Source organism: Bounagaea algeriensis (assembly GCF_054491375.1).
This window is the reverse complement of record NZ_CM137102.1, coordinates 3,422,133-3,479,803: the sequence shown is the minus strand read 5'-3', so window position 1 is coordinate 3,479,803 and position 57,671 is coordinate 3,422,133. Positions and strand designations below refer to the sequence as shown.

The following is a 57,671-nucleotide window of genomic DNA, read 5'->3' as shown; positions in this document are numbered from 1 at the left end:
AGCGGGCGATCCGCGACTCGCACGGCGCCGCCGACCTCGTCGTCGAGCGCGACGGGCAGCGCGTGCCGCTGCAGGCGAACCTGATGCAGTCCGAGCAGCGGAGCCTCAACGATCCGGACGAGACCGTGCGGGTCGGCTTCCTCGGCGTGCAACCGACGCAGCCCTACGTCCGGCAGGACTTCGGCGAAGTGGTTGGTGCGATCGGCCAGTACGTGTCGATCACCGCCGAGAAGGTCGTCCAGCTGCCGCAGCGCGTGCCGGACCTGGTGCAGGCCATCGGCGGCGGGGAACGCGAGCAGGACTCGCCGGTCGGCATCGTCGGCGCCAGCCGCCTCGGCGGCGAGGTGCTCTCCTCGGAGCAGCTCGACGGCCGGGCGAGCGTGATGCTGCTGTTCAACCTGCTCGCCGGGGTGAACCTCTCGCTGTTCGTGTTCAACCTGCTGCCGCTGCTGCCGCTGGACGGCGGGCACGTGTTCGGCGCGGCGTGGGAGTCGATCCGGCGCCGGTTCAACCAGCTGCTCCGGCGCCCGGACCCCGGTGCGTTCGACACCGCCAAGCTCATGCCGATCGCCTACGGGTTCAGCATGGTGCTCATCGCGTTCTCGCTGCTGCTGGCGGTGGCCGACATCGTGAACCCGGTCCGCCTGTTCTAGGGCGATCGCCCTCCGGCGGGCGGATCACCTCTTCGTGTGGGACATGTCATGGAGGTGCACCTCGGTGTCGCTGCCATCCGTGCGGAGGAGCCGCGGTGGGTACCGTGGGGCGCGGTGGCCAACCTACGAGGTGGAGAGGAATCGATGACGGTCGATCTCGGCATGCCCGCGAACCCCGCTCCGGTGCTGGCGGAGCGGCGCAGGACGCGACAGCTGCACGTCGGCCCTGTCGGAGTGGGCAGTGACTACCCGGTCTCCGTGCAGAGCATGACCACGACGAACACCACGGACATCAACGGCACGCTGCAGCAGATCGCGGAGCTCACCGCGAGCGGTTGCGACATCGTGCGCGTGGCCTGCCCCAGCGCCGACGACGCGGAGGCGCTGCCGATCATCGCGCAGAAGTCGAAGATCCCGGTGATCGCCGACATCCACTTCCAGCCGAAGTACGTCTTCAAGGCCATCGAGGGCGGTTGCGCCGGTGTGCGGGTGAACCCGGGCAACATCCGCAAGTTCGACGACCAGGTCAAGGAGATCGCGCAGGCCGCCAAGGACCACGGCACGCCGATCCGCATCGGCGTCAACGCCGGCTCCCTCGACCCGCGGCTGCTGTCCAAGCACGGCAAGGCGACCCCGGAGGCGCTGGCCGAGTCGGCGCTGTGGGAGGCGAGCCTGTTCGGCGAGCACGACTTCCACGACATCAAGATCTCGGTCAAGCACCACGATCCCGTGGTGATGATCCGCGCCTACGAGCTGCTCGCCGAGCAGAGCGACTACCCGCTGCACCTCGGCGTGACCGAGGCCGGACCGGCGTTCCAGGGCACGATCAAGTCGTCCGTCGCCTTCGGCGCCCTGCTGCGGCAGGGCATCGGCGACACCATCCGCGTGTCCCTGTCCGCACCTCCGGTGGAGGAGGTCAAGGTCGGCCAGCAGATCCTCGAATCCCTCGACCTCCGGCCGCGCAAGCTGGAGATCGTCTCCTGCCCGTCCTGCGGCCGCGCGCAGGTCGACGTCTACAAGCTCGCCGACGAGGTCACCGCGGGCCTGGAGGGCATGGAGGTGCCGCTGCGCGTGGCCGTCATGGGTTGCGTCGTGAACGGTCCCGGTGAGGCCAAGGAGGCCGACCTCGGCGTGGCCTCGGGCAACGGCAAGGGGCAGATCTTCGTCAAGGGCGAGGTGATCAAGACCGTCCCGGAGGACAAGATCGTCGAGACGCTGATCGAAGAGGCCAACCGCATCGCCGAGGACATGCAACCGCAGGAGGGCGCCCAGCCCGACGTCACCGTGGGCGGCTGACCAGGTCCTCCGCAGCGGGTTCTCGTGCAGGCCCGCTCGCGCGGACGCCCGCCGGAAGCGCACCCGGCGGGCGGCGGACCCGTCCGCGGGCATCGGGGGAGCCGAGCACGGACGGTTTCTGGCACCCTTGGCGCGTGCTCAAGCTAGCCGGCGCCAGGCTCCTCGACGACCGCGACGCGGTCGAGGTGGAAGCAGTCCTGTCGTCCATGCCCCTGGCCGCCTGCATGGTGGCTTCCCGGGTGGAGCACGTCGGCCTGCACCCGGTGCGGCTCGGTGGTGAGATGTGGGGCTACGGGGGCGGTCTGGACGGCCTGTGCTTCTCCGGCGCCAACCTCGTCCCGCTGCGCGGCAGCACCCGCGCCTGGGACGCTTTCGCCGACCGCGCGCTGCGGCGCCGCCGGCTGTGCTCCTCGCTCGTCGGGCCCGCCGAGCAGGTGCTGCCGCTGTGGGAGCGCCTCGCCCCCTACTGGGGGCCTGCCCGGGAAGTGCGCGACGACCAGCCGCTGATGGTCTGCTCCGATCTTCCGTCGATCCCGGGTGATCCGCTCGTGCGGCAGGTGCGGCGGGAGGAACTCGACCGGTACCTTCCCGCCGCCGTGGCCATGTTCACCGAAGAAGTCGGTGTCGACCCGAGCAGGGAAGCGGGCGCGGCGGCCTACCGGGCCCGCATCGACGAGCTCATCCGCGCCGGGCGCGCCTTCGCGCGCTTCGAGGGCGGAGAAGTCGTGTTCAAGGCCGAGATCGGGGCGTTGTCCCGCGGTGTCGGCCAGATCCAGGGGGTTTGGGTGCACCCGGATTGCCGCGGCCGCGGTTTCGGCACCCGCGGGATGGTCGCGGTGACCGAGCACCTCGTGCGGGAATTCGGGCGCACGGCGAGCCTGTACGTCAACGACTTCAACGTCGCGGCCCGCCAGGCCTACGAGAAGGTCGGCTACCACCGCGCCGGAACGTTCAGCACCGTGCTGCTGAGCTGAAGCGGCGCCGCAACCGCGGTGGTGGGCGCGGTGGTGGACTCGGTGGTGGTGCGCGCTGGCGCGGGCCACACCGGATCAGGACGGGCCGGGTCAGGTACGGCCGGGTCAGGTACAGGACGGATCAACTACGGGCGGGATCAACTACGGGACGGGTCAACTACGGGACGTAGCCGACGTGCGGGCGCGTGTCGGGATTTCGTGAGGCGCAGGACCCGCGCTCTACACTCGCAGGATGCGTTCGACGGGAACTCGGCTCTGGCGGACCGTTGCCCGCTCCATCGGAGCCGGCGCGGTGCTGCTGTTAGCGATCCCGCTCGCCGGCTGCGGCCCGCTGGGCGGGCCCTCGGAAGAGGACGCCGCGCGCGCTTTCCTCACCGCGATGACCACGGGCGAGGCGGGCGATGCGGCGAACCGGACCACCGACCCGGCGGCGGCCCGCGCGGTGATCGAACAGAGCCGGCAGGGCCTCGGTGCCGAGTCGGCGCGGGCGCAGCTGCACGACGTGACCGAGAACGACCGCGGCCAGACCGTCGCGCACTACGGACTGCACTGGGACTTCGGGCAGGGCGAGGTGTGGCGCTACGACGCCTCGGCGGTACTCGTCCCCGACGAGGAGCAGGGCTGGAAGGTGCGCTGGTCACCGCAGGCGCTGCACCCGCGGTTGGCGCCGGGGCAGTCGCTGTCGTTCAACGAGGAACGCCCGGATCCGGCTCCGGTGTACGACCGCTCCGGTACCGAGCTGATGTCACCGCAGCGGGTCGTCACGGTGCAACTGGCCCCGCAAGCCGCGGGCGACGTGCAGGCCGTGGCCGGTGAGCTCGCCGGGGCGCTGGGCGGGGTCGCCCCCGGCGTCACGCAGCGCTCCATCGTCGAGGGCGCCCGCCAGGCTCCGCAGGGGCAGCCCTACACCGTGGTCTCGCTGCGCGATGCGGACTACCAGCGGGTGCGCGAGAGCATCTACGACCTGCCGGGGGTGCGGTTCCCGGCCAGCACCCAGCTCGTCACGGCCGACCGCAGCATGGGGACGCAGGTGCTGTCCGGGATCACCGACCGCGTCGACGAGCAGGTGAAGGCCAACGCCGGTTGGCAGGTGGCCGCGCAGCAGATGAACTCCGGTGCGCAGGCCGCGACGCTGCACGAGGAGCGGCCGCAGCCGGTGCGACCGGTGCGCACCACGCTCGACATGTCGATGCAGCGTGCGGCCGAAGACGTGCTCGACCAGCACGGCGAGGCGGCGATGCTCGTGGCCATGCGCCCGTCGGACGGCGAACTCGTCACGATCGCGCAGAACGGTGCGGCCGATGCGTCCGGCCCGGTGGCGTTGACCGGCCAGTACCCGCCGGGGTCGACGTTCAAGATGGTGACGGCCACCGCTGCGCTGTCCGGTCAGGGCGGGCTCACCCCCGACACGCCCGTGGCGTGCCCGCCGCGGAAGACGTTCAACGGGCGTGTGCTGCCGAACGAGGACGAGTTCGACCTCGGCCGGGTGCCGCTGCACACGGCGTTCGCGCAGTCCTGCAACACCACGTTCGCGCAGCTGGCTGTCGATCAACCGGCGGATGCGCTGCCGAGGACCGCGCGCAAGCTCGGCTTGGGCGCGGACTTCAAGATGCCGGGCGCTACGACGATCACCGGTTCGCTCGAGCCCTCCGACGGGGTGGTCGGACGCGCGGAGAACGGCATCGGGCAGGGCACGGTGCTGGCCAGCCCGTTCGGCATGGCGCTGGTGACCTCGACGATCGCCAACGGCCAGATGCCGACGCCGAAGCTGGTGCGCGGTGCGCCCACGGAGACGACGAAGCCGGCCGGCGAGGCGCCGTCGCCGGCGGTGCTCGACCAGGTGCGCGGCATGATGCGCGAGGTCGTCACCTCCGGTACGGCGAGCGAACTGTCCGGCTCGGGTGCGGTCCACGGCAAGACCGGCACGGCGCAGTACGGCGACGGTTCGCAGTCCCACGGGTGGTTCACCGGTTACCGGGGCGATCTCGCGTTCGCCGTGCTGCTCACCGATGCGGGCTCCTCCGAGCCCGCCGTGAGCACGGCCGGCGACTTCCTCGGCGCGATCGGATGATCCGTGGCGACTGATCTGTCACCGCCCGCGATCACCGTGCTACGTTCCGACGTTTGAAACGGCTCGACGGCGGTACCGGAGGTGTGGACCCCGCCTCCGGTACCGCGGCGCGGGGGAGTTCCCTCGGCAGTCACGCGGAACGGGAGGAGTGGGCAGCGGTGATGATCTATCTGGATTCCTCCGCGCTGGTGAAGTTGATCGCACCGGAAGCCGAGAGCGCGGCGCTGAGCGACTGGATCCGGGCGCGCTGGGACCATTCCCGGGTCACCAGCGGCCTGTCACGGGTGGACGTGCTGCGCGGGTTCCGCGAAACGGGACCCGCGGCGGAGGACCTGGCCGCGATCGTGCTGGACAAGATCGAGTCGGTGGCCGTCTCGCCGGACGTGGTCGCCGCGGCGGCGGACCTGCCGGTGGGTGTGAGCACCACGGGGGCTGTGCACCTGGCGACCGCGCGCGAGTTCGGCACCGAGCTGCTCGCCTACGTCAGCTATGACGCAGCGCTGCTGGAGGAGGCCGCGCGGAACGGTCTGCCCACGGCCTCGCCGGGACTGGAGCAGTCGACGACCACGCGCGGGTGAAGGATGACGCCGCAGCGTGTGCGCTTCGTCATAACTGCCCTGCGCGGTCCCCTGGGCCGCGACCTCACCGTGACACGACGTTCTAGAGTGAGGGCATGCCCGTTCGAGCCCCGCTAGAGCCAGGTGTGCAGACGCCGCGTCGGCCGGTGCCCTCGCACATCGAGCGCCCCGAGTACGTGGACAAGTCCGCTCCGGCCCGGAACACGGATCCGGACGTACAGCCGCCCGAGATCATCGAGGCGATGCGTGTCGCGGGCAAGCTCGCCGCACAGGCTCGGGTGGAAGCGGGCAAGGCGATCCGCCCCGGGGTGACGACGGACCACGTCGACGCCGTGGTGCACGAGTTCTTCTGCGACCACGGTGTCTACCCCTCCACGCTCGGATACCGCGGGTTTCCGAAGTCGTGCTGCACCTCGTTGAACGAGGTCATCTGCCACGGTATCCCGGACTCGACGGAGATCCAGGACGGCGACATCGTCAACGTCGACGTCACCGGCTACGTCGGCGGCGTGCACGGCGACACCAACGCCACCTTCCTCGCCGGGGAGGCCTCCGAGGACGCGCGGCTGCTCGTCGAACGCACCCACGAGGCGACGATGCGCGGGATCCGCGCGGCCAAACCGGGGCGTCAGCTCAACGTGATCGGCCGCGTCATCGAGTCCTACGCCAAGCGGTTCGGTTACGGCGTCGTCCGCGACTTCACCGGGCACGGGATCGGCCGGTCGTTCCACAGCGGACTCGTCGTGCTGCACTACGACGAACCGTCGGTGCAGACCGCCATCGAGCCCGGGATGACGTTCACCATCGAACCGATGATCACCCTCGGCGGCATCGACTACGACATCTGGGAAGACGGCTGGACGGTCACGACCAAGGACAAGAGCTGGACCGCCCAGTTCGAGCACACGATCCTCATCACCGAGGACGGCAACGAGATCCTCACCGAACCGTGAGGACCGCCTCCGGCGGCCACCGATGGCGGCCGCCGGATCGCGCGGTGCCGGCTGGCCGGGGTTCGCCGGGCACGTGGTGGCGGTGGGACACGGCACATTTCCCCGCACGCGTGCCGCTCGCGGGCGATCGCCTGCGGTAGGAAAGGCACGTGTCCGCACTGTTGGTAGCCGGGACGACCTCCGACGCCGGCAAGAGCGTGCTCACCGCGGGACTGTGCCGCTGGTTGGCCCGCGACGGCGCGCGGGTCGCACCGTTCAAGGCGCAGAACATGTCGAACAACTCCGCCGTCACCCTCGACGGCGGGGAGATCGGGCGTGCGCAGGTGCTGCAGGCCGCCGCGTGCGGGGTCGAGCCATCGGTGCGGTTCAACCCGGTGCTGCTCAAACCCGGCAGCGACCGCAGTTCCCAGGTGGTGGTGCTCGGACGAGTGGCCGGCGAGGTCACGGCGCTGTCCTACCGCGAACGCAAGTCCGCGCTGCTGGACATCGTGGTGCGGGCCCTCACCGAGCTGCGTGCCGAGCACGACCACGTGATCTGCGAGGGTGCGGGTTCGCCGGCGGAGATCAATCTGCGCGAGCACGACATCGCCAACATGGGGTTGGCGCGTGCGGCGCAGCTGCCGGTGCTCGTCGTCGGTGACATCGATCGGGGCGGGGTGTTCGCGCAGTTGTACGGCACGTTGGCCTTGTTGGACCCGGCCGACCAGGCACTGCTGCGCGGATTCGTGGTCAACAAGTTCCGCGGCGACCGGCGGTTGCTCGACCCCGGTTTGGAGCAGCTGCGGCGGTTGACCGAACGACCCACGGTGGGTGTGCTGCCCTGGGCGGAGGATCTGTGGCTCGATGCGGAGGACTCGCTGTCCTATGTGGCCGACGGCGTGATCGGTCGGCCCGGCCCGCCGCGGGGGGAGGAGTGGCTGCGGGTGGCCGTGGTGCGCCTGCCCCGCATTTCCAACGCGACCGATGCGGAAGCCCTGGCGGCGGAACCCGGTGTTTCCGCCCGGTTCGTGACCGAACCGTCGCGCATCGCGGACGCCGACGTCGTCCTGCTGCCCGGATCTAAATCCACTGTGGACGACTTGGCGTGGCTGCGCCGCACCGGACTGGCCGATGCGATCACGCGGCACGCGCGCGCCGGCAAACCGCTCGTGGGAATCTGCGGTGGATTCCAGATGCTCAGCCGGCGCATCGCCGACTCCGTCGAATCCCGGGCGGGCGAGGTCGAGGGGCTCGGACTGCTCGACGCGGAGATCGCGTTCGCCCCGGAGAAGACGCTCGCACGTGCCCGGGGGACGGCCTGGGGCGAGCCGGTCAGCGGCTACGAGATCCACCACGGTCAGGCCCAGCGCGGCGACCTGCGGCCGCTGATCGAGCACTCCGACGGCACGGCCGAAGGCGGCGTGTCCGGCGCTGTGTTCGGCACCCACTGGCACGGGCTGTTCGAGAACGACGGGTTCCGCCGACGGTTCCTCGGCACCGCTGCTGAACGCGCGGGACGCGACGGGTTCCGGCCGGCCACCGACGTGTGCTTCGCCGCGGTGCGCGAACAGCAGCTCGACCTGCTCGGTGATCTCGTTGAACAGCACCTGGACACGGACGCGGTGCGGCGGCTGCTCGGCGAATAGGCCGCTCGGGACCGGGGCACAGGCCCGGGGTGCTCGCCGGCCGCCGCGAGCACCCCGCGGCCTCAGCGGGCCTGCTCGTTCAGCGGCAGGTTCAGCAGCGCGTTCTCCAGCAGTTCCGGCATCGACGGGTGGATCCAGTACTGCCCGCGTGCGAGCTCGCGCGCGTGCTGGCCGAAGACCATCGCCTGGATCAGCGGCTGCACCAGGGTTGCTGCCTGCGGACCGATGATGTGCGCGCCGAGCAGCGCGCCCGTGTTCGGATCGGCCAGCAGCTTGCAGTAGCCGGTGGTGTTCTCCATCGCCCAGCCGTAGGCGATGCCCGCGTAGTCCTGCTGCGAGGTGACGTAGTCGACCTCCCGCTCGCGGGCCTGCCGCTCCGTCAGCCCGACCGAGGCGATCTGCGGGGCGCTGAACACGGCGTGCGGGATCCAGCGGTGGTCGGCCTGCTGCGGATCGTCCGGGTGCAGCAGGTTGTGCTGCACGACGCGGGCTTCGTGGTTGGCGACGTGCTTGAGCTCGTGCTCCGAGCTGATGTCGCCGACAGCCCACACCCCCTCCTGCGAGGTGGCCTGGGTGCTGTCCACCTTCACACGGCCGTCCGGGTGCATTTCGACGCCCCCGGTCGCGGCGTCGATCAGGTCCGTGTTCGGGATGCGCCCGGTCGCGATGAGCAGCTCGTCGGCTTCGACCGCCTCCCAGCCGGCGTCGGGCCCGTCGAGGTACATGCGGATGCACTCGTCGTCCTGCTCGACGCTGCGGATGGAGCGGTTCAACCGCAGGTCCCACTCCTGGGCGGCGATCTCGGTGAACCGTTCGGAGGTCGACTCCTCCTCGGCCCGCAGCATCCGGCCGGACCGGCCGATCACGGTGACCGCGACGCCGAGGGAGTGGAACACGTGCGCCAGTTCGGCGCTGACGAAGCCCGTGCCCAGGATGATCATCCGTTCGGGTAGGACGTCCAACCGCATGATCGTGTCGCTGGTGTGGTACCAGACCCCCTCGAGGCCGGTGATCTCCGGAATGCTCGGCCGGCTGCCCGCGGCGAGCACGATGCGGTCGGCGGTGAGCGTTTCCGGCCCCTCGGCGCCGTAGACGGTCAGTTCCTTCTTGCCGGTGAACCGGCTGTAGCCCTGGTAGAGCGTGACGTTGGCGTTCTCCTCGGCGCGGTAGCGACGGCCGCCCTCCGCGATCGCGTCGATCCGGCCGAAGATGCGGTCGCGAATGTCCTGCCAGCGCACATGCGGTTCGGCGAGGTCGACGCCGAGTTCGCTCGAGTGCCGCGGGGTCGCGGCGACGTCGGCGGCGTGCACGAACATCTTGCTGGGGATGCACCCCACGTTCAGGCACGTTCCGCCGTAGGAGTCCTCCGGACCGATGCCTTTCTCCACGATGGCGACGTTCCAGTCCGCGAACCGTTCGTCCACGATCGTGTTGCCGGATCCGGAACCGAGGATGATGAGGTCGAAGTGTGGCACTGCTCCAGCCTGCCTTACCGCTCGCCGCTTTGGGGTGCTCGTGCGTCGACTACGGACAACAGCGCGTGCTGTGCGGGCATTCCGCGTCGTGGCTCGATTCTCGGGCGTGCCCGCTGCGGCCGCGCCGCCGGGGCGGGGTGTGCCGGTCCGCCGGCTGAACGGGCACGGCCGTGATCGTTACGTGAGGCCGTGCGCAGGCGCAACGGCAGGCCGCAGGCGTGCAGCACGTGCCCGGCCGCCAGTACTGGTGCGTGCCAGGTCGGTGCGACGAGTCCGGCCACGCCCTGGCTGAGTGCCAGCACCCCGACGCCTGTCGCCCAGTGCACCACCGCGCGGGCGTACGGCACCGGACCGCGCAGTCGCAGCAGGGTCGCGCGATGTCCGGGTGTGCCACCGGCGCAGACGGTGTGCACGAGCAGCAGCGCGGCGGGGGCGAACCACAGGGCGGTGGCCTCCGCGATCCGGGGGTCGGTGAGCGGGAACGCACCGGTGCCGCGCAGCAGCGACAGCACCGCGAGCAGGGCGTTGCCCGACCACCACAGCGCGAGGAGGTCGCAGCAGCGTGCGAGCAGTCGCCGCGCAGGTGTGACCGGATGCGGTGCGGTGCGGTCCGCGGCTGCCTCCCCGGCCGGGGCTCCCCGCGGTCGTCTGCCGGCCAGCCGCGTCCCGAGCACCGCGCCGAGGGTGTTCGCCAGCAGGTCGTCGACGTCGAACACGCGGTGCGGACACGGCGCGAGACCCCACAGGCCGGTGAGCTGCGTCGTTTCTATCAGCAGCGAGCAGGCCGCGGCCCACGCGGCCGCGCGCGGCAGGCGGTTTCCGGCCAGTGCGAGGAACACGCCGAACGGGAGGAACAGGCCGATGTTGCAGAGGAACTGCACCACCGCGGGGTCCGTGGCGGACGGGCTCAGGTGGCTGAGCGGGACCCAGCGCGGACTGCGGCAGGCCGCGCCGGGCTCGGGCGGAAGCACGTAGTACGCCACGGCCACGGCGTAGAGCAGCGCCGCCGTGCGCGTCAGGACCGCCCGGGGGCGCAGTCGGCCGTGCAGCCGGTGTTCGGTGGCCACGTACGGGGCGAAGAGGCAGGTCGCGATCACTGCGGTGAGCACTGCGGCGGACACGGCCGGCGCGGTCGCGATCATCGCTGCCTCCTCCCCGCACGCGGCACTCCTGCACGCGGCACTCCTGCACGCGGCACTGGGAAAGAGGGCGGACGCAGCGCTGCGGATGCACCCCGGACGGGTGATCTTCACCCCTGTCGCGCGTCCAGATCAGCACTGCGTCGTACGTGACGTGGTCAGAGCAGTGCGCGGCAGCCGCTGGCTGCTGGCTGCTGGCTGCCAGGCCCCACCGCAGTCCCGACACGCATGAGATCACCCCCGACACGCGGGAAACCTGGGGACAACTGGAGCCCTTGGGGACAACTGGAGCCCTTGGGGACAGCTTGTGCTCTGTCCGTGTGGGGACAGCTCACAATTTTCATGAAAATTGTGTTCTCTGGAACGGGTCCAGAGAGGTGGGCGAGCCCCGGCCGGAATGCAAGAAGCCCCGGTACGCCGCGAGGGCGTACCGGGGCGGAAGCAGCTGGAAGGACCTGCCTCAGAGCTGGTAGGTCGGGGCGATGACCGCGCGGCCCACCGTGTGGAACGCGAGCATGAAGTTCACCACGGCCGGGCTGGCGGTGTCGTCCACGCCCAGCTTCTCGGTGTCCGCGGCGATGACCGCGAAGCAGTACCGGTGCGGGCGGTCGCCTTCCGGCGGGGCGGCGCCACCGAACGCGCGCTCCCCGAAGTCGTTGGCCACGTGGAACGCCTCCGAGGGCACGCCCTGGCCGTTGCGGTTGCCGGCGTCCGCCGGGAGCTCGGTGACCGAGGCGGGGATGTCCACCATGGCCCAGTGCCAGAATCCGCCGGGGATCGGCGCGTCCGGGTCAAAGCAGGTCACCACGAAGCTCTTCGCGGAGTCGGGGAAACCGCTCCAGCTCAACTGCGGCGAGTGGTTCCGGCCGCCCATGCCCATGCCGTCGTAGGCGTGGGCCTGGTCCATGGGTTGCCCGTCGGTCACGTCGGTGGACGTGAGGGTGAACTGTGGCACTTCGGGCAACAGCGAGTACGGGTCCGGGTCAACCGGGCGCTCAAGGCTCATGAGGTCTCCTTTGCCTACGGACGTGGTTCGTTGATCGCCCCGGCCCAGCGTAGAGGTCGACCCCGCCTCCGCGCCGCGCGGATGACTGCAACATGTGCACAGCCGTTGTGAGTCGCGCACTCCGGGTGGTTAGCCTGTTGGCGGTCGGTGCGCCCGCTCGCACCGCCGCGCGAGGAACTGGTCGGCCGCGCCGGTCGAACCGAACACGAAAAGCGAGGGAGTGCCGCGTGTCCGCCGAACCGTCCGGGGCGTTCGAGACGCTGTGCGTGGGCGAGACGATGTCGCTGATCGCGCCGGAACAGCCGGTCGCCCTCGAGAGCGCTGCGCGGTTCACCCTCTCCGCCGGCGGCGCGGAGTCCAATGTGGCGATGCACCTGGCCGGACTGGGACACCGGGCCGGTTGGGCGAGCAAAGTGGGGGACGACCCGCTCGGGCGTCGCCTCGTCAACGACATCGCCGCCGCGGGCGTGGTCACCGACCTCGTCACGACCGAATCACGCGCACCGACCGGGGTCTACTTCAAAGACCCCGGCCCGGACGGCACGCGTGTGCACTACTACCGCTCCGGGTCCGCCGCCTCCACGATGGACGAGGACTTCCTCGCTGACGAGGTGCTCGAGACCACCGAGGTCCTGCACGTCAGCGGTATCACCCCGGCCTTGTCCGCAGCCTGCGACCGGATGGTGCAGCGCCTGCTCACGCGGACTCGCCGCCACCGGCTGTCGTTCGACGTGAACCACCGCCCCGCGATGTGGCCGGCCGGGCGGGCGGCGCCCCGGTTGCGGGAGCTCGCCGACCTCGCCGACATCGTGTTCGTCGGCCTCGACGAAGCCGCCGCGCTGTGGGACGTGCACACCGCTGAGGGCGTGCGGGCGCTGCTGCCGCGTCCCGAGACCATCGTCGTCAAGGACGCGGCGAACGCTGCCTGGGAGCTGGGCGCGCGGACCGTGTCCGTGCCCGCACCGCGCGTCGAAGTCGTGGAACCCGTGGGCGCGGGCGACGCCTTCGCCGCGGGCTACCTCGCGGGCGTTCTCCGCGGTTTCGGCCCGCAGCGACGTCTGCGGTTCGGCCACCTGCTCGCCGCGCACAGCCTGCTCAGCACCACCGACCAGAACGCGATGCCGGAGGAAGCCGCGCTCGCCGACTGGTTGGGCGGCTCCGAGCAGGACTGGCGCGCACTCCGATTCGGGAAGGGCTGAGATGCACACCTTCGACGAGCTGTTCGCCGTCCCGGTCATGGCGATCCTGCGCGGGATGGATCCGCAGCGCACGGTTCACCTCGCCGAACGCGCGTGGGACCTGGGCATCCGCGCGGTGGAAGTGCCGATCGAAACGGAGCAGGCCGAACCGTCCTTGCGGGCCGCCGTTGATGCGGGCGGGCGGCGCGGACGTCCCGTCGGAGCCGGCACCGTGGTCACTCCCGACCAGCTGCGCGCGGCGCAGGCGGCCGGCGCGGCGTTCACCGTCGCTCCTGGGCTGGATTCCGAGGTGGTGCGCGCCAGCGAGGAGTTGCGGTTGCCGCACCTGCCCGGTGTGGCCACACCGGGCGAGGTGCAGTGGGCCCAGCGCTTGGGCGCGACCTGGGTGAAGGTCTTCCCCGCCGCCGAACTGTCCGCCGGGTGGTTCCGCGCGATGCGCGGTCCGTTCCCGAACATGCGGCTGGTCGCCACCGGCGGCGTGCACGCGGGCAACGCGGAGGAGTACCTCGCGGCCGGGGCCTCGGTGGTTGCCGTGGGTTCGGCGTTGGAGGATTCGGAGCAACTGGCCCGGCTGGCCGACCTCGTCGGTGGGGCGGGCGCGCAGGGCTGAGCGGCGCACCGGTGTGGCGCACCGCGTCGCCCGCTGCGTGGTGCGACCGGCCCGACATACCGCGCCGTGTCGGGCAGCATCACCGGACCGGTGTTCGCGGTCCGCATGCCGAGTCTGCCGTGAGCGATCGTTTTTCGGCCCTGTGCCAGCGGATCAATATGTCCACTGTGTCCTGAGGTGTGATGTTCGAGCCGCTCGATTTCACCGGATCGAGTGGTGGGTAACGGGGGTGCTGAAATCTTCTCGCGCTGTGACGCTGCTGAGCGGGCACACTCGCCGAGACCGGTGCGGACGCGGGCGTCCGTGCCGGCGACGGCATCACCAGGGAGGAGAGGAAGTCATGGCGCGAGGCAGTACTTCGCGGAGGAGCAGGCACATCACGGCGGTGTTGTCCGCGGCCGGGATGATGTCGGGATCGATCGCGGCGGCCGGGATCGCGGGCACGGCGTATGCCGCTCCGGAGCAGCCCGCTGCTGAGGCGTCTCCGGCCGCGGCTCAGGCGCCGCCGATCGTGGGCGGCGAACCCGCGCCCATCGCCGAGAGTCCGTGGGTGGTGTACCTGAGTGATGCCCAGGGCAACCAGTTCTGCGGGGGCGCGTTGGTGCGCCCGGGCAAGGTGGTGACCGCAGCGCACTGCGTGGAGGGCGAGCCCGCGGGCTCGGTCGAGGTCGTTTCCGGGCGCGAGGACAAGAACACCGATGCGGGAAAGGTGACGGACGTCACCTCAGTGTGGACACATCCGTCCTATCGGAACCCGCAGGTAGGAGCCGATGTCGCTGTGCTCACGCTCGCCGACGGACTGGCGCAGCCGACGCTGGATCTCGCCACGCCGCAGGACGAGCAGCTGTACCAGCCAGGAACGCCCGCGAAGGTGTACGGCTGGGGTACGACGAGCGAAGGCGGGCAGGCCTCCGACGTGCTGCGCAGCGCTGAGGTGCCGCTGGTCGACGACCAGCGGTGCGGCGAGGCTTACGGCCGCGATTTCGACGCCCGCGCGATGGTGTGCGCGGGTCTGCCCGAAGGGGGAGTGGACAGCTGCCAAGGGGACTCCGGTGGGCCACTGGTGGCCGGTGACCGGCTGATCGGAATCGTGTCCTGGGGCGACGGGTGCGCCCGGCCGGGTTCGCCAGGGGTCTACACCCGCATGGCCAGCTACCAGGAGGACGTGGCCGCCCAGCTGAACGCGTGATCACCTCGGGCACGGGCACGGGCACGGGCACGGGCACGGGCGCGGCAGGCGCGGCGGCGCGGGAACGGTTTCTCGAGCCGCCGCGCAGCGGGTGGGGACGAGCGCGTGCGGAGACGAGCGTGCGGGGCAGCGCCGTGCTTCCGCTGTGCTCGCCGCCTGAGGTCCGCCGCCTCAGCCCGTCACCAGGCCGATCGAGATCGTGACGAAAGCGGTGGCGCTGACCAGGTCGAGGGTTCGGCCGATCCGGGGGCTGCGCAGCCGGTCGGCGATGTGACCAGCGCCGAGGACGATCGTGAGCTCCCAAACGGCGGCCAGGGCGAGGAACAGCACGCCCAGCGTGACGAGCTGCGCCGCGGGCGAGGTGGCGGCGCCGACGAACTGCGGCAGGAAGGCCAGGCTGAACAGCAGCATCTTCGGATTGGTGATGTTGCTGAGGAAGCCGCGGATGAACGGTTTCGCCGTCTCGGTGTGCCGTGCGGGCACTCCGCTGCGGGCTTCCCGCCGCGTCAGCCAGAGCCCGCGCAGGATGCTGGCGGCCAGGTAGAGCAGGTAGGCCGCGCCGATCCACTTCAACGTGGACAGCACCGCGGGTTGCTGCGTGATGAGCGCGCCGAGTCCGGAGATCACCACGGCCATCTGCGTCGCGCTGGCGCTGTGGATGCCGAGCAGGGCGCGCATACCGGCGCCGCGTCCCTGGTGCAACGAGGTGCGCAGCAGGAGGAACGTGTCCACCCCGGGGGTGAGGATCACGACGAGGCTGGCGATCAGGAACGCGGGCACCGTGCTGAGATCCACGAACACGTCTTCCTCCTCACGCGATCAGGTTCGATCTGCCGACGGCTGGCCGGCGCGGGTCGGGGAGAGTCGGTGCCGCCCCGTTCGATGGAAGTCCCCCAGTGCGCACATCCATGTGCTCAACGCGCCAGAAAAGAGGAAAATTTCCGCGCTTGCTCCATCATAACGGGATTTCTTCCGAACATGGTGTGAGTTGTGCCTCGTTCCGGCCGGTTCGTGCGCGGCGCGGGAGCACACCGGGGTGGTGTGGATTCCTGCACCGGCGGTCCCGGTGGGCCCTGCGTGGTCAACGGGCGCGTCTCCTGCGGCCACGGGTGCGGCCGCCAGGGCACGCCCGGCGTGTGCACCCGCACCTCGGATACGTGCCGCTGCTCGCGGGTCAGCTGTGCCGTGTTGCGCGCGGTGAAACGTCCAATCCGCGCCGCAGGGCCGGTGAATCGGGCGGACGCTGTTGTGGTATCCACGAACAGGTGATACTTCAGCCGCTCGCGACTGCTGTCCATCGGGCGTACACCGCCGATCTGGACGCGGCCGATTTCTACCGCATGCTGCGTCTGCGGGTTGACGTGTTCGTCGTGGAGCAGAACTGCCCGTACCGCGAGCTGGACGACCGCGACCTCGAGGAGACCACGCGGCACTTCTGGATCGACTCCGCGGACGGTTTCGTCCTCGGCTACCTCCGACTGCTGGAGGAACCCGACGGCACGTACCGCATCGGCCGGGTGTGCACCAAGGCCGATGCGCGGGGCATGGGGCTGGCGCGCAAACTGATGCTCGCAGCGCTCGCCGAGACGAGGCGCAGTCCGGCCGTGCTGTCCGCGCAAGTGGACAAGGCCGGCTTCTACCGCTCCTTCGGCTTCGCCGAGAGCGGGCCGGTGCACGACGAGGACGGTATTCCGCACGTCGACATGCGTCTGGCCGAGTGAAGCGGACGCCCGAACGGTCCCGTCCACCGTGGGACTTCTCTCCGATCGTTCCCGCTGTGTTGGACCCGTGATCGCCCTCTGCCAGGATGTTGGCGGACCTGCATGGAACGGTTCCACGAGGGTGCGGCCAGGCAAGCCGGTGCGAATCCGGCACGGCCGGCGCCACTGTGACCGGGGAGCGGACCTCCCGCGCGGGCCACCGGGCAGCGGCTGCGAGCCGCCCCGGGAAGGCCGGAGGGACGCGAGGATCCGGGAGTCAGGACACTGCCGCCCCTCGCCCCGAAACCCCGGGCGTCCGAGACCGGAGGAAGGAAGACCTCAACTATGACCGCCTCGCCGCAGGCGTCGCGCACGAGCCCGCGCTTTCCGTTTTCCGCCGTCGTCGGGCACGACGACCTGCGGCTGGCGCTGCTGCTGAACGCGGTGCACCCGCGCATCGGCGGTGTGCTGGTGCGCGGGGAGAAGGGCACGGCGAAGTCGACCGTGGTGCGGGCGCTGGCCTCGCTGCTGCCGACGCTGGACGTGCTGCCCGAATGCCGCTTCGCCTGCTCACCCGCGCAACCCGACGCGCAGTGCCCGGACGGTCCGCACACCTCCGCCGAGTCCGAGCACCGCGCGGCGCGTCTGGTGGAGCTGCCCGTCGGTGCCACCGAGGACCGCCTGCTCGGGTCGCTGGACGTGGAGCGGGCGCTGTCCGAGGGCGTGCGCGCCTACCAGCCCGGCCTGCTGGCCGCGGCGCACCGGGGCGTGCTCTACGTGGACGAGGTCAACCTGCTGCACGACCACCTCGTGGACGTCCTGCTGGACGCGGCGGGCATGGGCCGCGCCCACATCGAGCGGGAGAGCGTGTCCGTCTCGCACGCGGCCTCGTTCGTCCTGGTCGGGACGATGAACCCGGAGGAGGGGGAGCTCCGTCCGCAGCTGCTCGACCGGTTCGGGTTGGCGGTGGAGGTCAGCGCCGACCGCGAGGTCGGGACCCGCTCCGAGGTGATGCGTCGCCGCCTGGCCTTCGAGGAGGACCCGGAGACGTTCGCCGCCCGATGGGCGGCGGAGGAGGCCGAGCTGGCCGAGCGCATCGCGCGGGCGCGCGACCAGGTCGCCAAGGTCGCCCTGCCCGATGCGGAACTGCGCCGCATCGCGGCGTTGTGCGCGTCGTTCGAAGTGGACGGCATGCGCGCTGACCTCGTGCTGGCGCGTACCGCGGTGGCGCACGCGGCGTGGCGCGGAGCGGACGCCGTGGCCGCCGCCGACGTGGAGACGGCGGCCAAACTCGTGCTGCCGCACCGGCGGCGCCGCGATCCGTTCGACGAGCCGGGCGTGGACGACGATCAGCTGCAGCAGGCCCTCGACGACGCCGCGCAGCACGCGGACGATCCCGAGGACGACCAGCACGGCGGTTCGGACGACGACGGCGGTGGTGGTGACGGCGGCGACCCGGGCGGTCCGGGTGGCAGTGGGCCGGAACCGGACGGTCCCGATGACGGCGGTCCTGATGATGGCGGCCCCGATGATGGCGGCCCCGATGATGGCGGGCCCGAGGACGACGGCCCCGGGGGCGGTGCGCCTGCACCGGAGGAACAGCAGACCTCGACGTCCTCGCAGTCGGAGGGGGAGGGGCCCGAGGACTCGGACGGTTCCTCGCCGGCGCCGAAGGAACGCCGCGCGCCGGATCCCGGCTCCGAGTTCCGCGCGCGGCTGCTGGAAGTTCCCGGCATGGGCGAGGGAGCGCCCGGCAGGCGCAGCCGCGCCCGGTCACGCACCGGGCGGGGAGTGCGCGCCTCGGCCCACGAGGGGCACGGCATCCACCTTCCGTCCACTGTGGTCGCCGCTGCTCCGCATCAGCGAGCACGGGGGTGCAACGGCCCCGGTCTGGTCGTGCGCGGCGAGGACGTGCGCCACACGGTGCGCGAGGGGCGGGAGGGCAATCTCGTCCTGTTCGCCGTGGACGCGTCCGGTTCGATGGCCGCGCGGGAGCGGATGTCCGCGGTCAGCGGTGCGGTGCTGTCGCTGCTGCGGGATGCTTACCAGCGCCGGGACAAGGTCGGTGTGATCTCCTTCCGCGGGGAGTCGGCCGAGGTCGTGCTGCCGCCGACGTCCTCAGTGGACGTTGCGGCGGCGCGGATGCGCGAATTGCGCACCGGCGGTCGCACACCGCTGGCCGACGGGCTGTTGCGCACCCGAAGGGTCGTGGAGACCGAGCGGGTGCGCGATCCGCAGCGCCGGCCGCTGCTGGTGCTGCTCACCGACGGCAAGGCGACGGTCCCGGCGAACGCGGCGAATGCTCCGAGCGGTTCGCGGGAGCGGACGCGGCAGGCGAACGCCGATGCGGTGCGCGCTGCCGGCGCGCTCGCCGAGCAGGGGGTGGCCGGTGTGGTCGTGGACTGCGAGCGAGGGGTGGTGCGGCTCGGACTGGCCGGTCAGGTGGCCACCGCGCTCGGTGCTTCCGCGTTGCGGTTGGAGGAGCTGTCGGCCGACGCGGTGGCCGGCGTGGTGCGTGCGGCGCAGCAGCCGGCGGGGGCAGCTCGGCGCGCAGCATGAGCGCGTAAGACGTGAACACTAATCGCATTTTGGGAAATGCCGCGCAGTTGCTACAGTGATCATCGTCCACCTGACCCCCAGGGGTGGACCCACTGAAGTGCCCCTGCGCTCCCGGTGACCCCCAGGCCGGTTGAGCGTGGGGGCCTTCTTCACGCGGAACCGCGCTCCACCTGGTGCCTTCCGGAAGTGCGCGAGCGGCAACTGGTTCCGCTGCAATCCCACCGGGCTGACCGCGGTGCGCGAACGGGCGCTCCGGCCACCCGGTTCCTCGGAAGAAGTGAGCCTCCTCCTGCACGCATCGGCGTGCACGGGGAGGTTGGTTAGGGTCTGACTATGCCGCAGGGACAACCAACAGCAGTGCCCGACGACGGGCTCACCACGCGCCAACGACGCAACCGCCCGCTGGTCATGGTGCACACGGGCGAAATGAAGGGGAAGTCCACGGCCGCCTTCGGCCTCGCGCTGCGCGGCTGGAACCAAGGCTGGTCGATCGGCGTGTTCCAGTTCGTGAAGTCCGCGAAGTGGCGCGTCGGCGAGGAGAGCGCCTTCCGCGCGCTCGGGCGCACGCACGAGGAGACGGGTGAGGGCGGCCCCGTCGAGTGGCACAAGATGGGCGAAGGCTGGTCGTGGGCGCGCAAGAAGTCCACCAGCGAGGACCACGCGGCCGCCGCGCTCGAAGGCTGGGAGGAGATCGAGCGGCGCCTGCAGGCGCAGCAGCACACCGTCTACGTGCTCGACGAGTTCACCTACCCGCTGCACTGGGGCTGGGTGGACGTGCAGCGCGTCGTCGAGGCACTGCGCACGCGTCCCGGGTACCAGCACGTCGTGATCACCGGTCGCAACGCGCCGCAGGAACTCCTCGACGCCGCCGATCTGGTCATGCGCACCGACAAGGTCAAGCACCCGATGGACGCCGGGCAGAAGGGGCAGAAGGGCATCGAGTGGTGAACGACGCACGCGTCGTGATCGCCGCCCCCGCGTCCGGTCACGGCAAGACGACGGTGGCCACCGGGCTTCTCGCTGCGCTGCGGCAGCGCGGTACGCAGGTCGCGCCGTTCAAGATCGGACCCGACTACATCGACCCCGGCTACCACCGGTTGGCCTGCGGGCGGCCGGGCCGCAACCTCGATCCCGTCCTGGTCGGTGAGCAGCGCGTCGCCCCGCTGTTCCGCCACGGCTCCGCGGACGCCGAGCTGTCCGTCATCGAAGGCGTGATGGGGCTCTTCGACGGGCGCATCGCACCGGCCGGCGGGTCCGCGGCGCAGGAAGGCAGCACCGCGCGGGTCGCCGAGACGCTCGACGCCCCCGTGGTGCTGGTCGTCGATGCGCGCGGCCAGGGACACAGCCTCGCTGCGCTGCTGCACGGCTTCCGCACCTACCGCGCGGGCGTGCGGCTGGACGGGGTGATCCTCAACCACGTGGGGTCGGCGCGGCACGAGCAGGTGCTCACCGATGCCGCGCGCGCCGTGGACGTGCCGGTGCTGGGCGCCATCCCGCGGGAGGAGGCGCTGCGCGTGCCGTCCCGGCACCTGGGTCTGGTCACCGCCGTCGAACGCGGGGACGAGGCCGCCGGCGCGGTCGAGGCGATGGGCGAGCTCGTGGCCCGTTCGATCGACCTGGAGGCGGTGCGCGCGCTCGCCCTCGCCGCCGCCGGGGTGCACGGTCCCAGCTGGTACCCGGCGGACGAGGTGTCCCCGCACGCCGGTGATCCCGTGGTCGCCGTGGCGGGCGGTCCGGCCTTCACCTTCGGCTATCCGGAGCACCTGGAACTGCTCGAAGCGGCGGGTGCGCGGGTTCGCGTGGTGGATCCGCTGCACGCCGAGGCACTTCCGGAAGGCACCGCGGGTCTGGTGCTGCCCGGGGGCTTCCCCGAGGAGCACCGTGCCGAACTGTCCGCGAACGCCGCGCTGCGCGAGGAGGTCGCGCGGTTCGCGCGTGCCGGCGGTCCGGTGCACGCCGAGTGCGGCGGTCTGCTCTACCTCGGCGAAGAACTGGACGGGCATCCGATGTGCGGCGTGCTGCCCGCGCGGGCGCGCATGTCCGAGCGCCTCACGCTGGGCTACCGCTCCGCCGTGGCCGTCTGCGACTCCAGCGTCGCCGCGCGGGGAGAAGAGGTGAACGGGCACGAGTTCCACCGCACGCTCCTGCAACCGGCGGGTGGTGATCCCCCCGCGTGGCAGTGGCGGGACGGTGGGGGAGACCTCCGCAGCGAGGGCCACGTCACGGGCGGTGTCCACGCCTCGTACCTGCACGTGCACCCCGCGGGGGCGCCGGGGATGGTCGACCGGTTCGTCGCGGGGTGCGCGCGATGAGGTCGTTCGGCGCTCCTGCCCGCTGACGGTGGCCGCGTTGCGCGAGGTCGAGGCCGTCCCCGTTGTCGGGTGAGGATGAGCAGGAGTGTGTCGAAGCGGTGGTGCCCGACGCGTCCGCGTTGCGCGACGCGCTGCGCCGGCGCGGTACGGTCGTTGCCTGCAGAGGCGGGAGGAGCTGATTAGTGAGTGGCCGGATCTCGTTCATCGGTGCCGGGCCGGGCGCGGCGGACCTCATCACGTTGCGCGGAGCCAACCGGATCGCCGAAGCCGACGTCGTGGTGTGGGCGGCGAGCCTGGTCACGCCGGAGTGCGTGCGCGACCACGCGCGCAGCGATGCGGAACTGGTGGACTCCTCGCGGATGACGCACGAGCACGCCCTGGAGATCTACCGGCGCGCCGAGCAGGAGAAGCTCAAGGTCGCCCGGCTGCATTCCGGTGATCCTTCCCTCTGGGGCGCGGTGCAGGAGCAGTACGACGCCTGCGCGCGGATGAACGTCGACGTGGAGATCGTGCCCGGCGTGGCCGCGTTCTCCGCGGCGGCCGCCGCGGTCGGGCGGGAACTGACCGTGCCGGAAGTTGCCCAGTCGCTGGTGCTGACCCGGCTCGAAGGCGGCAAGACGCCCATGCCGGAGAACGAGAAGGTCCGCGAGTTCGCCAAGCACGGCACGACGATGGCCCTGTTCCTGTCCGCCGCGCGGACCGGGCAGCTCGTCGAGGAACTGCGCGCCGGCGGCTACTCCGACGACACGCCGGTGCTCGTCGCGCACAAGGTGAGCTGGCCGGACGAGCTGCTGCTGCGCACGACCATCGGCGAGCTGGAGGCGACGGTCAAGGAGCACAAGCTCTGGCGGCACACGCTGTACCTCGTCGGCGAGGGCCTGACCGCGGGCACAACGCGCTCGCACCAGTACCACGCGGGTCATTTCCACACCTCTCGGCAAGCCGACCGCAAAGCGCGGCGCGAGCTGCGGTCTCGGTGGACGCAGCGCTCCCGCGAGGGCGCGGGCGAGCCCACCGGCGCGAAGACCCCTCATCGGCCGGAATCCGCTGCCGCGGAAACCGCACCGGCCGAGGCCGCACCGGTGACCGAGGCCCCGTCGGTGACCGAAACAGCGCCGGCGACCGCGAACACCGAGTCGCGCGCGGTGGATCCCGACATCGCCTGGTGGGCGGTGCGCGAATGGCAGGAGGAGGCGCGCTCGGCTGCGCGGGGGAACCAGAACCGCGCCCGTGCGACCCGGACGGATCAGGCGCAGTCCGAACTGTTCGGTGTGGACGTCGAGGAGGCGGACCCCGGCGCAGCGAGCGCAGCGGACGCGCGGACCGCGGCGGACGTGGAGACCGCAGCCGATGTGGAGACTGCGGCCGACGCGCGGACCGCGGCGGACGTGGAAACCGCGGAGGACGCGGTCACCGGAACGGCCGCGGACACGGCGCCGGAGGAACGACCGGAGCAGGTGCACGCCGCCGAGTCCGCGAACACGCCGGCCGGCACCGCGGACGCGGCTGGTGGGACGAGCGCGCAGACCGCCGGTTCGGGCAAGTCCACCCCCGGCAAGACCACCTCCGGCAAGTCCACATCGGGCAAGACCGCTTCGGGCAAGTCCACCTCGGGCAAGTCGGGCAGGAACAGCCGGTCGGGCAAGTCGAGCGGCGGCAAGAACGGCAGGCACCGCTCCGCTGCGAACGCGGAGGCGAACAGCGCGAAGCGGGATGAGCAGTAGCGACGGCAGCACACCGGCGCGCTCTCGGCGTGTGCGGAACGGCTGCGCGGGCAGCGGGCTGCAGTATTGGAGCGGTTCACCGAGCACTGCCGCCGGCGGAGGCCGAGGCGTGCGGTGAAGCCGAATTTCAGCGGCGAGTACGTGGTAGCGGCGACAGAGGCGAGGTGGGTGACGTGGCCGTCACAGTGATCGGCGTCGACGGGGCGGAGCTTCCCCACGGCGGAACGGAGCTCGTCGACTCGGCGAAGCTCGTGATCGGAGGGCGGCGACACTTGCGCGCGCACGCCCCGGACCACGCCCGCACCCTCGAACTGGGCCCGCTCGAACCCGCGCTCAACGCCCTGTCGGCCCTGGCCGCCGAGGAGGACGCCGTCGTGCTCGCCGCGGGCGACCCCGGGTTCTTCGGCGCGCTGCGGGCGTTGAAGGAACGCGGCGTGCACTGCTCGGTGCTGCCGGCGACCTCGAGCGTGCAGCGGCTGATGGCGCGCACGGGACGGCCGTGGGACGACGTGACGGTGGTCAGCGCGCACGGCCGGGAGCTGCCACGTGCGATCAACGTCTGCCGCGCCCGCCCGGCCGTGGCAGTGCTCACCGCCCCCGGCGCGGGGCCGGCCCAGATCGGCTCCGGCCTGATCGGGTGGCGGCGCACCATGACCGTCGCCGAGGACCTGGGCGGGGAGTTCGAGACCGTGGTCACGCTCGACCCGGCCGAGGCGGCTGCTCGCACGTGGCAGGAACCGAACATCGTGCTGTGCCTGGCCGATCAGGACGCGGTGCCGCAGCTGGGCTGGTTCGCCGGCGGCGCCCCGCTGCCCCCGGCGGGGTGGGGTCTGCCGGAGGACGAGTTCTCCCACCGCGACGGCGTGATCACCGAATCCGAGGTGCGCGCGGTCGCGCTGGCGAAACTGGCACCGCGGCCGGGGGCTCTCGTCTGGGACGTCGGCGCGGGCTGCGGCTCGGTGGCCGTGGAGTGCGCGCGGCTGGGCGCGGCCGCCATCGCGGTGGAGTCGGACGAGGCGCAGACGGTGCGGATGATCACCAACGCGGCCCGGCACGGGGTGGACGTCCGCGTGGAGGAGGGCCAGGCGCCGCAGGCCCTGCGGCAGCTGCCCCGGCCGGACGCGGTGTTCGTCGGCGGCGGTGGCAGCGAGGTGGTCACCGCGTGCGCGAACGTCGGCGCGAACCGCGTGGTCGTCGCGCTCGCGGCGCTGGACCGGGTCGCTCCGGCGCGCGATGCGCTGCGCAGCGCGGGCTACGACGTCGAAGGCGTCCAGGTCTCGGCGAGCAGGCTCGCCGACCTGCCGGACGGATCGGCGCGGTTGCGAGCGGCCGATCCCGTCGTGCTGCTGACGGGACGCGCGCACGACAGCCCTGCCTCGCCGGAAAGCGCCCGGTCCCGCACGACGAACGAGGAGCAGTCGTGATCGGCCTGTTCGCGGTCACCGCGCCGGGACGCCGCGCCGCGGCCGAACTCGCCGCCCGGATGGGGCCGGAGGCGGTCGTCGCGGACGGTCCGGTTCCCGCGGCGGTGCGCCGGATGTGGGACCACCTCGACGGTGCGGTGTTCTTCCTGTCCAGCGGGGCCACGATCCGCCTGGTGGCTCCGCTGCTGCGGGACAAGCACACCGACCCGGGCGTGGTGTGCGTCGACGAGGCGCGGCACTGCGCCATCGCGCTCGTCGGCGGGCCCGCCGGCGGGGCGAACGCGCTGGCCGAGCAGGTCGGCGATGTGCTCGGTGCGACGCCGGTGGTGACCACGGCCGGCGATGCCGCCGGCAGCACCCCGCTGGACGAGGTCGTCGAGGCGCTGGACGCCGTGGTCGACGGCGATCTCCCCGGCTGCGGGACCGCCGTGCTCAACGGCGAGGCCGTGTTGGTCGTCAATCCGCACGGCTTCCCGCTGCCCGCGCTGCCGGCGAACGTTCGCACCGACATCGAGAAGCCACAGTGGACGGTCTTGGTGGAGGACCGGCACCGCCCGGACTTCGACGACGCGGCCAACGTCCTGCGGCTGGTGCCGCGGACGCTCGTGGTCGGTGTCGGCTCGGCCAGCGGTGTTTCCCGCAGCGCGGTCGTTCAAGCTCTCGCCCGGGTGGAATCCGAGCACGGCCTCGATCCGCGGGCGATCCGCGCCGCGGCCAGCGTCGACCTCAAAGCCGAGGAGGCCGACATCCTGCAGGCGGTGCAGGACCTGGGTTTCTGGCACTCCAGCGACGGCGGGGACGAGTTGCCGCTGCTGACGTACCCGGCGCAGCAGCTCGCGGAGGTCACCGTCCCCGGGCCGAGCGAGGCCGTGCGTGCCGAGACCGGCACGCCCAGCGTGTCCGAGGCCGCGGCACTGACCGGCGCCGCCGAGCTCGCCGGCGGCGGCGAGGTGCGGCTCGTCGCGGGCAAGATCAGGGGTGCGGGCGTCACCGTCGCCGCCGCCCGGATCCAACCCCGGGGTCGGTTGGCCGTCCTCGGACTGGGCCCGAGCGCACCAGACCTGCGCAGCGCGCGCGTGGAGGCGGAACTGCGCCGCTCCTCCGCGGTCGTCGGATCGGACCAGCACCTCGACCAGGTGCGGCACCTGCTGCGGCCGGGTACCGACCTGCGCAGCGCTCCCCTCGGCGGGGAGGAAGCCGGGGCGGAGGAGGCGGTGACGCTGGCGCGGTCCGGCAACGCCGTGGCGCTGCTCGGTTCCGGTGACGCCGGTGTGTACGCCGCGGCCAGCCCCGCGCTGGAGAGAGCCGCTTCGGACATCGAGGTGGTCGCCGTCCCCGGGGTGACCGCGGCGCTGGCGGCTGCGGCGCTGCTCGGCGCGCCGCTCGGTCAAGACCACGTGCTCGTCAGCCTCTCCGATCTGCACACGCCGTGGGAGGTCGTCGAACGGCGCGTGCGCGCCGCAGCGGAAGGTGACTTCGTGGTGTGCTTCTACCACTCGCGGTCGGTGGGAAGCGACTGGCAGCTCAGGCGTGCGCTGGAGATCCTCGCCGAGTCTCGTCCGGCCAGCACGCCGGTCGGCGCCGTGCGGCAGGCCTACCGGCCCGAGCAGAGCGTCTGGTACGCGCCGATCGCCGAGTTCGATCCGGCTCCGGTGGACGTGCACACCACCGTGATCGCGGGCTCGTCGCAGTCGGCCATGTTCGGCCACCGCTTCGTCACGCCGCGCGGGTACCGGTGGATGACCAGCGGTTCCTGATGCCCCGTGCATGATCACCAGCGACTGCGCCGCCCGCGGTTCTCGCCGAGGTGCTCGGGCGCGCTGCGCTCCCGGTTGTTCGTCGGGCCGCTCGGAGCACCGGGCGCGGGGAGCTGCCCGGCCGATGCCGGCCGCTTGCCGGAGCCGGGCGTGTCCGCAGCACCGCGGCCGGGAGAAAGGACTCCCGGCCGCGTCGCCGTGCTGTTCAGACGGGCAGCCGCACGTGGCGGTTCAGCTGCTGGCCGATGTCGGCCGCCGCCGTGTCCAGCAGCTTGTGCGCCAATTCGAACAGCGCACGGGCCGTCGCGATTTCGTCCCCGATCTGGGGGACCTCAGGATCGTCGGGATGCCGCCGTGCCGTGCCGTGACCGTGCACGATCTGGCCGTTCGGCATGGTGAACCCGACATCGCACGTCGTCTTCGAGCCCTGCTCGACGACTTGGAGATCGAGGTTGATCGTGTGCGTCTCGTTCATGGTCGCCTCCCTGGCCGTGCTGGACAGCGCCACCACGGTGACTCCAGGATGCGGATTGCCCGGGCGCAACGGAACCCGACGTGTCACCCATCCGGGTTAGAGTCGGGCTCGCCGGCACTGTGCTCGAACCCCCTGCTTCGAGCCCGCGCGGTTCGCGGGCGGGGCTCCGGCGCTCGTCATCGGGTGGCGGTGGACTTCGCCGGCGCCGCCGAGGCGGAACCCGCGTTGGGCGGAACGACCCGCCCGCCGCGAGCACGCCGTCCGAACGGGGCGGTGCCGTCGGCGCATCCGCTGCGGGAACCGGTGCCAATGCAGGGGTTCGGGTGCAGGGGTCAAGTGCGGAGGAATCATCGCAGCGGCGGTCTCGTGTTCGGAGTGGACGGAGGCCGTCGCGGTGCTCCTCGGCCGCGCAGCCGCGGATCCGGACGCGAACGCCGAGGTGGCCAAGGTCTCAGGGCTCTTGCAGTCAACCGGCGGCTTCGCCACCGTGGGAACATCGTTGCCCCGCTGGCATCGTCGGCCGTCCTCGGCGACCTCCGGATGAACCGCGATACCTGCGAGTACCGCGCTGCTGCCCGGGTTCGAGGGCGAGCCGGGCCAGCCGGCAGACACCGCACCACCCGGACGACCCGACCGGACGACGAACCGCCCGGACAGGGGCATGGCCACGGACACGGACATGGGCACGCGCACTGACACACCGACCGAGCACCACTACCTCGCGGGGCTGGACCTGCGCGGGCGACGCGTCGTCGTGATCGGCGCGGGCACCGTGGCGCAGCGGCGCCTGCCGCGGCTCATCGGCGCCGGCGCCGAGATCGAGGTGATCGCACCGGAAGCCACCCCAGCCGTGGAGTCCATGGCCGATCGGGGAGAGGTGCGCTGGACGCGCCGCCTCTTCGCCGAGGGCGACCTCGCCGAGGCGTGGTACGTCGTGGCGGCCGCTTCCGACGACGGTGTCAACGCCGCCGTCGGCGCCGAAGCCGAGCGCAACCGGGTGTTCTGCGTGCGCGCCGATGATGCCGCGGCGGGCAATGCCGTCACGCCCGCCGTCGGCGAGCACGACGGACTGCTGCTCGGCGTGCTCGCCGGCGGCGAGCCCCGGCGGTCGGTGGCGGTGCGCGACGGTCTCGTGGAAGCGATGCAGTCCGGGGTGGTCGACGAGCACGCGGAACCACCGTCCCCCGGTGTCGCACTCGTCGGCGGCGGGCCGGGCGCGCCCGACCTCATCACGGTGCGCGGGCGGCGACTGCTGGCCAAGGCCGACATGGTGCTCACCGACCACCTCGCCCCGCGCGAGCTGCTCGACGAGCTCGGTTCGCACGTGGAAGTGATGGACGCCTCCAAGATCCCGTACGGACGGGCGGCGAACCAGGAGGTCATCAACCGCACGCTCATCGACAGCTCCCGCGCCGGGAAGTTCGTGGTGCGCCTCAAGGGCGGTGACCCCTACGTGTTCGGTCGCGGTTTCGAGGAGCTGCTGGCCTGCACCGAGGCGGGCGTGCCGGTGACGGTGGTCCCCGGCATCACCAGCGCGTTCTCCGCTCCCGCTGTCTCGGACGTGCCGGTGACGCACCGCGGCGTGGCGCACGAGGTGGTCGTCGTCTCCGGCCATGCGCCGCCGGACGACGAGAAGTCGCTCGTGGACTGGCCCGCGCTGGCGCGACTGCGCGGAACGCTCGTGCTGATGATGGCGGTGCGTCGGCTCGACGCGTTCGCCGGCGTGCTGCTGCGCCACGGCCGTCCGGCCGACACCCCGGTGGCGGTCATCCAGGAAGGCACCATGCCGGGGCACCGGACGGTGCGCAGCACGCTCGGCGAGGTGGCCGAGGACGCCGAGCAGGCGGACGTGGCGCCGCCGGCGATCGTCGTCATCGGTCCGGTGGCCGGTCTCAAGTGAGAACCGGCCGCAAGCGCGAGCTCCGTCCGAAGTGGTGGGAGCCTGCGGGGTGACGAGCCGACGTCGAGCGGGCCAGGCCGGAGTTCCCGTCACCGCACGATGATCGCGAAGCCCTGCTCGCCTTCGCGCTCCACCTCGAACCCGTCGGAGCGCGCGACGTCCAGCAGGTCGTCCACTGTGGTGGGATCAGTTCCGGTCGTGGCGAGGCTGCGCGCCAGGCGGCCCTTGTAGGACTTGTTGTGGTGGCTGACCACCTTGCGCTCGCCGCTGGAGCCCTGCGAGAGCACGCGCGCGCCCACCGCGGCGGGAACGCGCGCCAGCCCGGCGTAGGCGCCCGAGCGCAGGTCGACGACGAGCTCGTCCATCCCGTCCAGCACCGGTTCCAGCACGGGCCGCCACACCCGGCGCAACGCTCCCGTCCCGGGCAGTTTCGCATCGGCCGACATCCGGTACGGCGGGATCTCGTCGGTGCCGCGCACCAAGCCGAACAGCGCCGAGGCCACGGCCAAGCGCCGATCGGCCCGGCCGCGTTCGGCCTCCTGCAGCGAGCGCACGTCGAGCGCGTCGTAGAGCACGCCGGTGTAGCGCTCCAGCGCGGGCGTCGTCGGGGCCTTCCACAGCTCCGCGTTCAACCGCACCTGGTCCACCTGGCGCTCGGAGATGCCGAGCGCGGACAGGCTCGCCGGAACGTCCTCGGCCAATGTGGACAGTTCGGTGGCCAGCGCGCGGCGCGTGTCGTTCAGTTCCGGAAACGAGAGGGCTTCCAACTCCAGGGCAGCGCCCTCGCCGCCGGTCGTCTTCGTCTCCGAGGGAGGCAGCACGATGAGCACGGCACCAGGGTAGGCGCCCGCGCGCACCGGCCGGTCCGGCGGGCGTGCCCGGCCGTCACGTCCGCACGGCGGTGGTGGACCGGCTGGCACCCCCGACGCGTACCGGCAGCGCGGACAGGCCGTGGATGATCGAGCTCGCGCGGTGGCGCACCGGTCCCGCCCGCCGCAGGTCCGGCAGCCGCGTCGCCAGGGTCCGCAACGCGATCTCGCCCTCCAACCGGGCCAGCGGAGCTCCCAGGCAGTAGTGCCGGCCACCGGCGAAGGCCAGGTGTTCCCCGCGGTCGCGGCGGGCGATGTCGAAGCGCTCCGCCTCGGCGTGCTGCCGCGGGTCGCGGCCGGCAGAACCGAGCAGCACGAGCACCATGGCGTTCGTCGGCAGCGCACATCCGCCCAGTTCGACCGGCTCGTGCGCCATCCGAACCGTCGCCTGCACCGGAGCGTCCCAGCGCAGCGTCTCCTCCACCGCGGCGGGCGCGCACTGCGGCTCCGCGCACAGCCGCTCCCACTGCTCCGGGTGCTCCAGCAGCGCGGCCGTGCCGTTGCCGATCAGGTTCACCGTGGTCTCGAAACCCGCCACGAGCAGCAGGTTGCACAGCCCCACCAGTTCCGCACCGGTGAGCCGCTGCTCGTCGGTGGCGCGCACCAGGTCGCCGAGCACGTCCTCGGTGGGCTCGGCGCGGCGCTGCGCGATCAACGCGTCGAACAGCTGCGCCAGCGCGGCGGTCGACTCCCGCAACCGTCGCAACTGGCGCACCGACCGCACACCGTCCAGCGCACCGCCGAGCACGCGTCCGTGCCGGGCCAGCCGCTCGGCGTCCAACGGCGGCAGCCCCAGCAGCTCCTGGATCATCGCGATGGGCAGCGGTGCGGCGAAATCCCGGATCAGGTCGAACTCGCCCCGCCGACGGGCCGCATCCACCAGGTCCTCGGCAACGCGGGTGATGCGTTCCCGGTAGTTCTCGAGCCGGCGCGGCCGGAAGGCGGGCGCGGCCAGCCGGCGCAGCCGCGTGTGGTCGGGCGGGTCGAGTTCCAGCAGCGACAGGTCCTGGCCCAGCTCCTCGGCGAACGGCTGGGACGGGGCCCCCTCCGCGGTGCGCACGCCGAAACGGCCGTCGCGCAGCACCGCGTCGCACATCCCGTGCGTGGACGCCACCCACATGCCCAGGCGGCTGCGCACCAACGGCCCGCGCCGCCGCAGCGTGCGGTACACCGGGTACGGGTCGTCCCGCCACGGCCGGTGCAGCAGGCGCGCCACCGGTTCGCCGAGCCGGGCCTGCGCCCACCCGGCCGCGCCGTAGGCCACCAGCTGCGCGCGCAGGCCGAGCTCGCGGGCGGTGCTGCGAACGCTTTCGTCGACGGGCATGCGGCACCTCCGTGGGTCTCCTCCCCGGAGTACCGCTCCGCGCGGCCCGCGACAAGCCGCCATCGGGGGCTTTGCGCGCGTCCGGGAGCAGGGCCGCTACGCTGCACGTGTCGAAACCGGCCCCGTCGAGGAGCGAGCAGCCGTGATCACGAGGATGTCGACGTTGTTCCTGCGCACCCTGCGCGAGGATCCGGCCGACGCCGAGGTGCCGAGCCACAAGCTGCTCGTGCGCGGCGGCTACGTCCGACGGGTGGCGCCGGGCATCTACTCGTGGCTGCCGCTGGGCCTGCGGGTGCTGCGCAACGTCGAGCAGATCGTGCGCGAGGAGATGGACGCCATCGGCGGCCAGGAGATCCACTTCCCCGCGCTGCTGCCGAAGGAGCCCTACGAGGCCAGCAACCGCTGGACCGAGTACGGCCCCGCGCTGTTCCGGCTCAAGGACCGCAAGGGCGGTGACTACCTGCTCGGCCCGACGCACGAGGAGCTCTTCGCGCTCACCGTCAAGGGCGAGTACAGCTCCTACAAGGACTACCCGGCGGTGCTGTACCAGGTGCAGACGAAGTACCGCGACGAGGAGCGGCCGCGGGCCGGCATCCTGCGCGGGCGCGAGTTCGTCATGAAGGACTCGTACTCGTTCGACCTCGACGACGAGGGCCTCGCCGAGTCGTACCAGCTGCACCGCGACGCCTACATCCGCATCTTCGACCGGGTGGGCCTGCACTACGTGATCGTCAAGGCCATGTCCGGAGCCATGGGCGGTTCGGCGTCGGAGGAGTTCCTCGCCGAGACCGAAACCGGCGAGGACACGTTCGTCCGCAGCAGCGAGTCGGACTACGCCGCCAACGTGGAAGCCCTCAGCACGATCGCCCCGGATCCGCTGCCCTTCGAGGGCCGGCCGGCGGCGGAGGTCCACCACACGCCGGACACGCCCACGATCGAAACGCTCGTCGACTACCTCAACGAGCACACCGACCGCGTGTTCACCGCCGCGGACGCGCTGAAGAACGTGCTCGTCAAAACGCGCCAGCCCGGTGCCGAGCAGTGGCAGCTGCTCGCCGTCGGCGTGCCCGGTGACCGCGACGTCGACATGAAGCGGCTCGAAGCCGCGCTCGAACCGGCCGAGGTCGCCCTGCTCGAAGAGGACGACTTCGCCGCCAGCCCGTTCCTGGTGAAGGGCTACATCGGCCCGAAATCCCTGCAGGACAACGGCGTTCGCTACCTCGTGGACCCGCGCGTGGTCACCGGTACCGCGTGGGCCACCGGTGCGGACAAGCTCGACCACCACGTCGTCGACCTCGTCTGCGGGCGCGACTTCACCCCGGACGGCACCGTCGAAGCCGCCGACGTCCGCGAAGGCGACCCGTCCCCGGACGGGAAGGGCGTGCTGCGTTCCGCGCGCGGCATCGAGGTCGGCCACATCTTCCAGCTGGGCCGCAAGTACGCCGACGCGGTGCAGCTCGACGCGCTCGGCCAGGACGGCAAGCAGAAGCGGATCACGATGGGTTCCTACGGCGTCGGGATCTCGCGACTCGTCGCGGCCATCGTCGAGCAGTCGCACGACGAGCAGGGGCTCGTCTGGCCGCGTGCCGTCGCCCCCGCCGACGCCCACGTGGTCATCGCGGGCAAGGACGACGGCGTGTGGTCGGCGGGTGAGCGGCTCGCCGCGGAACTCGACGAGGCGGGCGTGCGGGTGATCCTCGACGACCGGGCCGCCTCCCCGGGCGTCAAGTTCGCCGACGCCGAGCTCGTCGGCGTGCCCACGATCGTCGTCGTCGGCAAGGGCGTGGCCAACGGGGTCGTCGAAGTGCGCGACCGCCGCAGCGGGGAGCGCGCCGAGGTCTCCCTGGAGCAGGCCGCCCAGCACATCGCCGGCCTCGCCCGCTGATCCGGGCCCGGGTCTCGCGGCTCCGGAGGGTGCCCGCCCGGGGAAGCTGTTCCGACCCCGGCGACGCCGATCATGGTGACGCCGAACCTGGTGACGCTGCGCCCGAGCGGGTCCGTGCGCTGCGGTTTGTACGTTTTCGCGCGAAACGCGTAAACCCCGTTCGGTTGAGGTGCGCGAGGCAACAGCCGGAGCATGCTCCGCGATGCGGGTAGTCAGGCGGAGTCCACGTGCGCGTGGAGCGCTGCGGTGGTGGTGCATGGCCGCGACCGACCCCGCAAGCCGGAGAGGGCGGGTGGTCCGCCGGGAGAAGGGACTGGTCAGGCTGAGTTCACCGGAGAGGACGCTCCGCCGGGCAGGACAGGCTGGTCGGGCGGTCAGCTGGACAGGGCCGGTCAACTGGAGAGGGCAGTCAGCTGGACAGGGCGTGCAGGAGCGGTTCGGCCGACCTCAGGTCCTCCAGGACGATGTCGGCGCCCGCGGCCCGCAGGTCGTCCGCCCCGCTGCTGCCCGTGGCCACGCCGACCGCGCGGGCCCCGCAGGCCAGCGCGCCGGCGACGTCGCGCGGTGTGTCGCCGGCGACGAAGACCTCCTCGTAATCCGCCCCGTGCTTGCGCTCGGCCTTGGCCACCGCCCCGGCGACGAGCTCCTGCCGGTGTTCGGTCTCGCTGCCGAAACCGCCGATGTCGAGATCCACGTGGCGGTCGAGGTCGAACGCGCCGAGCTTCTTCCCGGCCACCACGGGCAGGTTGCCGGTCACGACGCTCTGCGTGAACCCGTCGGCGGCGAGCCGGGCCAGCAGTGCGGCCGCCCCGGGCAGGGCGCTCCCGCCGCGGCCGAGCTCCACCTCCGTGTCCAGCACGGCCCGCGTCAGCGCGGTGAACATCGCCTCGATCGTCTCCGCGGTGACCGCGACGTCGTGCCGCCGGAGCACGTCCGCAGTGATGGCGCGTTCGGTGCGACCGGCGGTCTCGGGCATGTGCGCCAGTCGCAGTCCGGCCACTTCGGACAGCGCGCGCGTGTACCAGCGGGTACCGAAGCCCTGGAAGTCGACCAGCGTCAGATCCACGTCCCACAGCAGGAGTCGTCGCTTGCTCACACGAACCATACTGCCAAAACGCGGTGCCCGCGGAAACCGCCTACCAAGGACTCGCTGCGCGTCCGGTGTGGACACCGGCTCAGCCGGCCAGGAAGCTCAGCCGCACGTTCCGCGCGGCGTTGTCCACATTGGTGTCGACGAGGCACACGGACTGCCACGTGCCCAGCGCCATGCGGCCGCCCACCACGGGCACCGAGGCGTACGGCGGCACGAACGCGGGCAGCACGTGGTCCCGTCCGTGCCCGGGTGATCCGTGGCGGTGCTGCCAGCGCCCGTCCTTCGGCAGCACGTCCTGCAGCGCGCGCAGCAGGTCCTCCTCGCTGCCCGCGCCGGTTTCGATGACCGCGAGCCCCGCCGTCGCGTGCGGCACCCACACGTGCAGCAGCCCGTCCTGCGCCGGTGCCGACCGCAGGAACTCCTGGCACTCGTGGTTCAGGTCGCGGACGGCTTCCTGGCCGCCGGTCCGGATCTCGATGACATCGGTGTGCATGCCCCTCACCGTAGGCGTTCGAGCGCACGGCGTCCGGTCCCGGCGCTCCGCCCGGACAATCGCCGTGCACGACCAGGTCCCGGGACGAGGCATGGCGAGGAGCACCTCGGTTCCGGCACGATCGTCGCCATGCGCGAAGCGTTCGGGGCGATGTTCGACGTCCCCGCGGGATACGTGAACACGGCCAGCATCGGCATCCCACCCGTGAAGACCGTGCGAGCGGTGAGCGAGGCGGTCGCCCGCTGGGGCAGCGGGCGGGACGACGCCGGGGACTTCGACAACGCCGTCGCCACCGCGCGAGCGGCCTTCGCCGCGCTCGTCGGCGCCCGCCCGGAGCACGTGGCGATCGGCGCCACCGTCTCGCAGCTGGTGGGACTGGTCGCCGCGAGTCTGCCGGACGGCAGCCGCGTGCTGCTGGCCGAAGGCGATTTCACCAGCGTCGGCTTCCCGTTCGCCGCGCAGCGCGAACGCGACGTGCGCGTCGACGAAGTCCCGCTCGAACACCTCGCCGGGCACGCCGCCGACTACGACCTGGTGGCGGTCAGCGCGGTGCAGTCCAGCGACGGGCGCCGGGCGGACCTGGAGGGGCTGCGAGCCGCGCGCCGCTCCGGCACCCGCGTGCTGCTCGACGTGACCCAGGCGGCCGGGTGGATGCCGCTCGAACTGGACTGGGCCGACTGGGTCGTCGGTGCCGGCTACAAGTGGCTGCTCGCACCTCGCGGGGCCGCGTGGCTGGCCGTGCACCCGGAGGCGCCGGCGCTGCTGCCGCACAGCGCCAACTGGTACGCGGCGGACAGTCCCTGGGAGGCGGCCTACGGGCTGCCGCTGCGGCTGGCCGCGGGAGCGCGCGGGTTGGACCTCTCCCCGGTGTGGTTGGCGCACGTCGGGGCGAGCGCGGCGATGAGCTGGCTCGCCGAGCAGGACCTCGCCGCGATCGCGGAGCACTGCATCGGGCTGGCGAATCGGTTGCGCACCGCGTTGGACATGCCGCCCGGTGATGCGGCGATCGTGAGCGTGCCCCGGTCGGATGCCGGGCAGCGGCTGGAGGGGGCCGGAGTGCGGGCCGCGGTGCGGCGGGGTGGAGCGCGGTTGGCGTTCCACCTGTACAACACCGAGGAGGACGTGGACCTGGCCGCTCGTGCGCTGCGTCGGTGACCCAGCAGCGGGCCAGTGGCCGGTGGTCCAGTGCTGCGGCGGTCGGTGACGCGCGGTGACTGTGCCGCACCGCCCGCGCGGTTGTGCTGACACCGTGCTCGGGCGGTTGCCCGCCCCGGCTACTGTTGTTTGCCGTGTCGGAAACACCACGTGGAGCGGACGAGGCCTCCCCAGCGGATCCGGACCCGGGCGCGCAGCGGCACACGACCCCGTTGCGCCGGGACAATTCCCGGATCACCGCGGATCCGGAGGGTGGCACCGGCTCGACGGCGGTGCCGGCCGAGGAGAGCGAGGACTCCGAGTCCGCAACGGAGGTCTCCGCACCGCCGACCGGTTCGGGCTCGGCTGCGGCGCCGCAGCCCGCGGCAGCGGCGAACCGGGCCACTGCAGCGGACGAGGCGGAACCGCACACCGACCGCTTCCCCGCGGTGGCCCCGGCGCCTTCGCACGAGCAGCGAGCCGGCGCCCCCCACCCCGGAGCGCACCAGCCGGCGGCCGCTGCGGCTGCGCCGAGCGCACAGGGGCCACCGCCCGCCGCGCAGCCGGCACCTGCCCCACCACCGATACCTGGAGCCCCGCCGGCGCAGGCCTCACCACCGGCGCAGCCAGCTCCGGCGCAGCCAGCTCCGCCGGGCGGCACGGCGGTCGCCCAGCCCGTGCCTGCGATCCGCGGCAATCCACACCCCGGGCCGCCCGCGGCCGCGCAGGACCACGGCGCGGCACAGCGGGCACCGGCGCGTCCAGGCCGCCGTTCGCCGGCGTGGACGTGGGCGGTGCGTGGCCTGGTGCTGCTCGGTGTGGCGCTGCTGTCCGGCGTCGCCTGGTGGGCGTTCGGTCCGGGCGGTTCCTCGGGGCAGGAGCAGGCGCAGGACGGGACGCCGCCGTCCGCGGAGCGGACGAAGTACCGCTTCGACATGCTGCAGAAGGAGGGCTGGTTGCCCGGCTGCGCCCAGGTGTCGACGCACCGCATCGCCGAGTTCTTCGGGCAGCACGAATGCGTGCACCGCACGCGAGCGCTGTACACCACGACGCTGGCCAACGGTGACCGGGTCGTGACGAGCGTGGTCACGGTGCTCATGGCGGACGAGCAGCAGGCCGCTCGGCTGGACCGACTGCTCACCCGGGACGGGACCGGCAACATCAGGGACCTGGTCGACGAGGGCATGGAAACCAACGGGGACCTGCCCGATCTCAGCGACAAGGCCTACGGTTCGCAGCAGCAGGGCGAGCTCGTGGTGATCGGCGATTCCGCCTACCTCGGCAAGGACACGCCGAAGGACGATCCGCGCCTGCTGGACGTGACCGGCGAAGCACTGCAGCTCGGCTGGCCCCAGGACCGCGACCAGGGCTGACCGGGACGGCTCCGCGGGTCGGCTGCCCAGGAGGTTCTGCTACCGGCCTCGCCGCGCGAACTCCCTCAAGGCTGGCCGGGGAATTCGGGTGCTGCCGGCGACCGGCCGAGCGCCAGTCGCCAGCGGGTGCTGCGGGTGGCCGCGGTGGTGAGCCCGTCCAGGGCGGTGCGGCGCAGCTCGGGCGAGTGCGAGTTCTCCAGGACCGAGCGCCATCCGACCTGGCAGTCGCGTTCGGCGAGCAGGGCCGCGCGGATCGCCGAGGTCTGGTCTGCGACGTCCTCCCCCGCGTCGTAGGCCAGCGCCGGGGGAGGGGCGTTCCCACCGGCCTCGCGCAGGGTGCGGTCGGCGACGTCGCGCATCCGCTCGTGCTCGTCGAAGGCCTCGTCCACGGCCTCCGAGGCGGACCGCTCGGTGACGTGGGCGCGGGCCAGGCCGTACAGCCACACCGCGGCGTGTTCGGCCTTCAGCGTGCTGCGCAGGGCTTGCGCGGCCGGATCGGACAGGCGAGTCATGGCAACACCTCCAGCAGGCACGCGCAGCCGGCCGAGACGGACCCGGCCAGCCCGGCGCGGTTCGGCGGCGCTCCCGGAACGAAGGCGGCCGCTTGGTCGCGGGCCCGTTCCAGCGCCCGGCGCAGTCGCTCCTGCCCGGCCGCGGGATCGGCGGGCACCTCGGGGGCGGGCACGTCCGGCAGCGTTGGCGGTGCGTCGGCCTCGGGCGGGTGCACCCGCTCGATCTCGCGCCGCAGGGCTCGGGCGTGCGCGCTGCGCGCGTCGGCGACTTCCGACGCGGCCCCGGCGAGGTCGGGGTGCCGTTCGCCGAGGGCGCGGGCGAGCGCGGCGTCGGATTTCGCGGCTTCGGCGGCGGGAAGCAGCGGATCCGGCCCCTCCTCGCCGGAGCAGCCGGTCGCCGCGGCGGAGGCGCCGACCACGACCGCGGGCAGGGCGGTGACGGCGCGCAGGAGGCCCCGCCGGTCGAACCGGCCGGGGGAGCGCGGGGGAACGTTCACGGGGCACTATCGTGCCAGCGCCGCTCGGCGATGATCGGTCGAGGGGAACCGCAACGGCGATTCGTCGACACCGGACGCCCGCACGTCGACGGGCGGGTCCCGCGGCGCGCCACGCTGCCGGGCGACGCGCTACGCTGGACGGCCGCGGCCGGCACGTGCAGCACTGGTCGTGAGTTCCGCTCGTGAGTTCCGCGTTCCGCCGGCGTGGCGCCGAACGGACGGGGACGTCAGCGCCGCGAACGCACCCGCAGCCCCGGGGGTCTCGCCGAGGCCCCGATGACGAAATCGAGGAGTGCCCGACGTGTCCAGTCCGCCGAGTGGTGCGGTCACTGCGCAACTGGAGCCCGTGGTCGCCGAAGCGGTGGCGGCGCTGGGCTTCGACCTGGAGGAGCTCGACGTCCAGTCCGCGGGCCGCCGCCGGTTGGTCAAGGTCGTCGTCGACGCCGACGGCGGGGTGGGGACCGATGCGATCTCCGAGGTTTCCCGCGCGGTGTCGAAGGTGTTGGACGGGTACGAGCACGTGCTCACCGGGTCGTACACCCTCGAGGTGACCTCTCCGGGGGTGAGCCGGCCGCTCACTCGCGCGCGCCACTGGCGGCGCTCCCGGCACCGCCTGGTCAGTATCACTCTGACGAGTGGGGAATCGATCACAGCACGTGTCGGCAAGGCCGATGACGAGGGTGTGACCGTGCTGGCTGGTGGAAACATCCGCCGGGTGGCTTACCGTGAGGTTGAGCGCGCGGTGGTCGAGGTGGAATTCCAGCAGCCACCGGCGGGGGAACTGGCAGAACTCGAGCGGGCTGCGGGCGGCGTTTCCGAACACGGGGACGACCGGGAGGACACGGAGGAGTCGAGGTGAACGTCGACATCGCGGCGCTGCGGGCGATCGAGCGGGACAAGGACATCCCGTTCGAAACGGTCCTGCAAGCGATCGAATCGGCATTGCTGACCGCATACCGGCACACGGAAGGGCACCAGCCGCATGCCCGCGTGGAAGTGGACCGCAAGACCGGCATCGTCCGGGTGATCGCGCACAGCCTGACCCCGGACGGTTCCGTCGCCGAGGAGTGGGACGACACTCCGGAGGGATTCGGCCGGATCGCGGCCACGACCGCCCGGCAGGTCATCCTGCAGCGGTTGCGGGACGCCGAGCACGAGAAGACCTACGGCGAGTTCTCCACCAAGGAGGGCGAGATCCTCGGTGGTGTGATCCAGCGCGACGCGCGGGCGAACTCGCGCGGCATGATCGTCGTGGAGTTCGGCGAGAGCGAGGGCGTCATCCCGCCCGCGGAGCAGGTGCCGGGGGAGAACTACGAGCACGGCACGAGGATCAAGTGCTACGTGATCGGGGTCTCGCGCAGTGCCCGCGGACCGCAGATCAACCTGTCGCGCACGCATCCGAACCTGGTCCGGCGGCTGTTCGCGCTGGAGGTTCCGGAGATCTCCGACGGCACCGTGGAGATGCCCTCGGTGGCGCGGGAAGCGGGACACCGCTCGAAGATCGCGGTGCGTTCCACGCTCGACGGGGTGAACGCCAAGGGCGCGTGCATCGGTCCGATGGGGCAGCGTGTGCGCAACGTCATGAGCGAGCTGGGCCAGGAGAAGATCGACATCATCGACTTCTCCGAGGACCCGGCCACCTTCGTCGGGAATGCGCTGTCGCCTGCGAAGGTTGTATCGGTGGAGGTCGTCGACGAGCAGACGAAGACGGCGCGCGTGATCGTGCCGGACTTCCAGCTGTCGTTGGCGATCGGCAAGGAAGGTCAGAACGCACGGCTGGCCGCGCGGTTGACCGGGTGGCGCATCGACATCCGCAGCGATGCCGATCCGAGCTCGCCGACCACGACGGCCGGGCAGGTGCCGGTCGCCCCGGAGGAGGCGGCGAGCTTCGATCCGGGTGTGGGCGAGATGCCGACCGTGGGTTCGGCGGAATGAGGGTGAGGGGTTAGAATCCCCGCAGGATCGACACTAGGGAGCGCATGATCCACGCGAACAGGTCCGGCCACCGGATAGTGGGGCCGGTCCGTACCTGTGTGGGTTGCCGGTCCCGGGCGTCGGTTGATGCACTCTTGCGAGTGGTGGCGGGCAGCGGCGCGGCAGGGCCGGTCGCCGTTCCCGATCCACGACGTCGGCATTCGGGTCGAGGAGCGTGGTTGCACCCCGATCCTGACTGTTTGCAACGTGCGGAGCGCCGCAAGGCGTTCTCCCGGGCGTTGCGGGTGCGAGGTGCCGTCGACGCGTCGGCGGTGCGAGAGCACCTGAGCACCCGCCTCGGGCGGGCGACTCATCGTGTGACCGACGTGGGGAGATCCCCATGTCAGGCGACGGATAGAAAGCAGGTCGACCCGTCATGAATCAGCCGTGAAGCTGAAGCCATGAACGCGCATCGGCGATAGGACGAGGTCGTGCGGGACTGCCGCCCGGCCTCACCAGACGAGGAGAGCAGTGGCAGGCAAGGCCCGCGTACACGAGCTCGCCAAGGAGCTCGGTGTCACCAGCAAGGAAGTACTGAACAAGCTCGCGGAGCAGGGCGAGTACGTCAAGTCGGCGTCGTCGACGGTGGAATCCCCGGTGGCCCGGCGACTGCGGGATGCGTTCGGTCCCTCCGATTCCGGTGCCGGCAAGAAGGCGGCACCGGGCAAGGCGGCGCCCTCGGCGGCCGAATCCGGCCAGGAAGCCGGGGACGGCCAGGGTGCGGAGGCGAAGTCGGCCCCGCCGAAGCCGTCGGACATGGCGCCCAAGCCCGGCCCGAAGCAACCGGAGCCCGAGCAGCAGCCCGCCGCCTCGGCGGAGCAGGACCAGGCCAAGTCCGCACCGAAGCCGGGCCCCAAGCCCGGTCCCAAGCAGCGGCAAAAGCCCGCTGCCCAGGACAGCGGCGGCAAGCCCGAGCAGCAGGACAAGGAGCGCAAGCAGGCGCCCAAGCCCGGCCCGAAGCCGGGTCCGAAGTCCGGCGGGTCCCAGTCGCAGGGCGGCGACGGCGAGACCGGTGTGGTGCCGCCGAAGCCGCAGGCGCCCAAGCCGGGGCCGCGTCCGCCGCGGGTCGGCAACAACCCGTTCGGCGTCGGTAGCGGCGCACCGCAGCAGCGCGGCGGCGGCCAGGGCGGCCGCAGTGGTGGTCGCGGCGGTGGCCAGCGGCAAGGCGGCCAGGGCGGCGGCAAGCCCCAGCAGGGCGGCGGCAAGTCGAACCAGGGCGGACAGCAGCAGGAGAGCACGGCTCCCGCTGCCGGTTCCGAATCGAAGTCCGAGGGCGGTTCGCGTCCGAACCCGGGCATGATGCCCTCGCGTCCGAACCCGGGCATGATGCCGTCCCGCCCGCCGCGCGGTGGCGGTGCCGGCACCGGCGGTGGTCGCAGTGGCGGCGGTGGCCGCGGTGGCGGTCGCGGCGGTCCCGGTGGCGGCGGTGGCCGCGGTGGTCCCGGCGGCGGCCAGGGCGGCCGCGGTGGCGGTGCCCCGGCCAGCGGTCCCCCCAGCGGTGGCGGCGGCGGTTTCCGCGGCCGTCCCGGCGGCGGTGGCCGCGGTCGCGGCGGTGCCGCGGGTGCGTTCGGCAAACCGGGCGGCCCGAGCAAGCGCGGTCGCAAGTCGAAGCGCCAGAAGCGCCAGGAGTACATGGAGAACATGCAGGCGCCGTCGGTGGGCGGCGTGCGCCTGCCGCGCGGACACGGCGAGTCCGTGCGCCTGCGTCGTGGTGCTTCGCTGACCGACTTCGCCGAGAAGATCAACGCGAACCCGGCGGCCCTGGTCCAGGCCATGTTCCACCTGGGCGAGATGGCCACCGCGACCCAGTCCGTCTCCGAGGACGTGCTCGAACTGCTCGGCCAGGAGATGAACTACAAGGTCGAGATCGTCAGCCCCGAGGACGAGGACCGGGAGCTGCTCGAGTCCTTCGACGTGGACTTCGGCGATCCGGGCAGCTCCGATGCGGAGCTGGAGTACCGGCCGCCGGTGGTCACCGTCATGGGGCACGTCGACCACGGCAAGACCCGCCTGCTGGACACGATCCGCCGCAGCGACGTGCAAACGCGCGAAGCCGGCGGCATCACCCAGCACATCGGCGCCTACCAGGTGCTCAGCGAGCTCGAGGGCACCACGCGACCGATCACGTTCATCGACACCCCGGGTCACGAGGCGTTCACCGCCATGCGTGCCCGCGGTGCGAAGGCGACGGACATCGCGGTGCTCGTGGTGGCCGCCGACGACGGCGTGATGCCGCAGACGATCGAGGCGATCAACCACGCCCAGGCCGCCGAGGTGCCGATCGTGGTCGCGATCAACAAGATCGACGTGCCCGGTGCGAACCCGTCCAAGGTGCGGCAGCAGCTGACCGAGTACGGGCTGGTCGCCGAGGAGTTCGGCGGTTCCACGATGTTCGTGGAGATCTCGGCCAGGCAGGGCGAGAACATCGAGTCGCTGAGCGAGGCGATCCTGCTGACCGCGGACGCCACGCTGGACCTGCGGGCGAACCCGAACCTGCCGGCGCAGGGCGTGGCCATCGAGGCGCACCTCGATCGGGGCCGCGGCCCGATGGCGACCGTGCTGGTGCAGCGGGGCACCCTCCGCGTCGGGGACTCCATCGTCGCCGGCGGCGCTTACGGCCGCGTGCGGCGCATGACCGACGAGAAGGAGGACGACGTCCGCCAGGCGACTCCGGCACGTCCGGTCCAGGTGATCGGGTTCAGCTCCGTTCCGCGGGCCGGGGACACGTTCCTGGTCGTGGAGGAGGACCGGGTGGCGCGGCAGATCGCCGACCGCCGGGTCGCCCGGATTCGGGAGGCGCAGAACGCCGCCAACCGCAAGCGGGTGAGCCTGGAGGACCTGGACAAGGTGCTGCAGGAGACCAACCAGCTGAACCTGATCGTCAAGGGCGACAACTCCGGCACCGTCGAGGCGCTGGAGGAGTCCCTGAACAAGATCGACGTGGGCGAGGAGGTCAAGCTCCGGGTGATCCACCGCGGTGTCGGCGGCATCACCGAGAGCGACATCAACCTCGCCACGGCCGAGGACACGATCGTGCTGGGCTTCAACGTCCGAGCGGAGGGCAAGGCCGCCGAGGCCGCCAACCGCGAGGGCGTGGAGATCCGGTACTACTCGGTGATCTACCGGGCGACCGAGGACATCGAGCAGGCCCTCAAGGGCATGCTCAAGCCCGAGTACGAGGAGGCCCAGCTCGGCCACGCGGAGGTCCGGGAGACCTTCAAGTCGTCCAAGGTGGGCACGATCGCCGGCTGCATGGTGTCGGACGGCATCATGCGGCGGAACGCGAAGGCCCGAGTGCTGCGGGACAACGTGGTGGTTTCCGAGAACCTCACGGTCAACTCGCTCAAGCGGTACAAGGACGACGCGACCGAGGTGCGCGACGGGTTCGAGTGCGGTCTCACCCTGGGGTCGTTCAACGACATCAAGGTGGGCGACATCATCGAAACCTATGAGATGCGCGAGAAGCCGCGCACCTGATGCCGTGATCGGGGGTCACCGGGACTGCCGGTGACCCCCGGCTTCTGTTCGATCCTCTCCCCGGGATGCCATGTTCGTCGGAGCCCTCGAACTCGATGTCCTGTTCGGCGATGTCCGGTCGCTGAAGCAGAAGCGCTCGGCCGTGCGACCCGTGCTGGCGGAACTGCGCAGGCGTTTCGACGTCGCCGTAGCGGAGACGGGCAGCCAGCGGCTCTACCGCCGCGCCGAACTCGGCATCGCCGCGGTGGCCGCGGACGCGGGGCACGTGCGCGAGGTGCTCGAAGCGTGCGAACGGCTGGTCGCCGCTCGGCCCGAACTCGATCTGCTCACGGCGCGGCAGCGCGTGCTCGGACCCGAGGATTGACCATTCGTAGCGATTTCAGGATTTCTCGTGAAGGAGGTGCGCCGTGGCCGACAGGGCGCGCGCCCGCAGACTCGCCAAGCGCATCGCCCAGATCGTCGCCTCCGAGCTGCAACACCGGGTGAAGGACCCCCGGTTGGCGAGGGTGACGATCACTGACGCGAAGCTGACACCGGACCTGCGGGACGCGACCGTGTACTACACGGTCTTCGGTGAGGAGGCGGATCACTCCGGCGTCGTCGCCGCGCTCTCCCGGGCAACGGGTGTGCTGCGGTCTCGCGTGGGGCAACAGACCGGGGTGCGGTTCACGCCGACGCTGACGTTCGTGGCCGACGAGGTGCCGGCGCAGGCCAGGCGGTTGGACGAGCTGTTGACGCAGGCGAAGGAGGCCGACGCCGAAGTGGCGCGGTTGGCCGCGGACGCCAGCCCCGCCGGCGAGGCGGATCCGTACCGGTCCGAGAAGGAGACCGACGAGGCCGAGTCCGGGGAAGCGGCCGCTGCCGAGCAGGCGCAGGTGGACCGGGGACCCGCGCAGGAAGGTTGAGGCTCGGCCTGCGATCCGATGGGGCTGCACGAGACGGCACCCGTCCGAGAGGTGACTCCATGAGTCAGCATTCGCCTGTGAGTCAGCATTCGCCTGCGGGCCAGCATGCGCCGGCCGCGGCGGAGGACGTGGCGGAGGACGTGGAGCAGGCGGTGGTCGCGGCCGCTCGCGTGCTGCGCGGTGCGTCCGACGTCACGCTGCTCGGGCACATCAACCCGGACGCGGACGCGCTCGGCAGCGCACTCGCCCTGGCGGGTGCGCTGCAGGCCCCGGGCCGGGCGGTGCGGGTTTCGTTCGACACGATCAACGAGCCCGCGCCGGCGCTGCTGGCATTGGACACCAACGGCGTGGTGGTGCCGCCGGAGCGGGTTCCGGCCGTTCCGCCCACCCTGGTCGTCTGCGACACGGGTGCTGAACACCGGCTCGGCGGTCTCGCCGACCGAGTCCGGGCGACGCGCGAAGCCGGCGGGGACGTGGTCGTCATCGACCACCACACGGCGAATGCGGTCGACGGCACGGTCCACGTGGTCGACGACCGGGCCGAATCCACGTCGCTGCTCGCGCTGCGCACGCTGGACGCCCTGGGGTTTCCGCTCGACGAGGTGCGCGCGCGTTGCGTGTACGCCGGGCTCGTGACCGACACGCGGGGGTTCCGCAACGCTGGTGCGCAGGCGCATCGGGTGGCGGCGCGGTTGATCGAGGCCGGGGTGGATCCGGCCGCCATGACCCGGGTGCTCATGGACAGCCACCCGTACCGCTGGTTGGGCATGCTCTCCGGCGTGCTGGCCGACGCGGAGTTCGAACCGACCGCGGCGCACGGCTGGGGACTGGTGCACGCCGTGGTCCGCCGGTCCGCCGCCCGCGGGTTGCACGGTTCCGATGTGGACAGCGTCATCGACCTGCTGCGCTGCGCCGAGGAGGCAGAGGTGGCGGCGGTGCTCAAGGAGATCGGCGAGGGCCGCTGGATGGTGTCGCTGCGCGCGGACAGCGCGCTCGACGTGGCGCACGCGGCGCGCTCCTGCGGTGGGGGCGGTCACCAGCTCGCCTCCGGCTTCACCATGGACGGCTCGCGGGCCGAGGTGCTGCGGCGGCTGCGCGCGGCACTGGATCAGGCACCGCGACTGGGGTGAGTCCGCCTGCCCGCGTGAGCCGCTGGCCGTGTGCGCCCGTGCCGAGGATGCCGGGACGCGGCCACCGGAGTGAGCGCACGGGTCCGCGGCGGTTGTGCACGGATGCGCTCGGCCGGGGCGGTTCGGCAGCCGGCGATCGGCACGCCGGGGAACTGCCGACGCCCCTGCCACCGGACGCCGGGGAACCAGCCGCGGGGAACCACGGGTGGTGATCGTCCGAGGATGCCGCGGGCGGCGCGTTGGAGACTAGACGCTGGAGATCGACACGGCGTGGAACGGAGATCGGGTGTGACGGACGCGGAACAGGACACCGCTGCGCACCGGGATGCCGCGGTGGATCGCGGCGCCGCTGTGGATCGCGACGCTGCGCGGGGGCGTGTTTCCCCCCGGCGCATCCTGGCGCTGGCGGTGCCCGCGCTCGGGGTGTTGGCGGCCGAGCCGCTGTACGTGCTCGTGGACACCGCCGTCGTGGGGCATCTGGGGGCTGTTCCGCTGGCCGGTCTCGCCCTCGGCGGCACCCTGTTCACGCTCGTGTCGAGCCAACTGACGTTCCTCAGCTACGGCACGACGGCCCGGGCAGCGCGGTTGCACGGGGCCGACCGGCGCGGCGAGGCGGTCACCGAAGGCGTGCAGGCCACGTGGCTCGCGGTCGGTGTCGGTCTGGTGCTGCTGCTGATCGCGCAGCTCGCCGCCGGCCCCGTCGCCGGTGCGATGGCCGGCGCCGGCCCGATCGCCGAGGCCGCCACGAGCTGGCTGCGCATCGCCGTGCTCGGCGCGCCGATGGTGCTGGTGACCATGGCGGGCAACGGGTGGATGCGCGGTGTGCAGGACACCGTGCGGCCGCTGCGGATCGTGCTCACCGGCAACGCGCTCTCGGCCGTGCTGTGCCCGCTGCTCGTCTACCCCGCCGGGTTCGGGATGGAGGGGTCCGCACTGGCCAACGTCGCGGGCCAGACGCTCAGCGCTGCGCTGTTCCTGCGGGCTCTCGCGGTCGAACGCGTCCCGCTGCGCCCCGATTTCGGCACGATGCGGGCGCAGCTGGGGATGGCGCGGGACCTGGTGCTGCGTTCGCTCGGGTTCCAGATCTGCTTCGTCTCGGCGACTTCGGTGGCGGCTCGCACGGGTGCCGACACGGCCGCGGCGCACCAGGTCGTGTGGCAGCTGTGGACGTTCCTCTCGCTGGTGCTGGACTCGTTGGCGATCGCCGCGCAGTCGTTGGTGGGCGCTGCGCTCGGCGCGGGCAGCGCGCGCAACGCGAAGGGCATCGCGCGCCAGATCGCCACCTACGCGCTGGGTTTCGGCATCGCACTGGGGATCGTGTTCGCCGCGTTGTCCGGTGTGCTGCCCCGGCTGTTCACCGATGACGCGAGCGTGCTGGCCGCGGTGCCGCACGCGTGGTGGTTCTTCGTGGCGTTGCAGCCGGTCGCGGGCGTGGTGTTCGGGCTGGACGGTGTGCTGCTGGGCGCGGGGGACGCCGCGTTCCTGCGCACGGCGACCCTGCTGAGCGCGGCAACCGGGTATCTGCCGATGATCTGGATCTCGCTCGCGTTCGGGTGGGGCCTGTCCGGGATCTGGACCGGGCTGAGCCTGTTCATGCTGCTGCGCCTGGGCACGTTGCTGGCCCGCTGGTGGACGGGCCGCTGGGCGGTGGTGGGCGTGGCCCCCGCCTCGACCGCGACCCCGTAGAGAGTCCGCGGGTTGGCTGGCGTTGTGGGTCGGGTGGGAGAACCTCAGGCGGCTCGGCCTGCCTGTGCGGAGGGGAAGCGGCTCCGCCGCTTACCTGACGAACGGTGCGACCAAAGCACCGACCACCAATCCGCGACCCCGTAGCGGGCTCCTGACCGCGCCAACGGGTGACCAAGGCTGGTGAATCCGCCGGGCGCAGGATCAGGCCGGTTGCCAGAACCAGTCCTGCCGGCGCACCTGGCGGTAGGCCTCGCGGCGCGTCCCGGGCTCGAGCCGCTGGATGTAGACCGTGCCGTCGAGGTGGTCGACCTCGTGCTGCAGGCAGCGCGCCATGAGGCCCTCGCCTTCGACGGTCACCGGCTCGTTGTGCAGGTCCACACCGCGGACCACGGCCCGCTGCGCGCGGCGGGTGGGAAAGCTCAGGTTCGGCAGCGACAGGCACCCCTCCTCGTCGCCCTGCTCCTCCGCGGAGAGCTCGACGATCTCCGGGTTGATGACGTAGCCGAACTGCTCGTCGACGTTGTAGCTGAACGCCCGCACGCTCACGCCGATCTGCGGTGCCGCGAGGCCGGCCCGACCGGGATGGTCGACGGTGTCCAGTAGATCCGTGATCACGTTCCGCAGCCGATCGTCGAAGACCGTCACCGGTGCGGTGTGCTCACGCAGGACCGGATCACCGAACGTGCGGATGGGACGGACAGGCACGCGTGCACTCCTCTGCCTCTGCGGACCGATGCTGACCGGGATGCCACTCTACGATCCGCCACCGCGCCTTCCGGAAGTGCGTGAACCCGGCCCCGCGGCGGTGCCGTCGCGGCATGCGGGAAGATGGAAACCCGTGTCCGCCCGCAAACCCCGTTCCCAACGGCCCGCCGTGCCGCCCGGCCTGCTCATCGCCGACAAGCCCGGCGGCATGACCTCGCACGACGTCGTCTCCCGGGCGCGGCGCCTGCTCGGCACCCGCAAGATCGGGCACGCGGGCACCCTCGACCCGATGGCCACGGGCGTGCTCGTCCTCGGCGTGGAACGAGCCACCAAGCTGCTCGGCCACCTGGCCATGGACACCAAGGCGTACCTGGCCACGCTCCGGCTCGGCGTGAGCACCAGCACCGAGGACGCCGACGGGCAGGTGCAGGCGGAGCAGGACGCTTCGGCCGTGCCGGAGGCGGCCGTCCGTTCCGGAACGGCCGCGCTGACCGGCGAGATCGAGCAGGTGCCCAGCGCGGTCAGCGCCGTCAAGGTCAACGGGCGGCGCGCCTACGAACTGGCCCGCGAGGGACACGAGGTCCAGCTCGAGCCGCGTCCGGTGACCGTCTCGCGGTTCGACGTGCTCGCCGTGCACCGCAACGAGCGCACCACCGACGTCGACGTGCTCGTCGAGTGCTCTTCGGGCACCTACGTGCGCGCGTTGGCGCGCGACCTCGGCGCCCGGCTGGAGGTGGGTGCGCACGTGGCGCAGCTGCGCCGCACCCGCGTGGGCCCGTTCGGTCTGGCCGCGGCGCGCACCCTCGAGCAGCTGGCGGAGCGGCCGGAGCTCTCGCTGGACCTGGACCGCTCGGTGGAGACCGGCTTCGAACGCCGCAACGTGGACGCGCGCACTGCGCGCGCCCTCGCGCACGGGCAGCCCGTGCCGGCCGCCGAGGTGCCCGGCACCTACGGCGTGTTCGACCCGCAGGGCTCGGTGGTCGCCCTCGTCCGCGACGAGGGCCGCAAGGCCAAGCCGGTGCTCGTGCTCAACCCCGCGTGAGGTGTGCGCGCACCGCGTGCGGTCGGTGCGCACCGGGCGCTGCTCCGCACGCCGGGCAGCGCAGTTGTCGCGGCAGTTGTCGCGCGTGCGCGCGGGTCGTTCCGGTGGCTGCCGCGCCCGCGAGCGTGCCTGCCCGGCGGCGTGCGGAGCATCGGGGATAGGCTTGCGAGCCGTGCAGCGATGGCGTGGTTTGGAGCAGATCCCCGCGGGCTGGGGCCGGTGCGTGGTGACGATCGGCGTCTTCGACGGGGTGCACCGAGGGCATCAGAAGTTGATCCACCACGCGGTGCGCCGCGCCCGCCGACGCGGTGTGCCGTGCGTGCTGCTCACCTTCGACCCGCACCCGATGGAAGTGGTGCGGCCGGGCAGCCACCCGGCTCAGCTGACGACGCTGCGCCGGCGTGCTGAACTGGTCGAGCAGCTCGGCGTGGACGTGTTCTGCGTGCTGCCGTTCACCCAGGAGATCGCGCGGGTCTCCGCGGAGGACTTCGTGCACCAGTTGCTCGTGGAGCGGTTGCACGTGGCCGAGGTCGTCGTCGGTGAGAACTTCACCTTCGGGCACAAGGCCGCCGGCACGATCGACACGCTCGCGCAGCTCGGGGAGCGGTTCGGTTTCGACGTGGCCACCGACAGCCTGCTCTCCGGTCCGACGCCCCGCGACGAAGCGGGCGCTGCGGAGGTGACCTTCTCCTCGACGTTCATCCGGTCCTGCGTGGACGCGGGGGGCGTGGTGGCCGCTGCGGCGGCGCTGGGCCGCTACCACCGGCTCGAGGGGATCGTGGTGCGCGGTGTGGGCCGCGGCGGCGCGGAACTGGGCTTTCCCACGGCGAACCTGTCCATGCCGGAGTTCGCGGCGATCCCCGCCGACGGCGTGTACGCCTGCTGGTTCACGCACCGCCGCGACCGCGAGGAGGACGGCAGCGCGCCGCTTCCCGCCGCGGTTTCGGTCGGCAGCAACCCGACGTTCTCCGGCACGGAGCGCACCGTCGAGGCGTACGTGCTCGACGCGTCCGGGGACTTCTACGGCGAGTACGTCGACCTGGACTTCGTGCGGCGGCTGCGCCCGATGGAGCGCTACGAGTCCACCGAGGCCCTGATGCACCAGATGCGGCAGGACGTCGCCGACACGCGGACGGCGCTCGCCGCGGGGTGAGTCGCCGCAGCGGCGGGGTGAGTTTCCGCAGCGGCGCGGCACGCGGCGGGACGAACGGGCTCCGCGCGGAGCGATTTGGCGATTCCGGACCTTTTCGACCTGCCGGGCTGGCAGGATTCAGGCCCGAAGCCGCCCGCGAGCGCGGTCGGCAAGCCGATCCGGGAGAACGATGGCCAAGCGCGACACCGTGCGGCGGAACCGCGAGTTGCAGCGGAAGTGGTATGGGGAACCGCTGGGCGATCGGGTGCGCCGGCTCGTCGTGGCCTTCCGGATCTCGCAGTCGCAGCTGGCGGGGGTGCTGGGCATCAGCCCGCCGATGCTCAGCCAGGTCATGAGCGGCGGCCGCGCGAAGATCGGCAACCCGTCGGTGCTGGCGCGCTTGGTGATGCTGGAGCGCAAGGTGCTCATCCCCGGCGTCGCCTGCGGGGACGCGGAGGCGATCGGACGGGCTCTGGAGGATGTGCGGCACTCCCAACCGACCGTGGGCCGCGACGACTTACCGGTGTCCAGCAGTGCGCGGGAGGAGATCGCGTGCTCGGTGCTGCGCGAGGTGGCCGAGCCGCAGGAGCTGCAGTCGGCCGCCCGGCTGCTGGCCTCCCGGCATCCGGAGTTGGCGGATTTCCTGCGGCGGGCGGTGCGCCCGGAGACCTGGTGACGGGTGCCGCACCCGGGCGGGAGAGCCTGAACGGTGCCGCGTCTGACGGGAGCGCCCGGTGGGGGCATCGACCGGCGGGGGGCATCGCGCCCGGCCGGGGCGTCGGGGCACGATGGGACAGCACACCGAAGGAGACGCGTCCGCCCGCGGCAGCACCGAACGCGCCGGGCGGAGGTGCTCGAGGCGAGTTCGCGACGAGGCACGGAAGGCGTATGCGGCTGTTCACCGCGCTGTGGCCCTCGGAAGTGGCGGTCGACCACCTGGCGGCGGAGATCGCGGAACTGTCGGAGCGGCAGGTCGCCGAGCTGTCCCGGGGACTGCGCCAGTTCCGCTTCATACCGGCCGACCGCTGGCACCTGACGCTGTGCTTCCACGGTGATGCCGCCGATCCCGACGAGATCGCCGAACGACTGGACAGGGAGGCGGCGGAACTGGTGAAGGCCGAGGTCGCGCCGCCGCGGCTGCGGTTGGCCGGTGCCGGCGCGTTCCGCAGCGTGCTGTGGATCGGGGTGGAGCCCGCCACGAACGCGGACGCGGCGGTGCTCGGCGAACTCGTGCGCATCGCGGGCGGGGACCCGGAGGGCTACCGCGGGCACCTGACGGTCGCGCGTTGGAGCAACGGCAAACCGGGGCGGGCGCTGACCGGGTTCTTCGAGGGGTACGCGGGGCCGCAGTGGGACGTGCCCGAGATCACCCTGGTGCGCAGCGATCCCGGCGAGTCCGGTCCGGAGTACGGCGTGCTGCACCGCGTTCCCGTGGGGACCGCTTCCTCGGCGGGCTCGTCGGGGTGAACCCCGCGGGACGGCGCCGCGGGGTGCGGCAGCCGCGGTGTGCGGCAGCTTCGGCTGCCCGGCGCAGCGCCCCTGATACCCTGATGGCGGGACGGCTGCGGTCCGTGGCGGCCGCCCCGCGACCTGCGAGGGTCTGTGACCCGCGGCGGGTCCGTGACCCGTGGAGGGCCCGCGTTCGTGCGGAGCCCGGTTCCGCGGGTCGTGGCCCGGGTGATGCGGGCTGACGGGAACCACGGGACGTTTTGACAAGGAGTTCACTCGTGGCTTTGTCCACTGCGGAGAAGAAGCAGGTCCTGGCCGAGTACGGTGTGCACGAGAGCGACACCGGTTCGCCGGAGGCTCAGGTCGCGCTGCTGACCCGGCGGATCACCGGGCTGACCGAGCACCTGAAGTTCCACAAGCACGACCACCACTCGCGGCGCGGTCTGCTGCTCATGGTCGGGCGTCGCCGCCGGCTGCTCAACTACCTGATCAAGGTGGACATCGCGCGCTACCGTTCGCTGATCCAGCGACTCGGTCTGCGCCGCTGAATCGCGCGGAGGGGAGCGGCTGCGGCCGCTCCCCTCGGCATATGGGGCCGTGCTCGTGCCCGCCCGGCGACCCCGCGGGGTGCGGCGAGCGGTGCGCGCACGGTGCGAACAACGGAACACCGCCTCCAGTACGGGGGCGTCCGGCGCCGCGGTGCCGGATGCTTGAACAGAGTGCTCACGGTGTCAGCGGAAGGCGTTCCGCCGGTCCTCGGTAGTGGTCCTCGGGCGACGAGTCCCCCGGGGGCTTCGATCGATGGCCGGCCCTTTCGGACCGCACTCCAGCTGCTCGCCGTGAGCCTCGCGAGGAGCAAGGAGTCAGATTGACCGAGACCCAATCGCCCGAGGAGGGCGTGTACGAGACGACCGCCGTTCTGGACAACGGCGCCTTCGGCAAGCGGACGGTCCGCTTCGAGACCGGCCGGTTGGCCAAGCTGGCCACGGGCAGCGCCGCGGCCTACCTGGACGACGAGACGATGCTGCTGTCGGCCACGGCCGCTTCCAAGCAGCCCAAGGAGCAGTTCGACTTCTTCCCGCTGACGGTCGACGTCGAGGAGCGGATGTACGCGGCCGGGCGCATCCCCGGTTCGTTCTTCCGCCGGGAGGGCCGCCCCTCCACCGACGCGGTGCTGACCTGCCGGCTCATCGACCGCCCGCTGCGCCCGTCGTTCGCCGACGGCCTGCGCAACGAGGTGCAGGTCGTGCTCACGGTGATGAGCCTGCGGCCGGGCGACCTGTACGACGTGCTGGCGATCAACGCCGCCTCGGCGTCCACGCAGCTGTCCGGCCTGCCGTTCTCCGGCCCGGTCGGCGGCACCCGGATGGCCCTCGTCGACGGGCAGTGGGTGGCTTTCCCGACGCACGAGCAGCTGCAGCGCGCCGTGTTCAACATGGTCGTCGCCGGCCGCGTCGTGGGTGACGACGTCGCGATCATGATGGTCGAGGCCGAGGCGACCGACCACACCGTCGACCTGGTCGCCGAGGGCGCCCAGGCGCCGACCGAGAGCGTGGTCGCCGAGGGCCTGGAGGCGGCCAAGCCGTTCATCCGCACGCTGTGCGAGGCGCAGCAGCGGCTGGCCAACGCCGCGGGCTCGGCCGCCGAGGAGTACCCGGTCTTCCCGGCCTACCAGCCGGACGTCTACACCGCCGTGGAGCGCGCGGTCTCCGACGAGCTCGCCGAGGCCCTCAAGATCGGCGGCAAGCAGGAGCGCGAGGAGCGCCTCGACGAGATCAAGGCTGCGGCGCTGGAGCGCGTCGGCGTCGGCGAGGGCGAGGAGTTCGCCGGTCGGGAGAAGGAGATCGGCGGCGCCTTCAAGGACCTGACCAAGCAGCTGGTGCGCCAGCGCATCCTGCGCGACCAGGTGCGCATCGACGGTCGCGGGGTGGCCGACATCCGCCAGCTCTCCGCCGAGGTCGGCGTGGTGCCGCGGGCGCACGGTTCGGCGCTGTTCGAGCGCGGCGAGACCCAGATCCTGGGCGTGAGCACGCTGAACATGCTGCGCATGGAGCAGACGATCGACTCGCTGTCGCCGGAGACGTCGAAGCGGTACCTGCACCACTACAACATGCCCCCCTACTCGACCGGGGAAACCGGCCGCGTGGGCACGCCGAAGCGGCGCGAGATCGGCCACGGCGCGCTGGCCGAGCGCGCGATCGTGCCGGTGCTGCCGTCGCGGGACGACTTCCCGTACGCGATCCGGCAGGTCTCCGAGGCGATCGGGTCGAACGGTTCGACCTCGATGGGCTCGGTCTGCGCCTCCACGCTGTCCCTGCTCAACTCCGGTGTGCCGCTGAAGGCCTCGGTGGCGGGCATCGCGATGGGCCTGGTCTCCGACGAGGTGGAGGGTGAGCGGCGCTACGTCGCGCTGACCGACATCCTCGGTGCCGAGGACGCCTACGGCGACATGGACTTCAAGGTCGCCGGCACCCGCGAGTTCGTCACGGCGCTGCAGCTGGACACCAAGCTCGACGGCATCCCGTCCGAGGTGCTCGGCCAGGCGCTGGAGCAGGCCCGCGACGCGCGGTTCACGATCCTCGACGTGATGTCCGAGGCCATCGGCGAGCCGGACGAGATGAGCCCGCACGCTCCGCGCGTCACCTCGGTGAACATCCCGGTCGACAAGATCGGCGAGGTGATCGGCCCGAAGGGCAAGATGATCAACTCGATCACCGAGGAGACCGGTGCCGAGGTCACCATCGAGGACGACGGCACGATCTACGTCGGCGCGGCGGACGGCCCGTCGGCGGACTCGGCGATCGAGAAGATCAACTCGATCGCGAACCCGCAGTTGCCGAAGGTCGGCGAGCGGTTCCTCGGCACCGTGGTGAAAACGGCCGCGTTCGGCGCGTTCGTCTCGCTGCTGCCCGGCAAGGACGGCCTGGTGCACATCTCCAAGCTGGGCAACGGCAAGCGCATCGGCAAGGTCGAGGACGTCGTCAACGTCGGCGACAAGCTGCGCGTGGAGATCGCCGACATCGACAGCCGCGGCAAGATCAGCCTCGTCCCGGTCGACGAGGGCGAGGGCGACTCGGCCGAGGACCAGTCCGACGAGACGGCGGAAGCCGCGCAGTGACCGGCTGACCCCGACGTGACCGGTGAAACACCGGACGGAACGGCCCGCTCGGAGCTTCCGGGCGGGCCGTATCGTTCGGCGGGGACGATTCGGGTGTTCACCACCCGCGGCGGACGTGACGGGACGATGGGACGAGAGCAGCGACCTGACAGCACGCGGGTTCTGGTGCGGTCGGAGACCGCCACGGTGCGGCGCACCGTGCTGCCGAACGGGCTGCGCGTGGTGACCGAGCAGGTGCCCGGTTCGCGCTCGGCGGGCGTGGGCCTGTGGGTCGACGTCGGCTCCCGGGACGAGACGCGGCCGCAGGCCGGTGCGGCGCACTACCTGGAACACCTGCTGTTCAAGGGCACCGAGCGGCGTTCCGCTGCCGGCATCGCCGCCGAGATGGACGCGGTCGGCGGGGAGCTCAACGCGTTCACCGCCAAGGAGCACACTTGCTTCTACGCGCAGGTGCTCGACGACGACCTGCCGCTGGCGGTCGACGTGCTCTGCGACGTCGTGTTCGCAGCCCGCAACACCGCGCGGGACGTGGAGATGGAACGCCGCGTGGTGTTCGAGGAAATGGCCATGCGCGACGACGACCCGGAGGACGCGCTCGGGGAGCTGTTCACCGAGTCGCTGTTCGGCAGCCACCCGCTCGGGCGTTCCGTGCTGGGCACGGAGGAGTCGGTGGAGGGCATGAGCCGCGCGCGGGTGCACGGCTTCTACCGGCGCCACTACCGGCCGCCGCGGATGGTGCTGTCCGCGGCGGGCAACGTCGACCACGCGCGGCTGCTCCGGCAGGTGCGGCGGGCCCTGGGCGAGCGCTTCGGCAGCGAGCAGGCCCCGCAACCGCTGCGCACCGGCGGCGGCAGGATGCCGCGGCAGCGTCCGCTGGCCCTGCAGTCGGCGGACACGGAGCAGGCGCACGTGCTCGTCGGCTGCCGCGGTCTCGACCGCTACGACGAGCGGCGGCACGCGCTCGGCGTGCTCAACGCCGCGCTCGGCGGCGGCATGAGCTCGCGGCTGTTCCAACAGGTGCGGGAGCACCGCGGCCTGGCCTACGCGGTCCACTCGGACAGCACCGCGTTCTCCGACACCGGGATGTTCTCGGTGTACGCCGGGTGCGCGCCGGAACGTCTCGGCGAGGTGTGCGCTCTCGTCCGCGAGGTGCTCGATACGGTCGCCCGGGAAGGGCTGTCCGCGGAGGAGGTCCGCCGCGGACAGGGACAGTTGCGCGGTGGGCTCGTGCTCGGACTGGAGGACACCGCTGCGCGGATGGTCCGCATCGGCAAGCGCGAACTCAACCGCGGAGAGCACGAGAGCGTGGAACACGCGCTGGAGCGCATCGACACGGTCACCGCCGAGCAGGTCGCCGCGCTCGCCGGGGAACTGCTCAGCCGGCCCTCGGCCACGGCGGTCGTCGGCCCGTACGAGCGGCGGGCCGACCTGCCCGCCGGGGTGACCGGGCCGGCGGGGTCCGGGCCAGTGGGATGACCGGGGCGCCGGGATGACCGGGGCGCCGGGATGACCGGGCCGGTGGGGTCCGCCCTCGGCGTGGTGCCCCGCGGCAGCGCGCGCAGCGCAGGCAGGACGGGTCAGCAAAGGAGACGTGACGTGAATTCCCCCCTCAAGGTCGGCGTCCTGGGTGCCCGGGGGCGCATGGGTTCGGAAGCGGTCCGGGCCGTGAGCGAGGCGCCCGACGCGGAACTCGTCGCCGCGGTCAACCGCGCGGACCCGCTGTCCGGGCTGGTCGAGGCGGACGCGCAGGTGGCCGTGGAGTTGACCCGCCCCGAATCGGTGCTGGAGAACGTGCTCTTCTGCGTGGACAACGGCATCCACGTCGTCGTCGGCACGAGCGGGCTCGGCCCGGACGAGCTGGCGACCATCCGCGGCCGGCTCGGCGAGCACCCGCAGGTGGGTGTGATCGTCGCGCCGAACTTCGCCATCGGCGCGGTGCTGTCGATGCGTTTCGCCGAGATCGCGGCGCGCTACTTCGAGTCCGCCGAGATCGTCGAACTGCACCACCCGAACAAGGTGGACGCGCCCTCCGGTACTGCCACCCGCACGGCGCGCCAGGTGGCGCAGGCGCGTGCCGATGCGGGTGCGGGTCCGGCCCCGGACGCGACGAGCAGCCAGCTGGACGGGGCCCGCGGCGCCGAGGTCGACGGCGTGCCGGTGCACGCGGTGCGCATGGCCGGGCTCGTGGCGCACCAGGAGGTGCTGTTCGGCACGGACGGGGAGACGCTGACCATCCGGCACGACTCCTACGACCGGCGTTCCTTCATGCCCGGGGTGCTGCTGGCGGTGCGCGAGGCCGGGCGGCGCCCGGGCCTCACGGTCGGCCTGGACACCCTCATGGGGCTTTGAGCGGCACGGGGAGGATGCGCGTGAGCGAGCAGCAGGTGCGGCAGCGCCGGTGGTGGACGCCGCGGACGGCGGCGTTCGTCGCCGCGTTCGCCCTGGTCGTGTACCTCGTGCTCATGGGTGAGCGGGCGTTCGTGCTCATCACCAGCGGACGCTGGGCGTTCGTCCTGTTCGGGGTGGGCGTGCTGGTGCTGCCGCTGATCGGCGCGCTGCTCGTGTACGACCAGTTGCGCTTCGGCGTGCGCACCGAGCGGCTCGCGCGGAGGTTGGACGCGGAGGACGCGCTGCCGGACGTGTCGCACCTGCCGCGGCGCCCGTCCGGCCGCGTCGAACGCGAGGCGGCCGACGCGTGGTTCGAGCAGAAGCAGGCGGAACTGGGGCAGGACCCGCAGGACTGGCGCCGGTGGTACGCGCTGGCCGAGGCCTACGATCTGGCGGGTGACCGCAACCGCGGCCGGCGGGCGATGCGGCGTGCGATCGACCTGGAGCGCGAGTCCGGCGCGTGACGCGCCGCCCTCCTCGGTTGGAGCGCTGCGCGCGGGTCCGGCTCGGCGGCGGGTTCCCGCGGTCAGGCCCCGCTCGATCAGGCCCCAGCTCCCTGCATCAGCGAGGGGGCGGCGGTCAGCACCCCGAACCGGATCAGGCGGCCGGTGAATCCGGTGACGAGGAACAGCGCCAGCGACACGCGCGCCCACCCGGCGACCGCCGCGGTCGCGGCGAACGGCGGCACGCTGGCGGCCGCGCTGGCCAGCAGCACACCGCCGCTGGCCACGGGGCGGTGCTGGCAGGTGGTGCGGAACCGGTCGAGCAGCGCGGCCGCGCGTGTCCGCTCCCGCCGGTGGGGGAGGCGGCCGGTGCGCCCCAGCAGTTTCGGCAGGCGCACGGCGCCGCGGGCGGCGCCGTAGTGC

Annotated in this window: 50 protein-coding genes, 1 pseudogene and 1 riboswitch (2 of these 52 cut by a window edge); of the genes and pseudogenes, 38 read left to right on the top strand and 13 right to left on the bottom strand. The window is 72.2% G+C overall.

Annotated features, from left to right (window positions below; translation table 11 throughout):
- The 7 genes from ACVGV2_RS15835 to ACVGV2_RS15805 all read left to right on the top strand — a co-directional run.
- A protein-coding gene (locus ACVGV2_RS15835) for a M50 family metallopeptidase (protein WP_459163140.1) crosses the window boundary here: on the top strand, window positions 1–653 show its 3' portion. Its footprint begins 631 nt before the window's first position; 653 of the gene's 1,284 nt are visible here — the last part of the coding sequence; the start codon falls outside the window, past its left edge; it ends in the stop codon at window positions 651–653.
- Between the two features lie 144 nt (window positions 654–797).
- Window positions 798–1,949, top strand: coding sequence for a flavodoxin-dependent (E)-4-hydroxy-3-methylbut-2-enyl-diphosphate synthase (gene ispG / locus ACVGV2_RS15830; protein ID WP_459163139.1), 1,152 nt, complete (start codon window positions 798–800; stop codon window positions 1,947–1,949).
- Between the two features lie 134 nt (window positions 1,950–2,083).
- Window positions 2,084–2,923 (top strand): GNAT family N-acetyltransferase, encoded by an 840-nt coding sequence (locus tag ACVGV2_RS15825; RefSeq protein WP_459163138.1) that lies wholly within the window; start codon window positions 2,084–2,086, stop codon window positions 2,921–2,923.
- A gap of 292 nt (window positions 2,924–3,215) precedes the next feature.
- Window positions 3,216–4,994, top strand: coding sequence for a penicillin-binding transpeptidase domain-containing protein (locus ACVGV2_RS15820; protein ID WP_459163137.1), 1,779 nt, complete (start codon window positions 3,216–3,218; stop codon window positions 4,992–4,994).
- Window positions 4,995–5,047: 53 nt separating this feature from the next.
- Window positions 5,048–5,572, top strand: a complete 525-nt coding sequence (locus ACVGV2_RS15815; protein ID WP_459163136.1) for a type II toxin-antitoxin system VapC family toxin — start codon at window positions 5,048–5,050, stop codon at window positions 5,570–5,572.
- A 95-nt stretch (window positions 5,573–5,667) separates the two neighbouring features.
- Window positions 5,668–6,525, top strand: coding sequence for a type I methionyl aminopeptidase (map, locus tag ACVGV2_RS15810; protein ID WP_459163135.1), 858 nt, complete (start codon window positions 5,668–5,670; stop codon window positions 6,523–6,525).
- Window positions 6,526–6,674: 149 nt separating this feature from the next.
- Window positions 6,675–8,150, top strand: coding sequence for a cobyric acid synthase (locus ACVGV2_RS15805; protein ID WP_459163134.1), 1,476 nt, complete (start codon window positions 6,675–6,677; stop codon window positions 8,148–8,150).
- Window positions 8,151–8,212: 62 nt separating this feature from the next.
- On the opposite strand, the gene ACVGV2_RS15800 is transcribed toward ACVGV2_RS15805, so the two are convergent.
- From ACVGV2_RS15800 to ACVGV2_RS15790, 3 genes are all read right to left on the bottom strand, one after another.
- Entirely contained in the window at window positions 8,213–9,625 is a 1,413-nt protein-coding gene (locus tag ACVGV2_RS15800; RefSeq protein WP_459163133.1) for a mycothione reductase, read from the bottom strand.
- 14 nt (window positions 9,626–9,639) lie between these two features.
- Window positions 9,640–10,767 (bottom strand): VanZ family protein, encoded by a 1,128-nt coding sequence (locus ACVGV2_RS15795; protein ID WP_459163132.1) that lies wholly within the window; start codon window positions 10,765–10,767, stop codon window positions 9,640–9,642.
- Window positions 10,768–11,224: 457 nt separating this feature from the next.
- Window positions 11,225–11,770: a YbhB/YbcL family Raf kinase inhibitor-like protein gene (locus tag ACVGV2_RS15790; protein WP_459163131.1), complete on the bottom strand. Its 546-nt coding sequence runs from the start codon at window positions 11,768–11,770 to the stop codon at window positions 11,225–11,227.
- A gap of 227 nt (window positions 11,771–11,997) precedes the next feature.
- Between ACVGV2_RS15790 and ACVGV2_RS15785 the strand changes: the two genes are divergently transcribed.
- The 3 genes from ACVGV2_RS15785 (at window position 11,998) to ACVGV2_RS15775 (ending at window position 14,768) form a co-directional block, all read left to right on the top strand.
- Window positions 11,998–12,969 (top strand): sugar kinase, encoded by a 972-nt coding sequence (locus ACVGV2_RS15785; RefSeq protein ID WP_459163130.1) that lies wholly within the window; start codon window positions 11,998–12,000, stop codon window positions 12,967–12,969.
- 1 nt (window position 12,970) lies between these two features.
- Window positions 12,971–13,579 (top strand): bifunctional 4-hydroxy-2-oxoglutarate aldolase/2-dehydro-3-deoxy-phosphogluconate aldolase, encoded by a 609-nt coding sequence (locus tag ACVGV2_RS15780; protein WP_459163129.1) that lies wholly within the window; start codon window positions 12,971–12,973, stop codon window positions 13,577–13,579.
- A gap of 340 nt (window positions 13,580–13,919) precedes the next feature.
- Complete coding sequence (locus ACVGV2_RS15775) at window positions 13,920–14,768, top strand: S1 family peptidase (RefSeq protein ID WP_459163128.1); 849 nt, start codon at window positions 13,920–13,922, stop codon at window positions 14,766–14,768.
- Between the two features lie 171 nt (window positions 14,769–14,939).
- Here ACVGV2_RS15775 and ACVGV2_RS15770 read toward each other — a convergent pair whose 3' ends face one another.
- Window positions 14,940–15,569, bottom strand: coding sequence for a LysE family translocator (locus ACVGV2_RS15770; protein ID WP_459163127.1), 630 nt, complete (start codon window positions 15,567–15,569; stop codon window positions 14,940–14,942).
- A gap of 464 nt (window positions 15,570–16,033) precedes the next feature.
- Between ACVGV2_RS15770 and ACVGV2_RS15765 the strand changes: the two genes are divergently transcribed.
- From ACVGV2_RS15765 to ACVGV2_RS15735, 7 genes and pseudogenes are all read left to right on the top strand, one after another.
- Entirely contained in the window at window positions 16,034–16,489 is a 456-nt protein-coding gene (locus ACVGV2_RS15765; protein WP_459163126.1) for a GNAT family N-acetyltransferase, read from the top strand.
- 133 nt (window positions 16,490–16,622) lie between these two features.
- Window positions 16,623–16,753, top strand: a riboswitch (cobalamin riboswitch).
- 60 nt (window positions 16,754–16,813) lie between these two features.
- Entirely contained in the window at window positions 16,814–19,027 is a 2,214-nt protein-coding gene (locus tag ACVGV2_RS15760) for a magnesium chelatase subunit D family protein (protein WP_459163125.1), read from the top strand.
- A 333-nt stretch (window positions 19,028–19,360) separates the two neighbouring features.
- Window positions 19,361–19,975 (top strand): cob(I)yrinic acid a,c-diamide adenosyltransferase, encoded by a 615-nt coding sequence (gene cobO, locus ACVGV2_RS15755; protein ID WP_459163124.1) that lies wholly within the window; start codon window positions 19,361–19,363, stop codon window positions 19,973–19,975.
- On the top strand, window positions 19,969–21,339 hold the full coding sequence (locus ACVGV2_RS15750) for a cobyrinate a,c-diamide synthase (RefSeq protein WP_459163123.1): 1,371 nt from the start codon (window positions 19,969–19,971) through the stop codon (window positions 21,337–21,339). The genes cobO and ACVGV2_RS15750 overlap by 7 nt, the downstream gene beginning before the upstream one ends.
- Before the next feature lie 182 nt (window positions 21,340–21,521).
- A pseudogene (cobM, locus tag ACVGV2_RS15745) lies at window positions 21,522–22,397 on the top strand (precorrin-4 C(11)-methyltransferase); the annotation flags it as partial.
- An 839-nt stretch (window positions 22,398–23,236) separates the two neighbouring features.
- Window positions 23,237–24,487 (top strand): precorrin-6y C5,15-methyltransferase (decarboxylating) subunit CbiE, encoded by a 1,251-nt coding sequence (gene cbiE, locus ACVGV2_RS15740; protein WP_459163122.1) that lies wholly within the window; start codon window positions 23,237–23,239, stop codon window positions 24,485–24,487.
- A gap of 59 nt (window positions 24,488–24,546) precedes the next feature.
- A complete protein-coding gene (locus ACVGV2_RS15735; RefSeq protein ID WP_459166018.1) occupies window positions 24,547–26,244 on the top strand; it encodes a cobalamin biosynthesis protein in 1,698 nt (565 codons plus the stop codon).
- A gap of 205 nt (window positions 26,245–26,449) precedes the next feature.
- Here ACVGV2_RS15735 and ACVGV2_RS15730 read toward each other — a convergent pair whose 3' ends face one another.
- On the bottom strand, window positions 26,450–26,719 hold the full coding sequence (locus ACVGV2_RS15730; protein WP_459163121.1) for a DUF1876 domain-containing protein: 270 nt from the start codon (window positions 26,717–26,719) through the stop codon (window positions 26,450–26,452).
- Between the two features lie 661 nt (window positions 26,720–27,380).
- On the opposite strand from ACVGV2_RS15730, the gene cobA reads away from it, so the two are divergent.
- Window positions 27,381–28,619, top strand: a complete 1,239-nt coding sequence (gene cobA / locus ACVGV2_RS15725; RefSeq protein WP_459163120.1) for a uroporphyrinogen-III C-methyltransferase — start codon at window positions 27,381–27,383, stop codon at window positions 28,617–28,619.
- An 89-nt stretch (window positions 28,620–28,708) separates the two neighbouring features.
- Here cobA and yaaA read toward each other — a convergent pair whose 3' ends face one another.
- Window positions 28,709–29,449: a peroxide stress protein YaaA gene (yaaA, locus tag ACVGV2_RS15720; protein WP_459163119.1), complete on the bottom strand. Its 741-nt coding sequence runs from the start codon at window positions 29,447–29,449 to the stop codon at window positions 28,709–28,711.
- Window positions 29,450–29,504: 55 nt separating this feature from the next.
- A complete protein-coding gene (locus tag ACVGV2_RS15715; protein ID WP_459163118.1) occupies window positions 29,505–30,812 on the bottom strand; it encodes a cytochrome P450 in 1,308 nt (435 codons plus the stop codon).
- A 142-nt stretch (window positions 30,813–30,954) separates the two neighbouring features.
- Here ACVGV2_RS15715 and ACVGV2_RS15710 point away from each other — a divergent pair, with 142 nt between their 5' ends.
- Window positions 30,955–32,697 (top strand): proline--tRNA ligase, encoded by a 1,743-nt coding sequence (locus ACVGV2_RS15710; protein ID WP_459163117.1) that lies wholly within the window; start codon window positions 30,955–30,957, stop codon window positions 32,695–32,697.
- A gap of 409 nt (window positions 32,698–33,106) precedes the next feature.
- On the opposite strand, the gene ACVGV2_RS15705 is transcribed toward ACVGV2_RS15710, so the two are convergent.
- Both ACVGV2_RS15705 and ACVGV2_RS15700 read right to left on the bottom strand, forming a co-directional pair.
- A complete protein-coding gene (locus tag ACVGV2_RS15705) occupies window positions 33,107–33,802 on the bottom strand; it encodes an HAD family hydrolase (protein ID WP_459163116.1) in 696 nt (231 codons plus the stop codon).
- A gap of 70 nt (window positions 33,803–33,872) precedes the next feature.
- Window positions 33,873–34,283 carry a secondary thiamine-phosphate synthase enzyme YjbQ gene (locus ACVGV2_RS15700; protein ID WP_459163115.1) on the bottom strand — a complete coding sequence of 137 codons (411 nt, stop codon included), beginning with the start codon at window positions 34,281–34,283 and terminating at the stop codon, window positions 33,873–33,875.
- 129 nt (window positions 34,284–34,412) lie between these two features.
- On the opposite strand from ACVGV2_RS15700, the gene ACVGV2_RS15695 reads away from it, so the two are divergent.
- Both ACVGV2_RS15695 and ACVGV2_RS15690 read left to right on the top strand, forming a co-directional pair.
- Window positions 34,413–35,438: an aminotransferase class V-fold PLP-dependent enzyme gene (locus ACVGV2_RS15695; protein WP_459163114.1), complete on the top strand. Its 1,026-nt coding sequence runs from the start codon at window positions 34,413–34,415 to the stop codon at window positions 35,436–35,438.
- Between the two features lie 773 nt (window positions 35,439–36,211).
- Entirely contained in the window at window positions 36,212–36,790 is a 579-nt protein-coding gene (locus tag ACVGV2_RS15690; RefSeq protein ID WP_459163113.1) for a hypothetical protein, read from the top strand.
- Window positions 36,791–36,855: 65 nt separating this feature from the next.
- Here the strand turns inward: ACVGV2_RS15690 and ACVGV2_RS15685 are convergent, their stop codons facing one another.
- Both ACVGV2_RS15685 and ACVGV2_RS15680 read right to left on the bottom strand, forming a co-directional pair.
- Window positions 36,856–37,302 (bottom strand): ferritin-like domain-containing protein, encoded by a 447-nt coding sequence (locus ACVGV2_RS15685; RefSeq protein ID WP_459163112.1) that lies wholly within the window; start codon window positions 37,300–37,302, stop codon window positions 36,856–36,858.
- Window positions 37,299–37,799, bottom strand: coding sequence for a hypothetical protein (locus tag ACVGV2_RS15680; RefSeq protein WP_459163111.1), 501 nt, complete (start codon window positions 37,797–37,799; stop codon window positions 37,299–37,301). Before ACVGV2_RS15680 ends, ACVGV2_RS15685 begins: the two co-directional genes overlap by 4 nt.
- Before the next feature lie 301 nt (window positions 37,800–38,100).
- Between ACVGV2_RS15680 and rimP the strand changes: the two genes are divergently transcribed.
- The 8 genes from rimP (at window position 38,101) to ACVGV2_RS15640 (ending at window position 46,971) form a co-directional block, all read left to right on the top strand.
- Entirely contained in the window at window positions 38,101–38,658 is a 558-nt protein-coding gene (gene rimP / locus ACVGV2_RS15675) for a ribosome maturation factor RimP (RefSeq protein ID WP_459163110.1), read from the top strand.
- A complete protein-coding gene (gene nusA / locus ACVGV2_RS15670; protein ID WP_459163109.1) occupies window positions 38,655–39,734 on the top strand; it encodes a transcription termination factor NusA in 1,080 nt (359 codons plus the stop codon). Before rimP ends, nusA begins: the two co-directional genes overlap by 4 nt.
- A 44-nt stretch (window positions 39,735–39,778) precedes the next feature.
- Window positions 39,779–40,153 carry a YlxR family protein gene (locus tag ACVGV2_RS15665; protein ID WP_459163108.1) on the top strand — a complete coding sequence of 125 codons (375 nt, stop codon included), beginning with the start codon at window positions 39,779–39,781 and terminating at the stop codon, window positions 40,151–40,153.
- A gap of 91 nt (window positions 40,154–40,244) precedes the next feature.
- A complete protein-coding gene (gene infB, locus ACVGV2_RS15660; protein ID WP_459163107.1) occupies window positions 40,245–43,250 on the top strand; it encodes a translation initiation factor IF-2 in 3,006 nt (1,001 codons plus the stop codon).
- 70 nt (window positions 43,251–43,320) lie between these two features.
- The gene (locus ACVGV2_RS15655) at window positions 43,321–43,614 is read left to right on the top strand and encodes a DUF503 domain-containing protein (protein WP_459163106.1); all 294 of its coding nucleotides are present in this window, start codon (window positions 43,321–43,323) and stop codon (window positions 43,612–43,614) included.
- A gap of 43 nt (window positions 43,615–43,657) precedes the next feature.
- Complete coding sequence (gene rbfA / locus ACVGV2_RS15650; protein WP_459163105.1) at window positions 43,658–44,155, top strand: 30S ribosome-binding factor RbfA; 498 nt, start codon at window positions 43,658–43,660, stop codon at window positions 44,153–44,155.
- A gap of 128 nt (window positions 44,156–44,283) precedes the next feature.
- Complete coding sequence (locus ACVGV2_RS15645; protein ID WP_459166017.1) at window positions 44,284–45,285, top strand: DHH family phosphoesterase; 1,002 nt, start codon at window positions 44,284–44,286, stop codon at window positions 45,283–45,285.
- 288 nt (window positions 45,286–45,573) lie between these two features.
- Window positions 45,574–46,971: an MATE family efflux transporter gene (locus tag ACVGV2_RS15640; protein WP_459163104.1), complete on the top strand. Its 1,398-nt coding sequence runs from the start codon at window positions 45,574–45,576 to the stop codon at window positions 46,969–46,971.
- 201 nt (window positions 46,972–47,172) lie between these two features.
- Here ACVGV2_RS15640 and def read toward each other — a convergent pair whose 3' ends face one another.
- On the bottom strand, window positions 47,173–47,676 hold the full coding sequence (def, locus tag ACVGV2_RS15635; RefSeq protein WP_459163103.1) for a peptide deformylase: 504 nt from the start codon (window positions 47,674–47,676) through the stop codon (window positions 47,173–47,175).
- A 208-nt stretch (window positions 47,677–47,884) separates the two neighbouring features.
- On the opposite strand from def, the gene truB reads away from it, so the two are divergent.
- The 9 genes from truB (at window position 47,885) to ACVGV2_RS15590 (ending at window position 57,269) form a co-directional block, all read left to right on the top strand.
- Complete coding sequence (gene truB / locus ACVGV2_RS15630; RefSeq protein ID WP_459166016.1) at window positions 47,885–48,718, top strand: tRNA pseudouridine(55) synthase TruB; 834 nt, start codon at window positions 47,885–47,887, stop codon at window positions 48,716–48,718.
- Between the two features lie 172 nt (window positions 48,719–48,890).
- Complete coding sequence (locus ACVGV2_RS15625) at window positions 48,891–49,871, top strand: bifunctional riboflavin kinase/FAD synthetase (RefSeq protein ID WP_459163102.1); 981 nt, start codon at window positions 48,891–48,893, stop codon at window positions 49,869–49,871.
- 169 nt (window positions 49,872–50,040) lie between these two features.
- Complete coding sequence (locus tag ACVGV2_RS15620; RefSeq protein ID WP_459163101.1) at window positions 50,041–50,526, top strand: XRE family transcriptional regulator; 486 nt, start codon at window positions 50,041–50,043, stop codon at window positions 50,524–50,526.
- A gap of 212 nt (window positions 50,527–50,738) precedes the next feature.
- Window positions 50,739–51,317 carry an RNA 2',3'-cyclic phosphodiesterase gene (thpR, locus tag ACVGV2_RS15615; protein ID WP_459163100.1) on the top strand — a complete coding sequence of 193 codons (579 nt, stop codon included), beginning with the start codon at window positions 50,739–50,741 and terminating at the stop codon, window positions 51,315–51,317.
- A gap of 260 nt (window positions 51,318–51,577) precedes the next feature.
- A complete protein-coding gene (gene rpsO / locus ACVGV2_RS15610) occupies window positions 51,578–51,847 on the top strand; it encodes a 30S ribosomal protein S15 (RefSeq protein WP_459163099.1) in 270 nt (89 codons plus the stop codon).
- A 320-nt stretch (window positions 51,848–52,167) separates the two neighbouring features.
- Window positions 52,168–54,417, top strand: coding sequence for a polyribonucleotide nucleotidyltransferase (locus ACVGV2_RS15605; protein WP_459163098.1), 2,250 nt, complete (start codon window positions 52,168–52,170; stop codon window positions 54,415–54,417).
- Window positions 54,418–54,543: 126 nt separating this feature from the next.
- Window positions 54,544–55,893, top strand: a complete 1,350-nt coding sequence (locus ACVGV2_RS15600) for a M16 family metallopeptidase (protein ID WP_459163097.1) — start codon at window positions 54,544–54,546, stop codon at window positions 55,891–55,893.
- 120 nt (window positions 55,894–56,013) lie between these two features.
- Window positions 56,014–56,766: a 4-hydroxy-tetrahydrodipicolinate reductase gene (gene dapB, locus ACVGV2_RS15595; RefSeq protein ID WP_459163096.1), complete on the top strand. Its 753-nt coding sequence runs from the start codon at window positions 56,014–56,016 to the stop codon at window positions 56,764–56,766.
- A 20-nt stretch (window positions 56,767–56,786) separates the two neighbouring features.
- The gene (locus ACVGV2_RS15590; protein WP_459163095.1) at window positions 56,787–57,269 is read left to right on the top strand and encodes a hypothetical protein; all 483 of its coding nucleotides are present in this window, start codon (window positions 56,787–56,789) and stop codon (window positions 57,267–57,269) included.
- A gap of 77 nt (window positions 57,270–57,346) precedes the next feature.
- Here ACVGV2_RS15590 and ACVGV2_RS15585 read toward each other — a convergent pair whose 3' ends face one another.
- Window positions 57,347–57,671 carry the 3' portion of a hypothetical protein gene (locus ACVGV2_RS15585; RefSeq protein ID WP_459163094.1) on the bottom strand. The gene runs 176 nt beyond the window's last position, so 325 of the gene's 501 nt are visible here — the last part of the coding sequence; its start codon lies beyond the right edge, outside the window; the stop codon is at window positions 57,347–57,349.

What these genes read in the sequence shown, in the direction of transcription:
- ispG (WP_459163139.1), top strand. Translation starts at nt 798, where the DNA reads ATGACGGTCGATCTCGGCATGCCCGCGAACCCCGCTCCGGTGCTGGCG.
- map (WP_459163135.1), top strand. Translation starts at nt 5,668, where the DNA reads ATGCCCGTTCGAGCCCCGCTAGAGCCAGGTGTGCAGACGCCGCGTCGG.
- ACVGV2_RS15795 (WP_459163132.1), bottom strand. Translation starts at nt 10,767, where the DNA reads ATGATCGCGACCGCGCCGGCCGTGTCCGCCGCAGTGCTCACCGCAGTG.
- ACVGV2_RS15790 (WP_459163131.1), bottom strand. Translation starts at nt 11,770, where the DNA reads ATGAGCCTTGAGCGCCCGGTTGACCCGGACCCGTACTCGCTGTTGCCC.
- ACVGV2_RS15780 (WP_459163129.1), top strand. Translation starts at nt 12,971, where the DNA reads ATGCACACCTTCGACGAGCTGTTCGCCGTCCCGGTCATGGCGATCCTG.
- ACVGV2_RS15775 (WP_459163128.1), top strand. Translation starts at nt 13,920, where the DNA reads ATGGCGCGAGGCAGTACTTCGCGGAGGAGCAGGCACATCACGGCGGTG.
- ACVGV2_RS15760 (WP_459163125.1), top strand. Translation starts at nt 16,814, where the DNA reads ATGACCGCCTCGCCGCAGGCGTCGCGCACGAGCCCGCGCTTTCCGTTT.
- cobO (WP_459163124.1), top strand. Translation starts at nt 19,361, where the DNA reads ATGCCGCAGGGACAACCAACAGCAGTGCCCGACGACGGGCTCACCACG.
- ACVGV2_RS15735 (WP_459166018.1), top strand. Translation starts at nt 24,547, where the DNA reads ATGGGGCCGGAGGCGGTCGTCGCGGACGGTCCGGTTCCCGCGGCGGTG.
- ACVGV2_RS15730 (WP_459163121.1), bottom strand. Translation starts at nt 26,719, where the DNA reads ATGAACGAGACGCACACGATCAACCTCGATCTCCAAGTCGTCGAGCAG.
- cobA (WP_459163120.1), top strand. Translation starts at nt 27,381, where the DNA reads ATGGCCACGGACACGGACATGGGCACGCGCACTGACACACCGACCGAG.
- ACVGV2_RS15715 (WP_459163118.1), bottom strand. Translation starts at nt 30,812, where the DNA reads ATGCCCGTCGACGAAAGCGTTCGCAGCACCGCCCGCGAGCTCGGCCTG.
- ACVGV2_RS15705 (WP_459163116.1), bottom strand. Translation starts at nt 33,802, where the DNA reads ATGGTTCGTGTGAGCAAGCGACGACTCCTGCTGTGGGACGTGGATCTG.
- ACVGV2_RS15700 (WP_459163115.1), bottom strand. Translation starts at nt 34,283, where the DNA reads ATGCACACCGATGTCATCGAGATCCGGACCGGCGGCCAGGAAGCCGTC.
- ACVGV2_RS15695 (WP_459163114.1), top strand. Translation starts at nt 34,413, where the DNA reads ATGCGCGAAGCGTTCGGGGCGATGTTCGACGTCCCCGCGGGATACGTG.
- ACVGV2_RS15685 (WP_459163112.1), bottom strand. Translation starts at nt 37,302, where the DNA reads ATGACTCGCCTGTCCGATCCGGCCGCGCAAGCCCTGCGCAGCACGCTG.
- ACVGV2_RS15665 (WP_459163108.1), top strand. Translation starts at nt 39,779, where the DNA reads ATGATCCACGCGAACAGGTCCGGCCACCGGATAGTGGGGCCGGTCCGT.
- ACVGV2_RS15655 (WP_459163106.1), top strand. Translation starts at nt 43,321, where the DNA reads ATGTTCGTCGGAGCCCTCGAACTCGATGTCCTGTTCGGCGATGTCCGG.
- truB (WP_459166016.1), top strand. Translation starts at nt 47,885, where the DNA reads ATGACCTCGCACGACGTCGTCTCCCGGGCGCGGCGCCTGCTCGGCACC.
- ACVGV2_RS15620 (WP_459163101.1), top strand. Translation starts at nt 50,041, where the DNA reads ATGGCCAAGCGCGACACCGTGCGGCGGAACCGCGAGTTGCAGCGGAAG.
- thpR (WP_459163100.1), top strand. Translation starts at nt 50,739, where the DNA reads ATGCGGCTGTTCACCGCGCTGTGGCCCTCGGAAGTGGCGGTCGACCAC.
- ACVGV2_RS15600 (WP_459163097.1), top strand. Translation starts at nt 54,544, where the DNA reads ATGGGACGAGAGCAGCGACCTGACAGCACGCGGGTTCTGGTGCGGTCG.